34 protein-coding genes are annotated in these 43661 nt (G+C 44.5%); 29 read left to right on the forward strand and 5 right to left on the reverse strand.

Translation table 11 applies throughout. The features are described from left to right. From ABUA34_RS04290 to ABUA34_RS04370, 17 genes are all read left to right on the forward strand, one after another. Positions 1–1291, forward strand: a 1291-nt coding sequence (locus ABUA34_RS04290; RefSeq protein ID WP_349822890.1) for an AAA family ATPase, incomplete at its 5' end; no start/stop codon positions are given. Continuing rightward, the gene (locus ABUA34_RS04295) at positions 1275–2042 is read left to right on the forward strand and encodes a hypothetical protein (protein WP_015534038.1); all 768 of its coding nucleotides are present in this window, start codon (positions 1275–1277) and stop codon (positions 2040–2042) included. The genes ABUA34_RS04290 and ABUA34_RS04295, both read left to right, overlap by 17 nt. Before the next feature lie 39 nt (positions 2043–2081). Next, positions 2082–2216, forward strand: coding sequence for a hypothetical protein (locus tag ABUA34_RS04300; RefSeq protein ID WP_015534037.1), 135 nt, complete (start codon positions 2082–2084; stop codon positions 2214–2216). 94 nt (positions 2217–2310) lie between these two features. Continuing rightward, complete coding sequence (gene trkA / locus ABUA34_RS04305; RefSeq protein WP_055147099.1) at positions 2311–3714, forward strand: Trk system potassium transporter TrkA; 1404 nt, start codon at positions 2311–2313, stop codon at positions 3712–3714. Between the two features lie 23 nt (positions 3715–3737). Then, the gene (locus ABUA34_RS04310; RefSeq protein WP_349822891.1) at positions 3738–5237 is read left to right on the forward strand and encodes a TrkH family potassium uptake protein; all 1500 of its coding nucleotides are present in this window, start codon (positions 3738–3740) and stop codon (positions 5235–5237) included. Between the two features lie 256 nt (positions 5238–5493). Then, positions 5494–6204 (forward strand): response regulator transcription factor, encoded by a 711-nt coding sequence (locus tag ABUA34_RS04315; protein WP_015534035.1) that lies wholly within the window; start codon positions 5494–5496, stop codon positions 6202–6204. Position 6205: 1 nt separating this feature from the next. After that, positions 6206–7741 carry a HAMP domain-containing sensor histidine kinase gene (locus tag ABUA34_RS04320; protein WP_022216934.1) on the forward strand — a complete coding sequence of 512 codons (1536 nt, stop codon included), beginning with the start codon at positions 6206–6208 and terminating at the stop codon, positions 7739–7741. 106 nt (positions 7742–7847) lie between these two features. Continuing rightward, the gene (locus ABUA34_RS04325) at positions 7848–8837 is read left to right on the forward strand and encodes a 2-hydroxyacid dehydrogenase (RefSeq protein WP_015534033.1); all 990 of its coding nucleotides are present in this window, start codon (positions 7848–7850) and stop codon (positions 8835–8837) included. 17 nt (positions 8838–8854) lie between these two features. After that, positions 8855–9679 (forward strand): tetratricopeptide repeat protein, encoded by an 825-nt coding sequence (locus ABUA34_RS04330; protein WP_238050776.1) that lies wholly within the window; start codon positions 8855–8857, stop codon positions 9677–9679. Positions 9680–9753: 74 nt separating this feature from the next. After that, positions 9754–10713, forward strand: a complete 960-nt coding sequence (locus ABUA34_RS04335) for an AAA family ATPase (protein ID WP_015534031.1) — start codon at positions 9754–9756, stop codon at positions 10711–10713. Positions 10714–10749: 36 nt separating this feature from the next. Continuing rightward, positions 10750–11841: a DUF58 domain-containing protein gene (locus ABUA34_RS04340; RefSeq protein WP_015534030.1), complete on the forward strand. Its 1092-nt coding sequence runs from the start codon at positions 10750–10752 to the stop codon at positions 11839–11841. A 39-nt stretch (positions 11842–11880) separates the two neighbouring features. Further along, positions 11881–14013 carry a transglutaminase-like domain-containing protein gene (locus ABUA34_RS04345; protein WP_055147105.1) on the forward strand — a complete coding sequence of 711 codons (2133 nt, stop codon included), beginning with the start codon at positions 11881–11883 and terminating at the stop codon, positions 14011–14013. A 32-nt stretch (positions 14014–14045) separates the two neighbouring features. After that, positions 14046–14753: an AzlC family ABC transporter permease gene (locus ABUA34_RS04350; protein WP_055147108.1), complete on the forward strand. Its 708-nt coding sequence runs from the start codon at positions 14046–14048 to the stop codon at positions 14751–14753. Beyond that, complete coding sequence (locus ABUA34_RS04355) at positions 14753–15061, forward strand: AzlD domain-containing protein (RefSeq protein ID WP_055147111.1); 309 nt, start codon at positions 14753–14755, stop codon at positions 15059–15061. The genes ABUA34_RS04350 and ABUA34_RS04355 overlap by 1 nt, the downstream gene beginning before the upstream one ends. A gap of 90 nt (positions 15062–15151) precedes the next feature. Next, complete coding sequence (locus ABUA34_RS04360; protein WP_055147114.1) at positions 15152–16171, forward strand: S66 family peptidase; 1020 nt, start codon at positions 15152–15154, stop codon at positions 16169–16171. A gap of 494 nt (positions 16172–16665) precedes the next feature. Continuing rightward, positions 16666–18429, forward strand: a complete 1764-nt coding sequence (gene thrS, locus ABUA34_RS04365; RefSeq protein ID WP_055147116.1) for a threonine--tRNA ligase — start codon at positions 16666–16668, stop codon at positions 18427–18429. Between the two features lie 69 nt (positions 18430–18498). Next, positions 18499–18675 (forward strand): hypothetical protein, encoded by a 177-nt coding sequence (locus ABUA34_RS04370; RefSeq protein ID WP_349822892.1) that lies wholly within the window; start codon positions 18499–18501, stop codon positions 18673–18675. A gap of 91 nt (positions 18676–18766) precedes the next feature. On the opposite strand, the gene ABUA34_RS04375 is transcribed toward ABUA34_RS04370, so the two are convergent. Continuing rightward, positions 18767–19201 carry an RrF2 family transcriptional regulator gene (locus tag ABUA34_RS04375; RefSeq protein WP_119202793.1) on the reverse strand — a complete coding sequence of 145 codons (435 nt, stop codon included), beginning with the start codon at positions 19199–19201 and terminating at the stop codon, positions 18767–18769. Positions 19202–19705: 504 nt separating this feature from the next. On the opposite strand from ABUA34_RS04375, the gene ABUA34_RS04380 reads away from it, so the two are divergent. The 8 genes from ABUA34_RS04380 to ABUA34_RS04415 all read left to right on the forward strand — a co-directional run bounded on the left by ABUA34_RS04380 (position 19706) and on the right by ABUA34_RS04415 (position 32171). Next, positions 19706–21016 carry an O-acetylhomoserine aminocarboxypropyltransferase/cysteine synthase family protein gene (locus ABUA34_RS04380; protein WP_022058096.1) on the forward strand — a complete coding sequence of 437 codons (1311 nt, stop codon included), beginning with the start codon at positions 19706–19708 and terminating at the stop codon, positions 21014–21016. A 234-nt stretch (positions 21017–21250) separates the two neighbouring features. Next, positions 21251–22180, forward strand: coding sequence for a cysteine synthase A (gene cysK / locus ABUA34_RS04385; protein ID WP_004851367.1), 930 nt, complete (start codon positions 21251–21253; stop codon positions 22178–22180). A 223-nt stretch (positions 22181–22403) separates the two neighbouring features. Beyond that, complete coding sequence (locus ABUA34_RS04390) at positions 22404–23450, forward strand: Fic family protein (RefSeq protein ID WP_349822893.1); 1047 nt, start codon at positions 22404–22406, stop codon at positions 23448–23450. A 149-nt stretch (positions 23451–23599) separates the two neighbouring features. Further along, entirely contained in the window at positions 23600–24667 is a 1068-nt protein-coding gene (locus ABUA34_RS04395; RefSeq protein ID WP_349822894.1) for a lysylphosphatidylglycerol synthase transmembrane domain-containing protein, read from the forward strand. Positions 24668–24768: 101 nt separating this feature from the next. After that, positions 24769–27462, forward strand: coding sequence for an NYN domain-containing protein (locus ABUA34_RS04400; protein ID WP_349822895.1), 2694 nt, complete (start codon positions 24769–24771; stop codon positions 27460–27462). Between the two features lie 33 nt (positions 27463–27495). Next, entirely contained in the window at positions 27496–28983 is a 1488-nt protein-coding gene (gene glpK / locus ABUA34_RS04405; RefSeq protein WP_349822896.1) for a glycerol kinase GlpK, read from the forward strand. Between the two features lie 13 nt (positions 28984–28996). Further along, positions 28997–31540 carry a type I restriction-modification system subunit M gene (locus ABUA34_RS04410; protein ID WP_349822897.1) on the forward strand — a complete coding sequence of 848 codons (2544 nt, stop codon included), beginning with the start codon at positions 28997–28999 and terminating at the stop codon, positions 31538–31540. 1 nt (position 31541) lies between these two features. Continuing rightward, positions 31542–32171, forward strand: coding sequence for a restriction endonuclease subunit S (locus ABUA34_RS04415; RefSeq protein WP_349822898.1), 630 nt, complete (start codon positions 31542–31544; stop codon positions 32169–32171). A gap of 102 nt (positions 32172–32273) precedes the next feature. Here ABUA34_RS04415 and ABUA34_RS04420 read toward each other — a convergent pair whose 3' ends face one another. The 3 genes from ABUA34_RS04420 to ABUA34_RS04430 form a co-directional block, all read right to left on the reverse strand. Beyond that, positions 32274–33509 carry a restriction endonuclease subunit S gene (locus tag ABUA34_RS04420; RefSeq protein ID WP_349822903.1) on the reverse strand — a complete coding sequence of 412 codons (1236 nt, stop codon included), beginning with the start codon at positions 33507–33509 and terminating at the stop codon, positions 32274–32276. Positions 33510–33580: 71 nt separating this feature from the next. Further along, positions 33581–34465 carry a nucleotidyl transferase AbiEii/AbiGii toxin family protein gene (locus ABUA34_RS04425; protein WP_349822899.1) on the reverse strand — a complete coding sequence of 295 codons (885 nt, stop codon included), beginning with the start codon at positions 34463–34465 and terminating at the stop codon, positions 33581–33583. Continuing rightward, positions 34462–35040, reverse strand: a complete 579-nt coding sequence (locus ABUA34_RS04430; RefSeq protein WP_238050795.1) for a type IV toxin-antitoxin system AbiEi family antitoxin domain-containing protein — start codon at positions 35038–35040, stop codon at positions 34462–34464. The genes ABUA34_RS04425 and ABUA34_RS04430 overlap by 4 nt, the downstream gene beginning before the upstream one ends. A gap of 428 nt (positions 35041–35468) precedes the next feature. On the opposite strand from ABUA34_RS04430, the gene ABUA34_RS04435 reads away from it, so the two are divergent. Then, positions 35469–38609, forward strand: a complete 3141-nt coding sequence (locus ABUA34_RS04435; RefSeq protein WP_349822900.1) for a type I restriction endonuclease subunit R — start codon at positions 35469–35471, stop codon at positions 38607–38609. A gap of 27 nt (positions 38610–38636) precedes the next feature. Here ABUA34_RS04435 and ABUA34_RS04440 read toward each other — a convergent pair whose 3' ends face one another. Beyond that, entirely contained in the window at positions 38637–39563 is a 927-nt protein-coding gene (locus ABUA34_RS04440; protein ID WP_349822901.1) for a site-specific integrase, read from the reverse strand. Positions 39564–39748: 185 nt separating this feature from the next. Here ABUA34_RS04440 and ABUA34_RS04445 point away from each other — a divergent pair, with 185 nt between their 5' ends. The 3 genes from ABUA34_RS04445 (at position 39749) to ABUA34_RS04455 (ending at position 43584) form a co-directional block, all read left to right on the forward strand. Beyond that, positions 39749–40714 (forward strand): ROK family protein, encoded by a 966-nt coding sequence (locus ABUA34_RS04445; protein ID WP_055273877.1) that lies wholly within the window; start codon positions 39749–39751, stop codon positions 40712–40714. A 99-nt stretch (positions 40715–40813) separates the two neighbouring features. After that, entirely contained in the window at positions 40814–42232 is a 1419-nt protein-coding gene (locus tag ABUA34_RS04450) for a glycoside hydrolase family 1 protein (protein ID WP_349822902.1), read from the forward strand. A gap of 377 nt (positions 42233–42609) precedes the next feature. Further along, complete coding sequence (locus ABUA34_RS04455; protein WP_015534020.1) at positions 42610–43584, forward strand: aldolase catalytic domain-containing protein; 975 nt, start codon at positions 42610–42612, stop codon at positions 43582–43584. The last annotated feature ends 77 nt before the right edge of the window (positions 43585–43661 follow it).

A 43661-nucleotide genomic window follows, 5' to 3' on the forward strand; every position in this document is an offset into this window, starting at 1 on the left:
ACTGAAGCTTCTGATGATTGGAGCTGAGGTTCCGGCGGTGTATGCAGAATGTGTGGCAAAGGGTCAGGAGATGGCCAGACTGGAGTTTACATTTGACCTTCAGTACGAGGACGGACGCATCCGAAAGGTTGTGTACGAATTCCTCATGTCCGCCGTGGAGAATGAGACAAATAACGGATTCAGACAGTACGGAGGAGAGGATCAGAACAGTGGCCAGCCGAGCTACAGAGTCCGCATATCGGGTGAGAAACTGAGTATGTCAGGTGATTTTGAGGGCAGGAAGATGATACTTCAGCCTGTGATTGACACATGCACTGACGACATGCCGTTCGGGCCTGTATCGAAGCAGAAATATTTCATAACAAATGGCAGAAAGTTCGTGGATGAGCTGAATGTGGTGAGAAGACTGGCGCAGGAAAAGTCGGCGTCGTTTATCTTCTCGCTCGGAACTGCAAAGGTGTGCGATGAGTGCGGGTTATACTCTGAGTTTTATCAGGTTATACTGGAGCTGGCGTACTACAGTCAGCTCTATCTTCATGTGGTAGACACGAAATCAACAGGATATATAAGACTCAACTACGGACTTCCGCTATACACACAGAGTGGTAAATTCCTTCTGAAGACGGATGTGCCGAACATCATGCCGGAGATAGTCTTCAGCGAGATAAAGAGCCAGTTTGAGAATATAAACATAGTCCTCAGCCAGATAGTTCCGGGACTTAATGTTGATCTTCACGAGCTGTCGCCTGCCCTCATGAAGGATGGCAGTATGGGACATGTGGTGGAGATAGTGTCCAGCAGAAATGAGACGGACATGAGTGTGTTCCACAATCAGGAGACTGCGCCTGACGGAAGAGTGCACATGCCATTCAGGTACGAGTCCGACGGTATCCGCAAGATCGTGTCGGTGCTCAGTCTGATAATAGATGCGTACAATGAGCAGTCGTGCACGATAGCCATAGACGAGCTGGATGCCGGTGTGTTTGAGTATCTTCTGGGAGAGGTGCTGCAGACGTTCCAGGAGTCTGGCAAGGGGCAGTTTATATTTACATCGCATAATCTCAGACCGTTGGAGGTCATAAGCAAGGATTATATATATTTCACCACGACAAATCCGAGAAATAGGTATATCCGTATGAAGGGAATCGGAAGCAGCAACAATCTCAGAAATACTTATTTCAGGGAGATCGTGGTTGGAGAACAGGACGAGGAGCTGTATAGGAATACGAAGAGGTTCAAGATTGTATCGGCATTCAGAAAGGCAGGTATGGATCATGGGGAAACGACCTAAGAAGAAGATCTTCCTGTTCCTTGTCGAGGGAGTGTCGGACCGGAATGCTCTTGAGGTGCCATTTGGACAGCTTCTTGAGGATATAGATCCTGATATTGTTCTGGAATTTGCCATGCTCATGCAGGATGACGGAAGCTTTGGCGGTGATATAACCTCAAAGAATGGCATACATCCTGACAACATAGAGCGGTTTATAGATGAGATAATGGTCAGTCCTCTGCTAAAGAGGACGGGCCTGTATCCGAAGGACATTGTGGAGATAATTCATTTTGTGGATATGGATGGGGCGTACATAGATGACAATCTGGTCGTGACTGATGGGGGAAATGAAGACAAGCCGGTATACTACCCGGATATCATTGTGACGGCAAATCCGGATCACGTGAAGGAGCGCAATCTCTGCAAGAGTGCGAATCTGGATGTGCTCACTTCGCTGTCATCAATAAAGATAGGAAGTAAAAAGATAAAATACTCCGTATACTATTTTTCGAGCAACCTGGATCATTTCCTGTATCGGGATGCAAATTCAGATGAGCACGGCAAGGTGCGGAGGGCGGCGGAGTTCTCGATGAAGCATGAGACGTCGGGATCGCTGGAGCGTTTTTTTGAGGAGAATGAGACTGTGACTACAGATATGACTTATGGGGAGTCATGGGATTTCATAAAGAGTGGGGAAAATTCTTTGAAGAGGCACACAAATGTGAATCTGCTCATAAAGAGGCTTAAGGCTATTGCGGAAAATCACATATAAAATAAACTCATAACAATAAAACAGGAGACAGAAAAGGCTATGAAGAAGAACAAAGAAGATGACGGAATCTACAGAAAACCCACCAAAGGTTTCAGCAAGAGAACAAATATGATAGTCGGCATAGCATTTGTCATATTTGTGCTGGTGTGTTGCATAATAAGACTGTTCGTGTAAGGTTTCAGTAAAGAAAAGTGGCAGGTGTTGATTTTTATATTTAGCATGCTATACTTGGCTTAGTTAACTGAAGGTAATCAAGGAGGATAAATCCGTGTTTGGTAGCAGATCAAGCAAGAAGACGGGATTGAAGATCATAATAGTGGGCTGTGGAAAGGTTGGCGTGGCCATACTCAAGCAGCTTGCAAATGAGGGACATGATATAACTATCATAGACAAGGATCCCCAGAAGGTCGCAACATACGCAAATCAGTATGATGTTATGGGAATAGTTGGAAACGGAGCAAATCACAGCGTGCAGCTTGAGGCGGGAATACAGAACGCAGATTTGATAGCTGCAGTCACGTCGTCGGATGAGCTCAACATCCTGTGTTGTACCATAGCCAAGCAGGTCGGAGACTGCGCGACCATAGCGAGACTCAGAGACCCGGATTACAGCAAGGAGGCAAGCTATCTCAGGGAGAAGCTTGGACTTACCATGATCATAAACCCTGAGCTTGAGACTGCAATCGAGGTGTCGAGGGTACTGTATCTGCCAACGGCTCTTGAGATAAATTCATTTGCACACGGACAGGCGGAGATGACCAGGATAAAGATCCCGGAGAAGAACGTGCTGGACAACAAGAGCATAGCTGATCTCGGTAAGGATCTTGCAAATAAACAGAAGCCGATAAATATACTTATAGCGGCAGTTGAGAGAGCCGGGGAGTTCTATATCCCTTCCGGTGATTTTGTCCTCAAGGCCGGTGACATCATGTCATGTGTGGGAACACGGCCTATGTCCAGAAAATTCATGGAGCACATAGGCTTCAAGACTGCGAGAGTCAAAAACACCATGATAATCGGTGGAGGAAATGTCGCATATTATTTGGCTGGACAGCTCGTGAACATGGGAATATCCGTCAAGATCATAGAGGAGAACAAGAAGCGCTGTGAGGAGCTTTCAGTCCTTCTGCCGAGGGCGATAATCATAAATGGTGATGGAACGGATCAGGAGACTTTGAACGAGGAGGGCCTTGCGGAGACTGAATCATTTGTGTCCCTGACAGGAATCGACGAGGAGAATATACTTTTGACTCTCCACGCCCGCAAACATTCAAATGCCAAGACGATAACCAAGATAAACAGGAGCAATTTCAGAGAGGTCATAAACAGCCTCGATCTGGGAAGTGTTGTATATCCATGCAGTATAACTGCGGAGTCCATAGTCGCATATGTCCGTGCGAAGAAGAATTCCAACAGTAACAGCATAGAGACACTCTACCACATGTTTGACTCAAGAGCTGAGGCGATAGAGTTCCGTGTGGATGAGAAGTCGGAGGTGACGGATATACCGCTGAAGGATCTCAATCTCAAGAAGAACCTCCTCATAGCATTTATAAATCGAAACGGTTCGATCCTGCTTCCAACAGGTCAGGATTCTATACAGGTTGGAGATACGGCCATGATAGTCACCACTGAGACAGGATTTACGGATATAAGAGATATACTTGCTTAAGGCAGTTTGATTAGGAGAAGATTATGAATAATTCCATGATAGTATTTATACTTGGCCAGATCATAAGACTTGAGGGTCTGCTCATGATCATTCCATGCCTGACATCTCTCATATATCAGGAACATGAAATATTTGCGTTCCTTATAGTCATAATATCATGTCTTGTGATAGGAACGCTTATGACACTTAGAAAACCGGCAAATCAGACCATATATCTCAAAGAGGGATGTGTAGCCACGGCATTCAGTTGGATACTGCTCAGTATATTTGGCTGCATGCCATTTGTCATTTCAGGGGAGATCCCTTCATTCACAAATGCACTGTTTGAGACCATATCGGGATTCACCACAACGGGAGCCAGCATACTGAGCGATGTGGAGAGTATGTCACATGGCATGATGCTGTGGAGATGCTTTACCCACTGGATAGGCGGTATGGGAGTTCTGGTGTTCCTGCTTGCCATCATTCCGATGAACAGTGCGTCCGGTTCAAATATGAACCTGATGAAGGCGGAGAGCCCGGGGCCATCCGTTGGAAAGCTTGTTCCAAGACTCAAGCACACTGCCAGGATATTGTATGTTATCTACTTCGGAATGACGGTTCTGGAGGTCGTTTTCCTTATGTTTGGACATATGTCATTGTTCGATGCTCTGTGTACGGCATTTGGAACAGCCGGAACAGGCGGTTTTGGAATAAAGAACGACAGCTTTGGAAGCTTCTCACCATATATACAGTGGGTTGTAACAGTGTTCATGATATTGTTTGGTGTGAATTTCAACTTTTATTATTTTGTGCTGTTCAGGAACATCCGAAAGGCACTTTCCATGGAGGAGGTCAGGACATATTTCCTCATCATCCTGACATCGGTGGCGATACTGTTTGTAAGTCTGATGAACACCATGTCAAATATGTGGGATGCCCTGCGACATGCGGCCTTCCAGGTGGCATCGATCATCACCACGACGGGTTACGCATCGGCGGATTTTGACCAGTGGTCACAGACCTGTAAGACGGTGCTGGTCATCCTGATGTTTGTCGGAGCTTGTGCGGGAAGCACCGGTGGCGGTATGAAGGTGTCGAGACTCGTGATAATGTTCAAGACCGTTGTCAAGGAGCTGAGTTCGTATTTCCATCCGAAGAATATCAAGAAGATAAACATGGATGGCAAACCGGTGGAGCACGAGGTAGTCAGGGCGGTAAATGTATACTTCATCACGCTGATGGGAATATTTACCCTGTCTGTATTTCTTGTGTCCCTTGAGGGCAGGGATCTGGTGACCAACTTCACTGCGGTGGCATCGTGTCTCAACAATATAGGACCGGGTCTTTCCGAGGTAGGACCTACCAGAAACTTTGGCGGGCTGACGGGATTTACCAAGTATGTTCTGATGTTTGACATGCTTGCGGGACGACTGGAGCTCTTCCCATTGCTGCTCATATTCAATCCTGGCGTGTACAGGGACATGATCATGGGGGCATGGAGAGGCATAAAGCGAAGAAGACAGGAGAGAAGAGCGAACTGATAAATGTTATCATTACAAATGGCGGGCAGGTTATTGACATATGTTGGCAATTTGGATATACTCAGAAACAGTTAGACACACCTAACTATAGCTCTTCCAATCATTTTATAAAGAAAAGGCGGGGACTTCTCACATAGTGAGGGTTCCCGTTTTTTTTATGACTTAAATTTCCTTACAAAGAAGTTTAGAATGGAATAAAGATATGAGTATTTGTTATAATGTACATACATTTGGTGTGGATAAGGAGTAATGCGATATGGAGAACGAAAAAGAATCTGTAAAAGTACTTATAGTGGACGACGAGCAGGACATCAGAACGTTGCTCAATATATATCTCAAGAGACTTGGATACGATGTTGTGGAGGCTGCCGATGGAGTTGAGGCTGTCGAGACCGTGCGTGCGGACAAGGACATCGATCTCATAGTTATGGACATAATGATGCCAAAGCTTTCAGGTACTGAGGCATGCCAGCAGATCAGAGAGTTTTCATCTATCCCAGTCCTCTTCTTGACGGCGAAGACGAAGGAGCCGGATCAGAACGAGGCATACGATGTGGGTGGCGATGATTTCCTGGCAAAGCCATTCACCCAGAGCGAGTTTAACCGCAAGGTGAATGCTCTTATCAGAAGATACAAGGTGTACCGCGGAAAATCAGAGACCGATCCAAAGAATATCTCAGTCGGCAATATAAATATTGACTCATTTAAGAGGATTGTGATCAAGAACGGTGAGGTCATCAAGCTCACCGACAAGGAGTATGCACTTCTGTTCTTCCTGGTGGAGCACAGAGGAAAGCCATGGTCACTCGAGGCACTCTACGAGAATATATGGCAGGAGAAGTATCTTCCTTCATCTTCCAATACGGTCATGGTACACATACTCAGACTCAGACAGAAGATAGAGGACAACTCAGCGCAGCCTGAGATCATTAGGACCATATATGGAAAGGGATATCAGGTAGACTGATATGAAGATGCCATTTAAGCGGACACTCAGGGTAAAGCTGTTTGTGATCATACTGCTTGGGCTAATATTGTCCATATCGGCTTTTTTTGCAGGAACATTTGCACTGAACAGCTACATGAAAAATGTATACATGAGTGACACGAATACACAGAAGAGATCCGCCAGACAGATCCAGAGCTTTGCTTCATATGTGACCAGCCATTCCATAAAGGCTACGGATACGCAGGCACTCAGGGCATGGCAGGAGCAGCACGACAATGTGTACATACTGATTTATAACAACAATGATATAGTATTCGACTCTGACTGGATGATAGAGAAGAAGGGCGCATACAAATATGTCATAACGAATTCGGAGACTGGTGAGATAATCATTCTGTTACAGGACAACTATGGAAATATCAGAAAGATCAAGAGGAAGGCATCCTCGAGCAGCGAATCCCAGAAGAAATCCGATGCGGTGACCGCGGATGAGGGAGCTTACTACGGCAATTCCAGCATGCTGCGAGGAGACCTCAATGAATTTGACTACGATTTCTATCCTGTGCTATTCAAGGATGGAGTGTTTGATGTCTGCATAGTTGACTATTCGGATGATACGATCAAGGATGTCGGAGAGATAGCGATATTTGTCATATGCTGTATCCTGTTCATCGGTGTGATAATAGTCTATTTCGGAAGAGAGATAGGCAGAATGAGACGCCTCACAAATGAGGTCATGGATATCAAGGATGTGGATATCAATGGGCCGATAACAATACACGGTCAGGATGAGATCTGTATGCTGGCGGAGAATGTAGACACCATGAGGCAGACCATTATTGAGCAGCTCAGCAGGGAGCGTGAGGCATGGCAGGCGAACAGTGATCTGGTCACAGCCATGGCCCATGATATAAGAACTCCGCTCACAGTCATGGCGGGATATCTGGAGCTCATGCAGAACAAGGAGTATTCATCCCAGGAGGAGCTTGACGAATACATAAGGATAAGTGCTGAGAAGGCGGAGCAGCTCAGGACGATGTCGGACAAGATGTTCAGATACTTCTATGTATATTCAAAGGGCGGTGATGATCTCAACATGGAGATGTTCCCGGCGGGGCCGTTCCTTGACCAGATGCTTGGAGAGTATGTTGTGCTCCTGGGCGAGAATGGATATCAGTTCGACATTGATATCTCGGACAAGGAAGCCGAAATTTACGTTGATCTTCAGGGTATGAAGAGGATAACCGACAATGTATTTACCAACATCAGAAAGTATTCGGACAAATCAAAAAGCATAGATATAAGGGTATATATAGATCGGAGAAAGGTAAGAATTTATTTCAGAAATTATATAAATCCGGAAAGCAGCAAGGCTGAGAGCACACATATAGGTACTTTGACATGTCAGAAGATGGCGGAGGAGATGAATGGATCATTTACGACCTGCAGAAAGGGCAAGGTGTATGAGGCGACACTCATACTGCCTAACATGTTGGATAACGATGACTCACATGTTCCGACTCAGGGACTTACAGCTATACTGTCACGCAAATAATAAACGGAGATCCTCTGTACACAGTTCAGAGAATCTCCGTTTTTGTACATAGAAAAAAGCAATGCTACACATTATACCGATAGAGGAAAAAACAGGAGGAACAGATATGAATATATTATTTTATGATACAAAGCGTTATGACATGGAGTCGTTCGATGCGATAAAAGATCAGTACGACAAGCTGACCATAGATTATGTGGACACAGATCTGTCGGTGAAGACCGCAAGACTTGCAAAGGGGTATGACGCCATATGTGCATTTGTCAGCTCGGATGTGAGTGCACCCGTTGTGAATGCGCTGAGTGATGCGGGCGTGAAGCTTATACTGATGAGATGCGCGGGCTTCAACAACGTGGATATGGATGCGGCAAAAAAATGCGGTATAACTGTGATGAGGGTTCCGGGCTATTCGCCTGAGGCTGTGGCGGAGCATGCGATGGCACTTGCCATGGCGGTGAACAGGAGACTGCACAAGAGCTATATAAAGGTGAGGGAGAACAACTTCAGTCTGGTCGGACTTACAGGCATGAACTTCTACGGCAAGACAGCCGGTATTGTCGGAACCGGTAAGATCGGGGCTGCCATGGCGAGGATATGTCATGGATTTGGAATGGATGTGATCGCCTACGATATGTATAAGAATCCGGACCTTGATTTTGTCAGATATGTGGAGCTCCCTGAGCTCCTGGCGGGATCTGATCTTATATCGCTTCACTGTCCGCTGACCGACGAGACCTACCATATGATAAATGAAGAGACCATTGGCATGATGAAGGATCACGTGATCCTGGTGAATACCTCCAGAGGTGCACTCATCAAGACCGACGATCTCATAGCTGGGATCAGAAGCAGAAAATTCTTCGGAATCGGGCTGGATGTATACGAGGAGGAGACTCCAAATGTATTTGAGAACAGGGAGGATGACATACTGGAGTCCTCGATCACTGCGAGACTGTTGTCATTTCCAAATGTGATAGTGACGTCTCATCAGGGATTCCTTACAGAGGAGGCACTGGAGGCGATAAGCAGGACCACTCTGGACAATGCCATGGATTTCCTTAATGGGTCTGTAAATGAATCGAATATTGTGTTATGATGTGATGACAGGATATTGTGAGAGAAATTGAGGTTGACTATATGAATATAAATGAGGTTTTTAGCGGGCTTGATAAGCTGTTCGCAGAGAACAGACTGCCGGAGGTGGAGAGATACCTTACCCAGGCACTCAGCGATGCTGAATATGAAAAGGATACTGATTCCATGCTTGCGATATACAATGAGCTTATCGGTTTTCACCGCACCACGGGAGAACACGACAAGGCACTGTATTTTTGCAGGCAGGTCATGAGGCTCGCTCATAAGATGGGGATTGAAGATACAGTTCCATATGGAACCGCTCTCATGAATATTGCAAATGAGAACAGGGCTGCAGGTAACCTGTTGGAAGCCCTGTCCTATTGCAGGAAGGTGTATGACATATATTCGGAGCAGCTCGGTCCATATGATATATTGCTGGCGGGTTATTATAACAACGTGGCGCTCATTTATCAGGAGCTTGGCGATTACGACAAGGCTGTTGATGCACTGGAGCACGCGCTCAGCATCATAGAAAGACATGAGAATGCTGGTACGGAGATTGTTGCCACATATGCCAATCTCGGCGAGAGCCTTCTCAGGGCAGGTCGGCTCAAGGAAGCTCAGGACAAGCTGACGGAGGCGGTGCGCAGATATCAGCTCAAGGGTGTCAGAGGATATCACTACAGTGCTGCGCTGTCTGCTGTTGCAGAGGTGTGGTACAGACAGGAGGACTACCAGCAGGCACTCAAATTTTATCAGCTTGCGGCAGAAGAACTCTACAGTGTCTATGGGGACAATGATACATACAGAGTTATAATGAATAATATAGAGACGGTAAAGGCGAAGCTTCAGCAGCAATGATAACAGGGAGGAAGTGGAAGAGCTTCCTCCCTGTTGCGTATGTAGACAGATAATCTGAAGGATGGGAGAACGAGATGAATTATAATGACAAGGTAATGGACGTTATAGATGAGGTGAAGAAGGTCGTCATAGGCAAGGACGTGTGTATTGCCAAGATAATGGCGGCGATAATCGCAGGCGGTAACATTCTCATGGACGATGTACCGGGAGTCGGCAAGACGACGATGGCTCTTGCGTTTGCAAATGCAATGGGGCTCCAGAACAAGAGAGTCCAGTTTACACCGGATGTCCTTCCGGGAGATATAACGGGATTTACGATGTACGATAAGGCGACAAATCAGTTTGTGTACAGACCGGGTGCTGTTATGTGCAATCTGTTCCTCGCAGATGAGATAAACAGAACATCTCCAAAGACACAGTCGGCACTTCTCGAGGTTATGGAGGAGGGACATGTGACTGTGGATGGAGTGACATATCAGGTTCCGGATCCATTTATAGTAATTGCCACGGAGAACCCTATCGGCAGTGCCGGAACACAGCTTCTTCCTGATTCCCAGCTCGACAGATTTATGGTGTGCCTTAAGCTGGGATATCCATCCATAGAGAGCGAGCTGGATATAGTTAAGGGAAGAACCTCCGCTGATGGCTTTCAGGATGTACAGCCTGTAATAGGTGCGTCTGAGCTGCGGCTTATCAGGGAGGAAGTAAAGCATGTCAAGGTCAGCGATGACGTGTATTCTTATATAGGCCAGCTTGTTGTTGGAACCAGAGAGAATCCAAGCCTTGAGCTAGGAGTGAGTCCAAGAGGAACGATAGCCCTCACCAAGATGGCGAAGAGCTGGGCATATATAAGCGGGAGAGATTTTGTCATACCTGAGGATGTGCAGATGGTGTGGACGGACGTCATAAGACACAGGATAGTCTTAAGTGCCAAGGCAAGGGTGAACCACATAACACAGGAGGCTGTGCTCAAGGACATAATGGAGAGGGTGTACAAACCGTCGGTTAGACGAAGAAGTTCGGCGAAAAAGTAGCATGAGATTTGGAAGCGTGTAGTGGTAGGATGTCGTATGAGACGAGGAATATTGTATATTGTCCTGATAGGGGCATGTGTATATATAGGAATAATCAATAAAGAAAAATCATACTTTTTCGCAGCGGTGATCATGACTGCTGTCATGCTGAGTCTTATAGCCGGGCTGATCGTGCGATACATAAGAACCAGTGTTAAGATGCAGATGAATATACCTGTGGTTGAGAAGAACAGTACATTTTGTCCGGAACTTGCGGTATCTGCCACCGGTGGTCAGGTACCCCATGTGGCAGCGGTGTTCAGTGTTCTTGCTCCGGGTATGAAGAAAAAGAAGAAGAGTACATTTGAACAGATAGATGACAGGTATGGAAAGTGCGTGGGAAAGATGAAGCTGGATGTCAGCGGAAGATACGAGATAAAGGCATCGGGCGTCAGGATATATGATGCTTTCCATATTTTCTCGATCAGGAAAAAGGTTGGTGGAACGGCGTACATTTACGTATTGCCTCAGTGCTATCTCGTTCCGGTGGAGGTCACGAAGAACACAAGAGATTTTGTGACGGACAGTGATGTATATTATTCGGATGTGAGAAGCGATGACTCGACCGAGGTGTATCAGGTGAGAGAGTACAGACCTGGAGACAGGATGACCCGTATCCACTGGAAGTTGTCGGCCAGACAGGATGAGATAATGGTCAGGGATACATCAAAGGCATTGTCGTGTCCGGTCATCATCTGTATGGATCTCGATGGAAGAAACTGCCGTCACTATGGACAGGCAATGTCTGTTGCGCTGGAATCCATGGTATCGGTGAGCTTTTCACTGATAGATGTTAAAGTCCCTCACTTTATAGCGTGGTATGATCCGGAGGAGATGTCCATAACGAGATACCGCATAGTCCGTGAGGAGGATGTGTACGATGCCGCTGCAAGGTTGTCGTATGTGGATGCCAGGACAAATGACAGCTACGATGTGATAGGAATGTACAGAGAGAGATACAGAGGGGAGGATTTCACAAGCTTCATCGACATAGACATGAATGGCAATATAGAGTGTGGAGATGAAAGTTTTCAGGTGGGATTTGAAACCATAAAGGAGGATCTTGCAAAATCCTATATCACGGTGTAGATTCTCCAGGCATCATCATAGAATTACAGAGGTGTGGAATTGAGAGTTGTTTTGGGACTGGCTGTATGGGCGTTGTCGCTTGGTATGACATACCTTGTGGGCGATATCGCATACAGCTCGGATATAAATAAATATATGGACTCCACCAATCTTGTGGGTGCGTATATCATAGGAAGTCTGGTGATAGCACTGGTTTATTCTCTGTGGTACATTTTGAGAAAAGAACAGAGGATACTGGATATTGTGGTTCCGGTTACTGTGTTGCTGGGATGGGGGCTTGCCAGAAGAAAGCTGCTCTATGCCGGAGGAAAGGGCATGGTATACAGCATAGCATATGATCTGAAAAAGGTTTATGGGATAAAGACAGGACTCATAGATCTTGACTATGTCAGCGTGAGTGCTGTGACGGAATTTGTGCTTTTTATAGTGGCGGTGTCAATGTTCTTTGCCACTTATATGATATACAGGTGTAACAGTCTGATGATAGCTATCGGACTTGCATTTTTGTTTATGCTTGCTGGCGCAACACTCAGTGTACCTGTGAGTGCACCCGGAGTAGTGCTTACTGTATTGTCACTTATCGTGGCGAGATATGTTCTCATGAGAATGGGACAGCCGCTGTCGGTGGTGTGGAACATTGCAGTTCCTGTGACGGTATTTGCCGCGTGCCTTGTTGTCACCCTTCTTGTATATGACAGCGTATACGACAGAGGTGTGAAGGAACAAGGGAAACTGCTCGACATGGTGGACAACATGGAATATTTTCTGTCGGGGGAAAGTAACAAAGGATATTCAGGTTACTATAAGGTGGATGATTCTGAGGTCAATCCCGGTGATGAAGTTGTGGATGAGATAATCAGGGAGGATAAGCCTCAGGGAAATCTCTACGTCAAGTCGAGAAGCTATGTTACATATGAGAATGGGTCATGGCACGGAAGGGCAGATGGACACAGCCCTGATGATGAGGTCATGGTGTATTATGATAAGGACACATTTGCAAGATACGAATCAGAGATACAGGGATATGCGCCAGATAAGAAGTTTTCCAATGAGGTCATGGACAAACTGGTGACATATATAAGACAGCATATGTCATATACCACAGCACCAAAGAAATTTACCGAGGGTGAGGATCCGGTCAACAGTGCGATGTATGACGTTCATGAGGGATATTGTGTTCACTTTGCTTCTGCGGCGGCGGTGGGCTTCAGGATACTGGGAATCTCCACCGTGTATAATACAGGTTATGTGGTGCCGTCGTCTGCGTGGATAAAGCAGTCGGATGGAACATACCGTGCGGTGGTTCTGGATAAATACAGTCATGCGTGGATTGAAGCGTACAGTGAGGATGCCGGTGACTGGGTGATCGTGGATGCCACACCGCTTGGAGACAGGGCAGATACTTTGGGGATACCGAAGGAACCGGATTACAGCGGTGATAATACTGCGGACAATTCATCGGATGATACAGAGGAGCCGGAGACTTCTGAGGAGACTTCAAGTCCGGATGTAACAACGGATGTAACAACGGAGGCGACAACTGATTCGACAACCCAGATGTCAGAGAATACAGAAGTCACTACGGAGACGGATGGTGATTCTTCAAATGGCACAGGAGAAAATGGCAATCAGGTCGATGTCCCGAATGATGGCAGTGGAGATGCGCAGTCGGGATCACCAGGGGATGCCGGGGATGGTCTGTCGGAGCTTGTACAGAACAGAGTGTTCAGAACAGTTGTTGTTGTGCTTGCCGTGATACTGATATTGTGGGGCGCAGTCATCTTCAGAAGAAGGACGATAGTTGCGCGCAGGAGACGCAGGCTTGTGGGAAGAAACAGGATATCAGCTATATACGAGATGTCCACGGCGATGTATGATATGATGGTGTTTTCTGGTGCCATAGAGAATGTCAGTGAGAACGACACGGAGTATGCCGACACTGTCACGGAGTCGTGCAGCTTTATAAAGGGCGATGAGTTCACAGAGTTTATAAAATGGGTTCAGGCTGCTGTATACGGACGCGTTGAGCCGGATGACAGGCAGATCGCGGCTGCCAGAAAGCTGTATACAAAGGTAAGGGCATACACATATCTTGGCCTTGGGTTCAAGGACAGGTTTGTGTGGAAGTATGTAAAGTGTTACGACTGCGGAGGACGCAGAAGGAAGAGATAACATAATTTGTCACGAAAGAAGTAGTATTTAAGATGGAATTTAGAAAAGGGTTAAAGGATGGAATACCGATAGCACTGGGGTATTTCGCAGTAAGTTTTAGTTTTGGTCTGCTGGCGGTAAAGGGCGGACTCACAAGTTTTCAGGCGGTCATCATAAGCCTGACAAATGTAACCAGTGCGGGACAGTTTGCAGGACTCAAGATTATCCTTGCAGGGGGAACGCTGGTTGAGATGATACTCACCCAGTTCATAATCAATCTGAGATATTCTCTCATGAGCCTGTCACTTTCACAGAAGCTTGGGGAGGCAGTTGGAATCAAGGAGAGACTCGTAATAGCATTTGCAAATACTGACGAGATATTTGCGGTGGCGATGGGCCATGTGAAGGAATTGACATTTGGGTATATGATAGGACTTCAGCTCCTTCCGATAGTCGGCTGGACGGGCGGAACGCTGTTCGGTGCGGTGGCATCCGGGATCCTTCCGAAGTCCATCAGCAGCGCATTAAGCTTGGCACTCTACGGAATGTTCGTCGCCATAGTCATGCCGGTTGCCAGGAAGTCCAGACCGGTTGCCATAGTGGCACTTGTGGCTGCTGCCATATCATGCGTGTTGTATTACGTTCCGATATTCAAGTTTATATCGACTGGAATTGCCATAATCATAAGCACGGTGGCAGCCTCTGTGATAGGGGCTATATTCTTCCCAGTGGGAACTGCTGAGAAAAAGGAGGTGCAGTGATGAATATATACATATATATAATAACCATGGCGGTTGTCACTTACCTCATAAGAATGGTGCCGCTGGTGGCGTTCCGCAAGAAGATAGAGAACAGATTTGTCAATTCATTTCTATATTATGTGCCGTATTCATGTCTCACGGCGTTGACACTTCCGTCAATTTTATACAGTACGGAGAGTATCATAAGCGCTGTATGTGGATTTGTGGTAGCACTCATACTTGGAATCAAGCAGAAGGGGCTTATAGTTGTGGCTGCTGCGGCGTGTGTGACGGTGTTCGTGGTTGAGTGGATATTAAAACTGATGTAGAAATCTATGATGTCTGGGGATTTGGACCGGATGGCTGAATATGATAAAACGATAAGAAGGAGGTAAGCAGGAAATACCTGTGTATGATATATGAGATTTCCGAAATTTATAAAAAAGGGCGATGCGATAGGTTTCGTTGCGCCATCATTTGGCTGTGATACAGAGCCGTATAAGACTGCATTTGGCAGAGCGCAGGAGAACTTCAGGAATATGGGTTTTGGTATACAGATCGGACCAAATTGTTATACCGGTGAGGGCATAGGAATCAGCAACAAGCCGGAGCTGTGCGGTCAGGAGATAAATGACTATTACACATCGGAGAAGAACGATGCACTCATATCCTGCGGCGGCGGAGAGCTCATGTGCGAGATACTTAACTATGTTGATTTTGACAGACTGAGGGCAGCAGATCCGAAGTGGTTTATGGGATATTCGGACAACACAAATCTCACATTCCTGCTCACGACATTGTGCGATACGGCGTCCATATATGGTCCGTGTGCGGCGGCATTTGGACAAGAGCCGTGGCACCGATCAGTTGCGGATGCTATGGCGGTCCTTCAGGGACAGAAACTGTCATTTGCCGGATATGACGGATGGGAGAAGGAATCCCTCAGGGATGAGGAACATCCATTCTTGCCATACAACATCACAGAGCCAAGAGTGATAAAGGGCTATCCTGAGAAGTTCCAGGTGAGCGGGCGAATGATAGGCGGCTGCATGGACTGTCTGGTGAACCTTATAGGAACAAAGTTTGACCATGTTGGCGAATTCCTTGAGAGATATAAGGATGATGGATTTATCTGGTTCCTCGAGTCCTGTGATCTGAACGTCATGTCCATAAGACGAGCCATGTGGCAGATGGACAACGGCGGATGGTTCAGATACTGTAAGGGCTTTATGATCGGCAGACCGCTGCAGTTCGGACAGGAGATGATGGGCCTTGACCAGTATCAGGCTGTGCTGGGGATCATAGGAAAATACAATGTGCCTGTCGTGATGGATGTGGATCTCGGACATCTGTCACCGATGATGCCTGTGGTATGCGGCAGCATGGGAACTCTTGTGGTGGACGGCCAGGATATGAGTCTTTCCATGGAGATGAGGTAGAGAGAAGTCTGTTGGCTGTTTGATTGGCTGAAAAAGGCTGAAATGGTTGAAAAAAATAAAGACAAAAAAATAAAAAATACTATTGTGAAAAAAAATATATCGTGCTACACTAGGTGGCAGATAAGACAAAGGCATAGACGGAAAGAGTAGTGTGGTGGATGCATCCAGAGAGAGCTGCATATGTGAATCGGACTCAGATATGAATCAGACGTGAGCCAGAACATATGGTGGGAGCAGCTTATGATATATCACATGAAGACCACTCCCGAGCCGTGCGCGATATAAGCGTCACCGAGTAGCTGCGTTAAAGGCATAATTGAGTTAAAAGTTAAGGTGGAAACGTGCATACGCACCCTTAGATAGATTATATCTAAGGGTGCTTTTTTAGTTGTTACAGAAAGCTCATGTATAACCAGACGCCGGGCAGAATATATTGATGTCTGCTGCGTCTGCAACGTATTTTCACTTTATAAGAAGTAAGAAGGAGAACTGACATGGTTAATTTCAAAGAAGACGAACAGCTTAAGACACTGAATCATTCCTGTGCACATCTTATGGCACAGGCTATCAAGCATTTGTACCCACAGGCAAAGTTCTGGGTAGGACCGGTAGTTGCAGAAGGATTCTACTATGATGTAGATCTCGGCGATGACGTTATCAGAGGCGAGGAAGATCTCGCAGCCATCGAGAAAGAGATGAAGAAGATTGCCAAGAGCGGCAAGAAGATCATCCGCAAGGAGATATCCAAGGAAGAAGCTCTTGAGATGTTCAAGGATGACGAGTACAAGCTCGATCTTATAAATGGACTTGAGGATGGAACGATCACATGCTATGAGCAGGGTGATTTCACAGACCTCTGCCGTGGACCTCACGTAGACAATGTAAAGCTTTGCCGTAACTTCAAGCTCATCAGACATTCAGGAGCTTACTGGAAGGGCGACAGCAAGAACAAGGTTCTCCAGAGAATATACGGTGTGTGCTTCCCTACAAAGGAGGAGCTTGAGGAGCATCTTCAGTTACTTGAAGAGGCTAAGGAGAGAGACCACAGAAAGATCGGCAAGGACATGCAGCTCTTCATGGTTGATGACCTCGTAGGACGTGGACTTCCAATGTTCCTTCCAAAGGGATATACAGTATGGCAGGAGCTTGAGAACTACATCAAGCGCAAGGAGAGAAAGCTTGGCTATCTCCACGTTATGACACCTTGTGTAGGTACAGTAAACCTCTACAAGACATCAGGTCACTGGGATCACTACAAGGACAACATGTTCCCGGCAATGGAGATGGAGGGAGAGTCATTTGTACTTCGTCCAATGAACTGCCCGCACCACATGATGATATATGCAAACAAGATGCACTCATATAAGGATCTTCCTATCAGGATCGCTGAGATCGCACACGATTTCAGATTTGAGGCAAGTGGTACACTCAAGGGTATTGAGAGAGGAAGACACTTCTGTCAGAACGATTCACATATATTTGTGACACCAGACCAGATCGAGGAAGAGTTTGCAGGAGTTGTTAAGCTCATATTTGACACATACAAGGATTTCGGAATCACAGATTACAGATGCGTACTGTCACTCCGTGACCCAGAGGACAAGGTAAAGTATCACGATGACGATGAGATGTGGAACAAAGCAGAGAATGCACTTAGAAAAGTTCTTGATGATATAGGAATCGATTACACAGAGGAGATCGGTGAGGCTGCATTCTACGGACCAAAGCTTGATGTAAATGTTAAGCCGGCCGTAGGAAATGAGTATACACTCTCGACATGTCAGCTCGACTTCTGTCTGCCAGCTAAGTTCGATCTGAAGTATATCGACAAGGACGGCGAGAAGAAGACACCTGTAGTTCTCCACAGAGCTATCCTTGGATCTCTCGACAGATTCATGGCTTACATCCTTGAGGAGACAAAGGGCAATCTTCCAACATGGCTTGCACCTGTACAGGTAAGAGTTATGCCTGTCAAGACAGACAACGAGGATCTCATGGCTTATGCTCATAAGGTTGTTGATGCCCTTGATGCCATCGACGTTCGTGTAGAGCTCGACGACAGAGCAGAGAAGCTTGGTTATCGTATGCGTGAGGGTCAGGTTCAGAAGGTTCCATACCTTCTCGTAATCGGATTCAATGAGGCTGAGAACGGAACAGTATCATACAGACTTCACGGTGAGGCTGACACAACAGTTCTTCCACTTGACGAGTTCGTACAGAAGATCGACACAGAGATCAAGACAATGGCTCACAAGTAAGAGTGAAAATTTTACATCACAGGTTCACTTACCCTGTCCGCAAGGACAGGGTATTATTTTTGTAAATAAATGCATAATTTGAGGGAGGTATATGATCTCTGTGAAAAATATGGTGAATACATAGATAACAGGTATTATATGTACCGTGAGGAACACGGATTTGAGATGCCGGAAGATGTGTTCCCTGGGGATGGTGTAAGGCTGTATGTTGAGAAAGTTGTACGGATTTTGAAGTCAAAAATATAAAAATATAACAAAAGCATGTATATATGAATCCCAGCTGCCCTGCTGGAAATCATATATACATGCTTTTATGTTTTGATAGGGCAAATATGATTTAAATGCAATAGTTATCTGCCGCCTCAGGTCTTTCTGCCACAAGGTCAGCGATGGTGGTGGTGTCTACCACGTCCCGGATCGCTTTGTCCAGTCTGCGCCAGAGACCTATGGTGGAGCATCTTGCCTCGCGGTCGCACTGGAATTCATCTGCATCAAGGCACGCAACAGGAGATATGCCGCCCTCAGTGAGCCTTAAAACCATTCCAACTGTTATGTCCTCCGGTGCTTTCCTTAGAAGATAGCCTCCCTGCGGTCCTCTGGTGCTCTTCACCAGCCCGCCGGAGTTTAGCACAGAAGTGATCTGCTCAAGGTATTTCTCGGATATTTCCTCCTGTGCGGCAACATCCTTGATGCTCACTGGCTTGCCGTCTGTCCTCGATGCTATATTTATAAGAAAACGCAGAGCGTAACGCCCTTTTGTGGATACCTTCATAATATAAACCTCCCAAATGCCTGTATTTACTGATGATTTCACATCATTTACATGTCTATTATAACATCTGAAAAAAAACAATCAAGATAATTCATAAAAAACCTATTGACAAAGTGGGAATTAGGCTGTAATATACAGCTATGCTTAATTCATAGTTTCCGAGTAGGAATTATGTGAAAAGTAAAAATAATCACAGAAATGATACGATCAAGTCAAAGTTCAAAGACGAAAATCGAGAAAGAGGTGTTGATATGCTGGGAAGGACATTTAAACCACAGTACCTTAATGAAGACAGACGAATGTGTTGCATAGAAGTCATGTGTTGCTGCTGTTAAATCAAACACAGAACAAATAATCATGACACAGATATAAATAACAGATCATACATAATAGACAGAGAATAATAAAGAAGAGTATAATGCCACATGAGCTCATATACATGACAAGATGAATGGGCAGGTGCGCATGACAGATAATATATTTGAATTTAAGGAGAATAAGATCATGGCAAAGAAGACAAGAGCAGAGAGAAATTTAAAGTTTGAGACATTACAGTTACACGTAGGACAGGAGACAGCAGACCCGGTTACAGATGCAAGAGCGGTACCAATCTACCAGACATCATCATTCGTATTCCACAACTCACAGCATGCAGCTGACAGATTTGCACTCAAGGATGCCGGCAACATCTACGGAAGACTTACAAATCCAACAGAGGATGTATTTGAGAGAAGAATCGCAGCCCTCGAGGGTGGCGTTGCAGCACTGGCAGTTGGTTCAGGTGCAGCGGCAGTTACATATACAATTCAGAACCTTGCACTTGCAGGAGACCACATTGTAGCAGCAAAGAATATCTACGGCGGAACATACAATCTCCTTGCACATACACTCAAGGATTACAATGTAGATACAACATTCGTTGATCCACTTGATCCACAGGCATTTGAGGATGCTATCCAGGAGAACACAAAGGCCCTCTACATCGAGGTTCTTGGAAATCCTAACTCAGAGGTTTCAGATATCGAGACAATTGCAAAAATCGCTCACGCACACAAGATTCCGCTAGTGATCGACAGCACATTTGCAACACCATACCTTGTAAGACCTATCGAGTACGGCGCTGACATCGTAGTTCACTCAGCAACAAAGTTCATCGGTGGACACGGAACAACTATCGGTGGCGTTATCATCGACAGCGGTAACTTCGACTGGAAGGCATCAGGCAAGTTCCCACAGCTCACTGAGCCAAATGAGAGTTACCACGGCGTGAGCTTTGTAGACGCAGCAGGTCCTGCAGCATTTGTCACAAGAATCAGAGCTATCCTTCTCCGTGACACAGGTGCTACGATCTCACCAATACACTCATGGATATTCCTTCAGGGACTTGAGACACTGTCACTCCGTGTTGAGAGACATGTATCAAATGCACTCAAGGTAGTTGAGTACCTGAACAACCATCCACTTGTTGAGAAGGTAAATCACCCTTCAGTATCCACAGATCCTGAGCAGCAGAGACTGTACAAGAAGTACTTCCCTAACGGCGGTGGTTCGATCTTCACATTTGAGATCAAGGGTGACGCAGAGACAGCCAAGAAGTTCATTGACAATCTGGAGATATTCTCACTTCTTGCAAATGTCGCTGATGTTAAGTCACTGGCTATCCACCCGGCATCAACAACTCACTCAGAGCTGAATGAGGCTGAGCTTATCGATCAGGGAATCAAGCAGAACACGATCAGACTTTCAATCGGTACTGAGAACATAGACGATATCATCGAGGATCTTGACGAGGCATTCAAGGCAATCCAGGAGTAATATATTTGCGGTGCGGCTTGTGAATGTCGCAGCAGATAGACAATACCACGTTGCAGGAACGTTTCCACTCGTTTCGGCCTACAGCGGTACTAGCACTCACTTCGTATCGCTGAGTACCGGTGGCCTCAAATGTCCTGCAAGTGGTATTGGTTACTGCTTGCGACAGATATACTTGGTTTTCGCACCGCAAATCATATATTAAAATTTTGCAGTTAGAAAGAGAGGTTTTATACAATGAGTAATATATATAAGAGCGCAGCAGAGCTTATAGGTAAGACTCCACTTCTGGAGCTTTCAAACATAGAGAAGAAGAATGATCTCAAGGCAAATATCCTTGCGAAGTTGGAGTACTTTAACCCAGCAGGAAGTGTAAAGGACAGGATCGCATTCCAGATGATCGAGGATGCTGAGAAGGATGGAACACTCAAGCCGGGTGCAACTATCATCGAGCCTACATCAGGTAACACAGGTATCGGTCTTGCATCCATAGCAACAGCCAAGGGTTACAAGGCGATCATCGTTATGCCTGAGACCATGAGCGTTGAGAGACGTAACATCATCAAGGCATACGGTGCTGAGATAGTTCTCACAGACGGAACAAAGGGAATGAAGGGAGCCATCGCAAAGGCTGATGAGCTTTCAAAGGAGATCCCTGGCAGCTTTGTAGCTGGACAGTTCGTAAATCCATCCAATCCAAAGGCACACAGACTCACAACTGGTCCTGAAATCTGGGAGGATACAGACGGCAAGGTAGATGTATTTGTAGCCGGTATCGGAACAGGTGGAACTATCACAGGCGTTGGCGAGTATCTGAAGGAGAAGAATCCAGATGTAAAGGTCATCGCAGTTGAGCCTGCCACATCACCAGTTCTCTCAAAGGGTGTTTCTGGAGCACACAAGATACAGGGAATCGGTGCAGGATTTGTTCCTGACACTTTGAATACAAAGGTATACGACGAGATCATCGCTGTTGAGAATGATGATGCATTTGCAGCAGCAAAGGAGATCGCATCAGCAGAGGGAATCCTCGTAGGAATCTCATCAGGTGCAGCTTACTTTGCAGCAAAGCAGATCGCAGAGCGCCCTGAGTATGCAGGCAAGAATATCGTAGTACTTCTTCCAGACAGTGGAGACAGATATTACTCAACTCCGTTATTCGGCTAAATGGATATATAGTAATTGCTGTGATATAGAATTTATATGAAAAAGCCACCACATCGTGTTTTGATGTGGTGGCTTTTTTGAAAGTACCCTTAATTAGCTGCATAAATAGTATACAATTGGATAACCTTAAAACTGATAGAACATTGAGGGGAAATGCCCTTAATTGGGTTGACTTTCCCTTAAAATGTGCTAGTATTTAAGGGAAAAGGAGTAGATTAAGGGAATGAGAACTTTTAATTACAGTAAAATAAAAGAAGAAAAATGGGATTCTGAAGTGCTTGGACTCATAGCTGCAATATATAGATATGCAGGTAAACAGGAACTGTATTTAAGACAGCGTCCAGATGAACTGGATAAGCTTGTGGAGATAGCAAAGATCCAGAGCACGGAGGCGTCCAATGCCATAGAGGGTATAGTCACAACAAATACAAGAATAAAGCAGTTGGTTGAGGAGAAGACCACACCGAAGAACAGAGCCGAGGAAGAGATAGCAGGTTACAGGGATGTGCTGGGGGTTATACATGAAAGCTTTGATGCAATACCTATAACTCAGAATTATATACTTCAGCTGCATAAGATGTTGTACAGTCATATGAATAACCCATTTGCAGGAAGGACAAAGACGGTGCAGAATTATATCAGCGCAACTTATCCTGATGGGCAAACGGAAGTCCTGTTCACGCCGATGGCTCCATTTGAGACACCGGAAGCGCTGGACAGGATATGTGGGGAATACAACAGGGTGATCGGTAATTTCGAGGTGGAGCCGCTGATCGTCATTCCTGTTTTCATACATGATTTTCTGTGCATACACCCGTTTAATGATGGCAATGGCAGAATGAGCAGACTGCTCACAACGCTTCTGCTATATAGAAGCGGATTCTATGTTGGAAAGTATATTTCTCTTGAGGCAAAGATAGCGGGGAATAAGGAGTTATATTATGAGTCGCTTGGGAAAGCCCAGGCAAGCTGGCACGAGGGCACAGAGGACGTGATCCCGTTTATAAAATATCTCCTTGGGACAATACTGGCTGCTTATAAGGATTTTGAGGAGCGCTTTGAAATCGTAGAGGAAAAGTTGCCGGCGATTGAGATGGTGCGAAAAGCAATACTGCTGAAAATAGGAAAGTTTACAAAGCAGGATATAATGGAACTTTGTCCGTCTCTCAGCATCAGTTCGGTAGAGGGAGCACTCAGAAAACTCGTAAAAGAGGGCGATATAGGCAGAGGCGGTACAGGCAAGTCTACCTATTATGTCAGAATGAAATAACAAATGCTTGTTTTTTTCACTTTAGCTTGTTAATCTATTGTACGAAACATGAGATCAGCAGCTAATTGCCGGTGCATTTGAGATGGTGGGCAGATTGGGATAAGACTGATCTGAATGAATTGATATTAGGGGAAAAGGGATATAAGACTATGAAAAAACTATCAGATAGACAGAAAACACTTATAAAATGGTTGTGTGTGCTGGTGCTGGTCGGACTTATCATATATGTGTTCCGTGACATGGCAGGCCCTATAATGTCGCAGCTTGTAAAGACAAGTCCTGTGGTCGTGGCAGCTATTCTCGGAGCGACGCTTTTATACGGAGTGATAGAGAGTTGCATAACGTTTATCCTCATGCGACAGGTGGAGAACAATATGACATTTTTCGATGCAAATATTATGACGTATTTTGTGTCATTTTACAGGGTGTCAACGCTTGGAAGCGGTACCATAGTGGCATCCACATTGTTCATGAAACACTGCGGAATACAGCCGTCGAAAGCGCTTGGTCTGTACTCTATTGATTATGCGATACACAAGATGACCATATGTGTTATGGCGGTGGCATTGTTTCTTGCGAACAGAGAATATATGCTTGGAGTATTTGGCAAATACAGTTCATATGTTGTCCTCGGCGTTATAGCGACCATACTCATAACGATGGCGATAGTGCTCTTTGCGTGCTGGCCGCCGTTTCACAGATTCCTCAGATGGCTTCTTGAAAAAGCTGATGCTTTGTTTAAAGGACGATTTGCAAAGCAGATTGACAGTTTAAGTGAGCAGACAGCTATGATGGAGGATGCCACCAGGGTTGTGCTTAAGAAACCGTGGCTTATAGTGGTAGTCATGCTGCTTGATATATGCAAGTTCGCGTGCTGGTTTGCCATACCTTATATAGTGTGTCACAACTTGTGTGATATGAATATTGTCACGTCAATAGGTATAACAGCCATGAGTGTCATGCTGGCGGCAGTCATTCCTATGCCGGGAGGAATCGGATCAAGTGAGCTTGTTATGACAGCGATCTATTCGGGACTTGTTGGTTCTGCTGCAGCCGGAGCCATGGCACTTCTCTATAGATTTGCCACATTCATGTTCCCTTTTATCATAGGTGCATTTACAGCCATATTCTTCAAGAGGTTCAAGAGATATAAGGCGGCGCAGAATGAAAAACAGGGAATCCCGGATGGCGATAGCATGGCGGATACAGACTCATAGCTGAACCGATAAATGAGTTTATAAAGAACCGATATATATCAATGGTCAGCAAGATGCGTGGCAGGTGATATATATCGGCTGGTGAAGGGAAAAAGATACATATGAAGAACATAGTCGCGGGCATACTGGCCCACGTTGATTCAGGCAAGACCACACTCTCCGAGGCGATGCTCTACCAGACTGGACGTATCAGAAAGCTTGGACGTGTGGATCATCAGGATACATACCTTGATACAGACAGTCAGGAAAAGGACAGGGGAATTACGATATTTTCCAAGCAGGCGGAGCTTAACTTTGGTGATATGCATATAGCACTGCTTGACACTCCAGGACATGTGGATTTCGGAACGGAGATGGAGAGGACTCTTCAGGTCCTCGATTATGCAGTTTTGGTAATCAATGGCATGGACGGTGTTCAGAGCCACACGGAGACACTGTGGAAACTGCTTGAGAGATATGAGATTCCTGTATTTATATTTGTAAATAAGATGGACATGACGGGGTATGACAGGGAGTATCTCATGGACAATATCAGACACAGACTGAGTGATGGCTGTGTCGATTTTTTATGTGAAGATGCTGGTGAACACATAGCTATGTGCGATGAGAACATGTTAGAGAGATTCCTTGAGACCGGGGAAAACCGGGAAGATGACATAGCTAAGGCTGTGGCAGACAGAAAGCTGTTTCCTTGTTATTTTGGTTCAGCACTTAAAAATGATGGCGTGGCTGAGCTGCTGGATGGAATGAACAGATATGTGACTGAGCCTCAGAGAATGAATGAATTTGGCGCGAGGGTATTTAAGATCGGCCGTGATGACAAAGGAGAGAGGCTGACTTATATGAAGATCACAGGGGGAACCTTGAGACTAAAGGATGTACTCACGCTTACAGGCAGACAGGGCGAGGAAACACTTGAAAAGGTAAACCAGATAAGGGTGTACTCCGGTGCAAAGTACGACATGGTAACCCAGGTTCCCGCCGGATGTGTCTGTGCTGTTCCGGGACTTGTGAATACCTACGGCAGACAGGGAATCGGTGCCTGCCCGGATGGAGAGCTCCCAAGTCTGGAGCCGGTTCTCAGCTATAAGGTCATGTACCCGACTGATGTGGATGCGGTCACGATGGTGTCAAAGCTCAGACTGCTTGAGGAAGAGGATCCCCAGCTCCAGGTGCAGTGGAATGAGACTGCAGGAGAGATATACATCAAGGTCATGGGGCAGGTACAGCTTGAGGTAGTGGCTCAGATGGTAAGAGACAGGTTTGGAATTGCCATCACATACGGACAGGGCAGGATATCATACAAGGAGACGATCGCGGCTCCAGTCATGGGTGTAGGACATTTTGAACCGCTCAGGCACTACGCAGAGGTACATTTGTTGCTTGAACCTATGGAAAATGGCAGTGGAATGTGCTTTGACAGCATTTGCAGCGAGGATGTACTGGATAAGAACTGGCAGAGACTGATACTCACCCATCTTCAGGAGCGTGAGTTCAGGGGAGTGCTTACGGGATCACCAATCACGGATATGAAGATAAGCATCACTGCGGGGCGCGCACATCAGAAGCACACTGAGGGTGGAGATTTCAGACAGGCGACATACAGGGCGGTGAGACAGGGCCTTATGATGGCGGAAAGTGTCTTGCTGGAACCTGTGTATGCATTTAAAATAGAGGTACCACAGGAATATGCCGGAAGGGTTCTTGCAGACATAGTGAAGATGAGCGGAACTATGGACGGTCAGGAGATATCCGGTGAGACGACAGTCATCACGGGACATGCCCCGGTATATACCATGAGAGAGTATTACAGTGAACTCACAGCATTTTCCAGAGGTACAGGCAGGCTTCAGGTGGATATAGACGGCTATCAGCCATGCCACAACACCGAAGAGGTTCTGGCTGAGAGACATTATGATCCTGAGCTTGACAGATTTAATCCATCATCATCGGTATTCTGCGCCCATGGTGCAGGTTATCTGGTGGACTGGTATGATGTGTATGAGAACATGCATGTGAAGGAGGATCCGGGATTTGAGATCTCGGGCCAGCTTGGCTACACGGAAGATGGCTATGCTATGGATATTCCGGTGAACAGGCCGGGAAAGAGTGTATCGGAGATGTCCATAACAGATGAGGAGCTCAGCGAGATATTTGCAAGGACATTTGGCGGAGATTACAAGGACAAGGATGTGGCACTGAACGGAAGATTCAGGAGAACTACATCTGAGTATAAAGTAAATGGACAGTATAATAAGAGTCAGTCCAGAGACAGACAGCCTGGGAATGGGCCTCTTGTGGGCAGCAGGCCAGCCGATAGAGGGATAGCAACACCTGGAGCATTCAAGCGCAGAAAGAGTGGCGAGGACTATGTCATAGTGGATGGCTACAACGTCATATTTGCGTGGGATACACTTCGGGAACTGTCGGAGCACAACATAGACTCCGCGAGAGGAAAACTCATGGATATCCTGTCGAACTATCAGGGATATATGAACTGTCATCTGATAGTGGTATTTGACGGCTACAAGGTGAAGGACAACAAGGGGGAGAGATTTCCTTATGACGATATAGAGGTTGTGTACACCAAGGAGGGTGAGACCGCGGATGCGCATATAGAAAAGCTCACACATGAGATTGCGAGAAAGCACAAGGTCACTGTGGTCACATCAGACGGACTGGAGCAGATAGTCACCATGGGACAGGGCGCGATCCGCATGTCCTCACGGGACTTCAAGGCAGAGGTTGAGAGGGTGAACGAACACCTGAGGGAAAATTATTTGAAAAATGACTAGGGCCGAGCGTCCGTAAATCAGAAGGAGGGCAATTTGGCAGATTATATAATGGCGCTGGATCAGGGAACGACCAGCTCAAGGGCGATAATATTTGATAAGGAAGGCAGGATATGCTCAGTGAAACAGAAGGAGTTCACCCAGCATTTCCCGAATAACGGCTGGGTGGAGCATGACCCTATGGAGATATGGGCAACCCAGATGTCGGTGATGATGGAGGCGAGGGAGACCATGGGAATCCGCACCGAGGACATAGCCGCAATAGGAATCACCAATCAGAGAGAGACAACCATAGTGTGGGATCGAAAGACCGGCAATCCGGTGTATCATGCCATTGTGTGGCAGTGTAGGAGAACTGCGGACAGGATAGAGCAGCTTAAGGCTGAAGGATATGACAAGGTGATAAGAGAGAAAACGGGACTGATAGTTGATCCATATTTCTCTGCAACGAAGATAGAGTGGATACTTGACAATGTGCCTGGAGCCAGGGAACGCGCAGAGGCAGGGGAGCTGATGTTCGGAACTGTTGACACATGGCTTATATACAAGCTCACAGGCGGAAGAGTCCATGCAACGGACTACACGAACGCATCGCGTACCATGCTATTCAACATTCATACACTGAAGTGGGACAGGGAATTGCTTGCAAAGTTCAACATCCCGGAGAGCATGCTTCCGGCAGTGAGAAATTCCAGTGAGATATACGGATACACGGACAGAGAGATATTTGGCGGTGAGGTGCCTATAGCGGGAGTTGCCGGAGATCAGCAGGCTGCGCTGTTCGGACAGTGCTGCTTTGAGGCAGGAGATGTGAAGAACACCTACGGAACAGGTTGTTTCCTCCTCATGAACACGGGGGATAAGGCAGTTGACTCGCAGCAGGGACTTCTCACCACCATAGCCATAGGACTTGACGGAAAAGTCAGCTATGCGCTTGAGGGAAGTGTGTTTGTGGCTGGAGCAGCCATCAAGTGGCTCAGAGATGAGATGAAGCTCATAGACAATGCTGCGGATACTGAGCGCATTGCTCTGTCTGTGCCGGACAGTAATGGTGTATATGTGGTACCTGCATTTACGGGACTTGGCGCTCCTTACTGGGATGCGTACGCCAGAGGGGCAGTGTTCGGCCTTACAAGGGGAACAAATAAGGCGCACTTTGTCAGGGCGACAGTCGAATCGCTGGCATATGAGACATCGGATGTTCTTGCGGCTATGGAGATGGATGCAGGACTTTCTATCACAAGCCTGCGAGTGGACGGTGGTGCAAGTGCCAACAACTTCCTGATGCAGTTCCAGGCAGATATAGAGAATGCCGAGATTGTGCGGCCTGTGATCACGGAGACAACAGCTCTGGGCGCTGCATATCTGGCTGGACTTGCGGTTGGCTACTATGACAGTCTGGATGAGATCAAGGGTTACTGGAAGGCCGACAGAAGATTTGAGCCGGGGATAACCGAGGATAAGAGGGAGACGCTCCTTGCAGGCTGGAAGGATGCTGTGGAGAGAACAAGAGTGACAAGGTGATAGGAGGAGAGAGATGAACAAACAGCAGCTTGCCTCAAGAATATGGGAATCTGCGAACAAGATGCGTTCAAAGATAGAGGCAAATGAGTACAAGGATTATATTTTAGGATTTATATTTTACAAGTTTTTGTCTGACAGAGAGGTTGAATATCTGAAAAAGAATGATTGGGAGGATGGTGATCTTCCGGAGCTTGTAGAAGAAGACAAAGAGGTTGTGGAACAGTGCCGTCATAATCTGGGCTATTTTATAGAATACAGAAACCTGTTTTCAACATGGATCAGTATGGGGCGCGATTTTGATGCATCCAATGTAACAGATGCTTTGTCGGCATTTGAGCGTCTTATAAATGATTCGCATAAGAAAGTGTTTTCAGGAGTATTTGAGACACTTCAGACCGGCCTGTCAAAGCTTGGAGAGACTAGCAATGCCAGAACAAAGGCTATCAGCGATCTGCTTCAGCTCATCAAGGATATACCGATGGACGAGAAACAGGGATACGATGTGCTGGGATTCATATATGAATATTTGATATCGAATTTTGCGGCAAATGCCGGAAAAAAGGCCGGGGAATTCTATACCCCACACGAAGTGTCTCTTCTCATGTCGGAGATTGTTGCATATCATCTGAAGGATAAAGAGCATATCGCAATATATGATCCAACTTCAGGCTCAGGCTCACTGCTTATTAATATAGGACATAGTGCGTCAAAGTATATGAGCCGTGACAGTATAAGATATTATGCACAGGAGCTTAAGGAGAATACATACAATCTGACTAGAATGAACCTGGTAATGCGGGGGATAAATCCGTCAAATATATTTACGAGAAATGCGGACACGCTGGAGGATGACTGGCCTATAGATCTCGAAAGCTATCCACCTGTTCTGCGAGTGGATGCAGTAGTCTCTAATCCGCCATATTCGCAGCAGTGGTCTCCTGAAGGCAAGGAGCTGGATCCGAGATATAGTGAATATGGACTTGCACCAAAAAGCAAAGCGGACTATGCCTTTCTTCTGCATGACCTGTATCATATTAAGCCGGATGGCATTATGACTATAGTACTTCCTCATGGAGTGTTGTTCCGATGTGGCGAGGAGGAGCGCATAAGGACAAACCTTATAGAGAAAAATAATATCGATGCGATAATTGGTCTTCCTGCAAACATATTTTTTGGAACTGGCATACCAACGATTATCATGGTCTTAAAGCAGCAGAGAGATAACAATGATGTTCTCATAATTGATGCCTCAAAGGGGTATGTCAAAGAGGGCAAAAATAATAAGCTTCAAGCATCGGATATAAAGCGTATTGTTGACACATATATATCCAGAAAAAATATAGATAAGTATTCAAAGGTTGTAAGCAGATCAGAAATACGTGCAAATGAATACAATCTGAACATCCCAAGGTATGTGGACTCTTCGGAAAATGCAGAATCATGGGATATATATGCAAGCATGATGGGAGGAATCCCGAATGCGGAGATAGATGAGCTGTCCATGTATTGGGATGCGTTCCCGGAACTTAGAGATCTGTTATTTGCTGGTGATGGTACGCCTTATTCCAGTGTGAAGGTGGAGAATGTTAAGAAAGAGATAGAGAACAGTGCTGATATAGAGCGGTTCAGAAAGAAGTTTACGGATTCGTTTGCAGATTTTGATGATGTACTTCGAAATAAGCTGATCACCGGCATGGAAACTGTACAGGTTTCAAAGGAAGAGGCGGTGATAGGAGATGATATATTTGCAAGATTGGCGGACGTACCGCTTGTAGACAAATACGCTGCGTATCAGATACTTGATGACAATTGGAATACAATTGCCATGGATTTTGATGTGATCCTGACAGAGGGCAAGGATGCGGTCAGAGGTGTTGATCCAAACATGGTTGTCAAGAAAGATAAGGAAGTTCAGGACGGCTGGAAGGGTAGAATACTGCCATTTGATCTTGTACAGAAGGAATTGCTCCGGGATGAATTGGCACAGATCACAGAAAAAGAGCGTCGTATCAATGATATATCATCAGAGTATGAGGAGTTAATCGACAATCTTACTGAGGACGACAAGCAGAGTGATATATTAAATGATACCCAGGATGCTTTCAATGCAAAGGGTGTTGCCGTTAGGCTTAAAGAGCTTAGAAATGCAGATACCGAGGAAGAGAAGGCATTGAAGGTTACACTAGAGAGATATACTGCGCTGTCTAAAGAGGAGAAGGATCTGAAAAAGGCAGTGAAGGACATGAATGTTGAACTTCACATGAAGACCAAGACTGTTATTGAGAATCTGACAGATGCAGAGGTTGATGAGATGTTATACAGAAAGTGGATATTCCCAATATCCGCTGGCATGAAGACCATACCGGAGAGCATTGTGGGTGATCTTGAGAAGAAGGTTCAGGCTCTCAGCAGCAAGTATGCAAATACCCTGACTGACATAGAGAATGAAATTCACAGTGCTGAGGCAGAATTGTGCAAAATGCTCGATGACCTGGTTGGAAATGAGTTCGATATGGCAGGACTTGCATGCCTGAAAAAGCTTCTCGGAGGTGAATAGTATGGGTGATAATTCAAAAAAGCCGGGAATTAGATTCAAAGGATTTACTGATGATTGGGAACAGCGTAAGTTTGCGGATTATTATAAAATGAGTTCTGGCTATGCATTTAAAATGACTGATTATTGTGATGATGGAGCTGGATTAATAAATGGTGAGTCTATTCAACATGGAATAATAAACGATGATAATTTAAACCATTTACCAGAATCATTTATTGAACAATATCCGGAATTTGTTTTAAAAGAAGGAGACATTGTTGTTGGATTAAATCGACCAATCACAAATGGAAATCTTAAAATTGCACGAATACCAAGCAAATACAATAATTTTATGCTATATCAAAGAGCCGGGAAAATAGTATATAAAGCGGGGTGTGATAAAGATTTTAGTTATATTCTTCTATCTCAGGAAATATTAAAGCATACATTGGTAGAGGCAGTTGGGTCCGACCAACCATTTATTAGTACCTCAAAATTAGATAAATGGAAAATAATGATGCCTATGAATATTGAAGAGCAAGAAAAGATTGGTGTTTATTTCTCCAACCTCGACCACATCATCACTCTTCATCAGCGTAAGGTATCTTCACGGCTATTTCTGAACAAATCTACTATTTTTCGTGAAAATTGAGCTTAAAACCGTAAGTTAAGCAAATTTTTACAAACAAAATGATAATGCCAACCAGTAAAATTTTTAATCGCGTGATCATTCTGGCTGGCATTATAATTTTTGCTATACAAACATCTTTTCGAGCATCGATAATTTTATTTTTTTCAATTTTTCCAACTCACGCTGATGAAGGGTGATGAGATGATCTAGTGATTGAAAATACTTACCAATTTTAGACTGTTCTTCCTTTGCTTTAGGATAAATAATATCCGTATCATGCACGGCGGATTTTGAAATTGATGTAACTTTAATTCCCTGCATCAAAGGTATCAACTGACTATGATAAGCACTAGAATTTAAATAATATCCCAAATATCCAGAGGCAAATTGTTCCACCGGTCTGTATGGAATAGTGTGCAATCCAGACACTACAATCTCACCATTCAATCCCGCTATTTCACTACATTTTCCAACGGTTGAGTCTTCTGACGTATCTGCAACAATCACATCTCCATTCTGTAAATATGAAGATTTATATTTAGTCAATACTCCCTCATCAGAAATCATAGGAAGCGACTCTTTGCTTACATCCAATACCTCTCCAAACTTGATAAGGATATCACCATAATGAACATTTTTTGCAACACCATCTTTGTTCGATAGATCAGCTCTTGAAAGTGTATTATTCTGTAAACTAACCAATATATCCCCCAACTTACGCTGTTCCCAATCGTCAGTAAATCCCGAAAATCTGATTTCCGGTTTAGTCTGTCCATCTTTCGGAAACATTTTTTCAAGCATGGATTTTTTGATCACTACCAACTTGTCATACTTACGCTGATGAAGGGTGATGAGGTGGTCGAGCTGTTTGAAATAGTCACTTATTTTTTGTTGTTCCTGTATTGATGGAAGGGTCAACGTTGCTCCAAAATAGCCATCTGTTGTCATTCCTGTTAAAGCGGTTTGGGTTGACACACTAACAAGATATTTTCTGATGTCATGGAGGTAATTTAACTCCAATGTTGCTACATGAGAATTAACAACGTTTTTATCTAATTTGACCCTTCTTGTATGCCACGCAAATGCACTACCTGCGCCGTTTTTACCTATACAAACTGTTCTTGCGATTCCCTCTGGCACAATTGAAGATTCACCGTAAATGATATCATTCTCTTCCAATATAAACTTGTCATCATTGACTGGTCCCAATCGATAGATTTCCCCATCGAAAATATCACTGTCATATATATTTCCAACCCCGATTACATTAGTGCCTTTTCCATAATCTTCTTTGCTAATATAGATTCCTGCATTATGATCAATAACTACATCCCCCAACTTACGCTGTTCCCAAGCAATAGCTCATTCAAATCACAGTAATAAATCACAAAAATATATACTTAAAAACGCATTTTCAGTTTCGACCACTACTATTCCCATTTACCCTGTTCAGGATTCCATCTTGTTTTCTCCGTTCCTTCAAACAACGGACGCACAAAAGCTTTTATCCAATCCATAGCATCTGACATAGATACCTGAATAAGTGCTTTCTTCTTCTTTAAGAATGATTTCCATCTTGTCTGATGCACTGGATCATTTAGAAATTCATCGCTAAAAGCAGCGGAGTCCATTGTCATTGGTGTTTTTCTATTCTCAAATGTCTGTATAACAGCATTCCGAAGCTCTGCATAAGAAAACACATATTTTTTAGAAAGAACATAGATATCATAAAAATCCTTATATCTGCTATTAAGATATCCATTATGAATAATAGCTTCCATTTTCTCTGCAATCGATGTTTCCAATGAGTAAGCATTCACTCTTGGTGATTCCATATCAAGTATTACAGGAAAGTCCATCTTGACAGTCTCCGGATAGATTACATCTCCAAAACCTATATCGATGCTAATTGGTATTTTCGTTCGGTCGAGATACCCTACAAATGATACATGCAAGCCATGATATTCCTTAAACTCTGTAATGTCCTCAACTGTAATAGAATCCACATCAAACACAAGCGCATCATCAACATCCCGAGAAAAAATTTTTTGAAACACACTTTTCATTTCTTCACTGCCGTTTGATATCCTTTGCGCAAGCAAATCCACATCCGTTGTTGCTCTTTCATAATTGCGCCCGAATAATGCATAAAGGAATATGCCGCCCTTCAAAACGAAATTATCTGCATATTCTGATATCGAAATTCTGTAGATTGTTCTTTCCAGACCATAGTAAGTAAGAGCTTCCTGAAAAGTACAACCACTTTTTATTGCGAAGTTTTTAAGTCTCGCCTTTACTGAATCAACATTCATCATATAAGCACCTCCAGATATGTTCTTACCACTTTCTCGCAACGCAGCCGTTTTGCGTAGGCGTAAATCCTGTCTATTTGTCTGTCCCTGCGTTTTAGGTAATTTTTAAACACCTCGGATGTTTCTTCAATTCCGATCTTGTTCCTGTAGTAAATAATATCTACCACTGTTTTCTCAATATCGAAAATATGAAAACAATTTTTACCCTCATAGATTTTCTTTACACCGATATCCATTCGAGATTGGGAAAAATAAAAAATCCTTATCTCCGGCCATTCCGGCAGTGTATTTACTTTCTTTTTGCGCTCTATCGCAACATCTACAGCATCTGGAAGAAAATTTGTAAGTCCGTAATACCGAGCGGCACTCATCAGACAGATTACTCCGTTCGGCACATAAGCCTCGGCACTAAAAAAATCGTTTTCATCGCCTTTGTACTCAAGATTTTCATAGGTGCTACGGTTTATCCTCGACAGTATTCCAACCTTTTCAAGCTTGTCGATTTTGTAATAGGTATACCCCATATTTTTTAGTTCTGTGGTTGTGATAAACTTTTTATCTTCAGCGATTTTACTCATATAAATCACCTCCAACTAAACTATATAGCAATCACATTAAAAATTCAACTAATTTCGGCAGTTAAAAATAATAGCCGATTTTAATTAAGTTTTGTCAAATCCTAGTGCATAACATTTTTTCCATCCGTATATTCATTGCTTTGCATTTCAATATACTTATCATTGACTTTACCAATTGTCATCAGATACACCTCGCTGATATGTACTCCAGGCTACATTGTTCTCAACAGAAGAACACCTAGTCTAACGTAGCTTTTATGAAAACAACTACAATTTTCGTGGATAATTTTATCACAAAGCTTTCTGACATTGTAAGCAAAAATCCCTCGAAATCTTACTAGAAAAAATACTTTTTCCTCAAACAAAATATTGCAAAAAACTAAATCTGTGTCACAATAAAAAATATATAAAACATGGGGAGGACACACATGGGCTACAACAGTGAAAAGCAATTTGAAGATGATCTTGTGAAGATGCTGTCTGAGCAGAAGGGGTGGAAGGACGGCATATTAAATTATAAAACAGAGAAGGAACTTATCAGAAACTGGGCGGATATACTGTATGAGAACAATCGGAGTATAGACAGGCTTGGGGACTATCCTCTTACTGATGGTGAGATGGAGCAGATTCTTGAACAGATAAGGGCTCTCAAGACACCGCTCAGACTCAATGGTTTTATAAATGGCGGAACGGTACAGATTACCAGGGACAACGAGGCTGACGAGCATAATTTTGGCAAATTGGTGTCGCTTAAGATATTTGACAGGAATGAGATTGCGGCGGGCAAAACCAGATATCAGATTGCCAGGCAACCGAAATTCAGTGCCAAGAACGATATTTATCCAGATAGAAGAGGTGATTTCTGTCTGCTTATAAATGGTATGCCGGTTATACACGTGGAGCTTAAGAAAAGCATGGTTCCGATTTCGGAGGCTCAGTATCAGATATGTAAGTATCTTCATGAAGGCGTTTTTACAGGATTATTCTCATTGGTTCAGATATTTGTGGCGATGAATCCGGAGGAGTGTGTATATTTTGCCAATCCGGGAAGCTATGAATCATATAACGAGAAATTCTGCTTCCACTGGGCTGACAGCTATAATAATCCGATAAACAGATGGGACAAAATAGCTGAATTGCTGCTTTCGATACCGATGGCGCATGAGCTTATTGGATTCTATAGTGTTGCAGATCAGTCTGACAATGTACTTAAGGTTATGCGAAGTTACCAGTATTATGCAGCGAGCAAGATTTCCAAGCGCGTGAGCGAGATGAAGTGGAATGATCAGAGTATATATGGCGGTTATGTATGGCACACAACCGGATCGGGAAAGACTATGACAAGTTTCAAATCCGCACAGCTGATTGCCAATTCCAAGGATGCGGACAAGGTAGTATTTTTGATGGACAGGATCGAACTCGGTACACAGTCGCTCAGGGAATACAGAGGTTTTTCTGATGCTACTGATGATGTACAGGATACAGAGAATACCGAGGTATTACTGACAAAACTCAAGAGTGATTCTGTCAGGGATACACTTATAGTAACGTCTATACAGAAGATGAGCAGGATCAAGGATGAAGATGGCCTCAATGCCGCAGATATTGAGAAGATCAACAGGAAAAGAATCGTATTTATAGTAGATGAGTGTCACAGAAGTGTATTTGGCGATATGCTCTCTACGATAAAGTTTACGTTCCCAAGAGCTATATTCATCGGATTTTCAGGAACACCCATTCTGGAAATAAACAAGAAAAAGGATACTACCACAGCAGATGTGTTTGGAGATGAGCTTGAGGGTACCAGATATACAGTTGCAGATGGCATGAGGGATGGAAATGTCCTTGGATTCGATACGATACCACAGCCTACATATAAGGACAGGGATCTCCGGGAGGTGGTTGCTCTGGAGAAAGCAAAGGCCAAAAGTATCCAGGATGTAAAGGGCAATCCTGAAAAAGAACGCATATATATGCACTGGATGCAGGATGTTCCTATGGGGGCAGCTCTCGATGATAACGGCCGTGAGACGGAAAGCATAGAGGGGTGTATAAAGGACGTTCAGTACAACAGAGCTGAGCACAGGAAGGCTGTTGTAGACGACATACTTGTGAATTGGGATGTGCAGAGCCATTTTGGAAAGTTCCATGCCATGCTGGCAACAAGTAGTATTCCGGAGGCTATGGCATATTACAAGGAATTGAAGTCCAGAAATACCAACCTGAAATTCACAGCAGTTTTTGATCCTCATGATGACAACAGAGAGGGCAGCATTGAGAAGATAGACGGAATAAATGATGTCCTTAAAGATTATTATGATACGTTTGGAGTGAGATTTACTATACCGACATATGCATCGTTTAAGAGAGATGTATGTGCAAGGCTGGCTCACAAATCGCCATATGTGGCAATTCACAATGACAGTTCCAAGTGTCTTGACATCATTATAGTTGTAGATCAGATGCTCACAGGATATGATTCGAAGTGGCTCAACACTCTGTACATGGACAAATTTTACAAATGGACAAATATTGAGATGATCATACAGGCATTTTCAAGGACAAACAGGGTGTTTACGAAGGATAAGTCACATGGAATTATAAGATATTACAGAAGACCTTATACTATGAAAAATATTATAGAATATGCATTTGAGCAGTATTCAGGTAATAAAGCATATGGTGTGTTTGTGATGAAGCTTCCGGAGAATATACAGAGAATGAACATGTGCTTTAAGGAGATAAAGGATCTGTTTGCGTCTGCAGGAATAGATGATTTTTCCAGACTGCCATCAGATCCCACTGAGAGACAAAAATTTTCAAAGCTTTTCAGGGAGCTGAATAAGTACCTTGAACCGGCGAAGGTTCAGGGCTTTGTATGGGATAAGCTTACATATGAGGTTGAAGACTCAGATGGAGTAAGTGGTGTATATACAGTGGATTTTGACAAGGGAATCTATGATGCATTGCTTATGCGTTACAAGGAGCTGAGCCGTGGCGGAGATGGCGGCGGCGAAGACGCAGCTTATGACATAGACCCATATCTTATGTCACTTTCAACTGAGAAGATAGATGCCGATTACATGGACAGCAGATTTAAGAAGTATATAAAGACCCTTGATGAACATGCAGATGAGGCGACAGTGGATGCTGCGCTGAATGAACTCCACAGATCATTTGCCAGTCTGTCCCAGGATGAACAGAAGTTTGCGAATATAGTCCTGAAGGACATTCAAAATGGTGATCTGATTGTTCATGATGACAGAAGTGTGAGGGATTATATCGTTGAATATCAGGCAAGGGCAAAGAATGATCAGATACACAGAATGGCAGAAATACTGGGACTGCATGAGCAGAAATTAAGAGATATCATGGATAAGCATGTGACGGAGAATGATATTGATGCATTTGGACAGTATAATGATCTGGTACAGAGCGTCGACATAGATACTGCAAAGGCTTATTTTGATAAAAAAGAGGGTGAAGATATTCCTAAGAGAAAGGTCAGATCGAAACTTGATTCCCTTCTTAGAAAGTACATTTTGTCGGGAGGATTTGATATCGAATAAAGGGACTGACAGGCACATACGATAGTTTTAGTTCAGTCCTGACAGAAAACGCATGATCACATCGACATCCTTATTTTCAAGCTCCTGTATGATATGAATGTAGGTTTTCTGCGTTGTCGTCATACTGGAGTGACCAAGTCTCCTTGCTACGCTGGCTATGGATACTCCGGCAAATAATAACAGAGACGCATGGGTATGTCTGAGCCCGTGTATAGTAATGACAGGTGCATCAATTTCACGGCAGTGTCTGGCGAGAACATCGTTGACTGTGGAATTGTACACCTGTTTTTTTATGAATATAGGTTCGTCCTCCGGCATATTTTTCAGCAATCCGGCGAATTGTATGACGGTCTGCCAGTCCAGCTGTATTTTGCGTATGGACGATCTGTTTTTGGTAGGTAGAAATCCTCCATCTCCTTTGTAGTTCCATGTTTTGGATACGGAAACCAGCTGGCGTGAGAAATCAAAATCCTTTGGAGTCAGAGCCAGGGCCTCGGAGAAACGCATACCGGTTTTTGCCACCAGCAATATAAACCAGTCCCAGCTGACGTTGGTTCCCAGGTCCAGATTGGCGAGAAGCTTCTGGAGTTCAAACTGATTGAGATATTTCTGCTTTTTATCCTTTGGCGGCCGTCCCTTTATTATTGCTTTTCTGGTTGGATCTCTTTCTATCAGACCCTCATCGACGGCGTCAAGAATAGCGCATTTTATATGATGGTGAAAATCCATCGTTGTCTGGCGCTCGTGTTCGGCGGCATAGTTGTTAAGCAGCTGTTGATAGGTAATCCGGGTTATGTCGCCGATTTTGAGATCTGGGATAAGCCTGACAAGCCATTGATGAGCCATCTTATATTTGCTCATGGTGACTGGGCGTATTGCGCCTTGTTTGTATGTGGTTATCCACTGCTCATAGAAATCAGTAAACAACATGTCTGAATTTGTTCGTTGAATCATATATAAGTCCTCCTTATGAAAAAATAGTGCTGTCAGTCCTGTGTTTACTATACATGTTTGTAAATTTTTCTATAAAAAAAATATGAAAAACAATTGGCTAAATATCGGATAGATGGGATAATACATTAAGAATAATGTTACGTGTTCTGTCATCTGTCAGAGGACGTGTTATAGAGGAGGGACTTATGTATTTAGTATTTGATGTAGGGGCAACATTTATAAAGTATGCGTTAATGGACGATGAGGGCAATATATCGGGAAAGGGTAAGACTCCAACCGACAGATATGCCGAGGCTGGAACTCCGGCATTTGTGGCGCAGATCAAGAAGGTGTATGACGAGAAGGTACTGGACTGTGACATAACAGGAATTGCCATGGGGCTTCCTGGACAGATAGATGTCGAGCGCGGCATAGTGTACGGCGGTGGCGGGATCAAGTATCTTGATGGTGCACATCTTGGTGATCTCATATCAGAGGCATGCGGCGGTGTGTCTGTAGCCCTTGAGAACGATGGCAAATGTGCGGCTCTCGCAGAGTTGTGGCTGGGCAATGCCAGTACGGCTACAAATGCAGTAGTCGTTGTCGTGGGTACAGGAATCGGCGGTGGAATAATCATTGACAGAAAGATCCACAGAGGCAAGAGACTTCTGGCAGGTGAATTGTCATATGCCCTCATGAACATGACAAGGGAAGAAGCTGATAATGTCAGATGCTGTGAAGAGCTGACTGTTGAGGAGACATTTGAATATAACCCGTTCATGGTAACCTCAACATGTACTGCAAGCTCCATTACATACAAGGCATCCAAGATAATGCATATGAAGCCAGAAGAGGTGACCGGTGAGATGGTATATCAATGGATAGATGAGGGCAATCAGGAGATCATAGATATGGTTGAGGACTCATACTTCTCCATAGCAAAGCTCTGCTGTAACCTGTACATGACGATAGATCCGGATGTCATACTTATCGGAGGTGGAATGAGTGCCAATCCGAACTTTGTTCCGGGGGTTAAGAAGTATGTGGACAAGATAAGAAAGATTACAAAGACCTACGATGGCATGGTTATCGACACATGCAAGTTCCGCAATGATTCGAATCTTCTTGGCGCGTTGTACAACTATAAGCAGAAGTATGAGGGCGTGAAATAAAATCGCAATAAAACAAACGTAAGATGGAGATGAACTGGAACAGATGGTTCATCTCTTTTATAAATACTATTGAAAATGTAAATCCATGGAGGGAAAATTATGATAATCACAAAGAAACATGGACTCCCGGAGAATTTTCTCTGGGGAGCATCGACAAGCGCATATCAGGTTGAGGGTGCCAATCTGTCACACGGCAAGGGTCCAAGTGTGCAGGATATCAAGACAGTTCCAGTGGGAACAAGTGAGCTGGATGTGTGTGCTGATTTTTACCACAGATATGCAGAGGACATAGCCCTCATGGCTGAGATGGGATTCAAGACATTCAGATTCTCCATCGCGTGGAGCAGGGTCCTCCCAGAGGGAACCGGCAGAGTCAACCAGGAGGGAATTGACTTCTACAACAATGTGATAAATGAGTGCCTCAAGTACGGAATCGAGCCGCTTGTCACAATGTTCCATTTTGATCTTCCTGCGGCTCTTGAGAAAAAAGGTGGCTGGTCGAGAAGAGAGAGTGTTGACGAGTTTGTTGAATTTGCAAAGCTTCTCTACACAAATTATGGCGACAGAGTAAAGTACTGGCTGACTATCAATGAGCAGAACATGCTCACACTTGTGGGTGACGTGATCGGAACCTGCAATATGGAGGGCGTGACAAATAAATACAAGAAGCTTTATCAGGAGAATCACCACATGCTCCTTGCTCAGGCAAAGGCCATGAAGCTTCTCCATGAGATGTGTCCTGGTGCAAAGATTGGTCCTGCACCAAATATTTCACTGGTATATCCTGCCACATGTAAGCCGAAGGATGTCCTGGCAGCACAGAACTTCAACGCGATAAGAAACTGGCTTTACCTTGATATGGCAGTGTATGGAAGATACAACGACCTGGTGTGGAAGTTCCTTGAAGAGCATGACGCTATCCCTGTTATTGAGGCTGGAGATATGGATATCATGGCGCAGGCAAAGCCTGATTTTATAGGTTTCAATTATTATAACACTGCAACGGTTGAGTGGGATGACAGCCCGGTTGCTGTGACGGACTCAGAAAAAAAGGATCAGCAATCAGCCGGTATTGAGCCGGGGGTATACAAGGCGTATCCAAATCCAAATCTTCTTCGCACAGAGTTTGGCTGGGAGATAGACCCTGACGGCTTCAGGGCAACTATAAGAGAGATGTACAGCAGATATCACCTTCCTATGATCGTGACAGAGAATGGTCTTGGCGCATATGACAAGCTCACAGAGGACGGCAAGGTACACGACGACTATCGTATAGAGTACTTAAGAAAGCATATAGAGCAGATCAAGCTGGCAGCAGACGAGGGCGCAGAGATGATGGGTTACTGTCCTTGGTCAGCAATTGATCTCGTGTCCACCCACGAGGGAATCACCAAGAGATACGGCTTTATATATGTCAACAGAGATGAGTTTGACATGAAGGATCTTGCGAGATACAGAAAGGATTCCTTCTACTGGTACAAGAAGGTCATCGAGACTAACGGCGAGGATCTGAGCTAAAAATTATCCAGAAATCAACAATTTAGGCCTAAAAGATACAAAGTTCCAGAAAGTTGTATCTTTTGGGCTATATTTCGCTTGTTTAGGATAAAATTATCCTAAGACTTTGCTTTCCCTGCGAAAAAGGATAAAAACAGAATCACCAAAGATTGCATTTTTGAATAAAGTCCTTGCATTAATTTATTTATGTGCTATACTAAATAAAGTCACTAACATACACCAACGCGTTAAAGTGACGTAAGTTTAAACTGAGAAAAATATCTAGAAGATACAAATTGGAAAACAGATTTGTAGAAAATAAACTCAGAAATATCAGAGAGAAAAACAAAAAGAGAAAATCAAAAAACAAAATAAAAAACAAGAAGGAGGACACTATTATGATAGGCGGAGATCTGATCACCTACAGACCTGACATTCAGGTACTTGACGCAACAATAAGAGATGGAGGACTTGTCAACGATTTCTATTTTACTGACGAGTTTATAAGAGCCCTCTATGAAGCGAACATCAAGGCGGGGGTTGATTATATGGAATTCGGCTATAAGGCCTCCAAGGAAATGTTTGATGTGAACAAATTCGGCAAATGGAAGTTCTGCAACGAGGAGGATATAAGAGCCATCGTTGGAGAGAACAATACAGATCTGAAAATTTCAGTTATGGCTGATGTCGGAAGATGCGACTACAAGAAGGATATCATCGACAGAGCCGACAGTGTTATCGATCTGGTGAGGGTGGCGACATACATCAACACCATGCCTGCAGCCATCGAGATGATTGAGGATGCACATGCAAAGGGATACGAGACCACATGTAATATCATGGCAGTTTCAAAGGACCAGGAGTCGGATATCGATCTTGCCCTTGAGCTGCTTGGTAAGAGCAATGTAGATGGAATATACATTGTTGACAGCTACGGCTCACTGTACCCTGAGCAGATCAAGAAACTCGCGGAGAAATATGTCGCAGTTGGAGAGAAGTATGGCAAGAAGATAGGAATACATGCACACGACAACTTAAAGCTTGCCTATGCCAATACTGTTGAGGCAATGAGGAGTGGTGCGAGCATGCTCGATGGAACTGTAAGCTGTATGGGCAGGGGCGCAGGAAATTGTGCGCTTGAGCTTCTTCTTGGATTCCTCAGAAATCCAAAGTACAACCTGTACCACATCTTGAAGTTCATAGAGCAGTACATGGTTCCGCTCAAGGCAAAGGGAGATGCAGTATGGGGCTATGATGTGCCATACATGCTGACCGGAATGCTGAATCAGCATCCAAGGGAAGCCATCGATTTCATCAAGAATGAGAGACATGATTATGCAGATATGTACAGCTACCTTATGTACAGAGAGTAACATGCGGATTGTGGAACAACATATTTTACACTGTAGAATATGTGTAGCCGATAGAGATGCATAGTACAACATATATA

The sequence above is a fragment of the Coprococcus sp. RTP21428st1_C9_RTP21428_210409 genome (assembly GCF_040227395.1).
Taxonomy (GTDB): domain Bacteria; phylum Bacillota; class Clostridia; order Lachnospirales; family Lachnospiraceae; genus Coprococcus; species Coprococcus aceti.

What these genes read in the sequence shown, in the direction of transcription:
- ABUA34_RS04450 (WP_349822902.1), top strand. Translation starts at nt 40,814, where the DNA reads ATGATAATCACAAAGAAACATGGACTCCCGGAGAATTTTCTCTGGGGA.
- ABUA34_RS04445 (WP_055273877.1), top strand. Translation starts at nt 39,749, where the DNA reads ATGTATTTAGTATTTGATGTAGGGGCAACATTTATAAAGTATGCGTTA.
- cysK (WP_004851367.1), top strand. Translation starts at nt 21,251, where the DNA reads ATGAGTAATATATATAAGAGCGCAGCAGAGCTTATAGGTAAGACTCCA.
- ABUA34_RS04335 (WP_015534031.1), top strand. Translation starts at nt 9,754, where the DNA reads ATGAATTATAATGACAAGGTAATGGACGTTATAGATGAGGTGAAGAAG.
- ABUA34_RS04370 (WP_349822892.1), top strand. Translation starts at nt 18,499, where the DNA reads ATGCATAATTTGAGGGAGGTATATGATCTCTGTGAAAAATATGGTGAA.
- ABUA34_RS04315 (WP_015534035.1), top strand. Translation starts at nt 5,494, where the DNA reads ATGGAGAACGAAAAAGAATCTGTAAAAGTACTTATAGTGGACGACGAG.
- ABUA34_RS04415 (WP_349822898.1), top strand. Translation starts at nt 31,542, where the DNA reads ATGGGTGATAATTCAAAAAAGCCGGGAATTAGATTCAAAGGATTTACT.
- ABUA34_RS04380 (WP_022058096.1), top strand. Translation starts at nt 19,706, where the DNA reads ATGGCAAAGAAGACAAGAGCAGAGAGAAATTTAAAGTTTGAGACATTA.
- ABUA34_RS04425 (WP_349822899.1), bottom strand. Translation starts at nt 34,465, where the DNA reads ATGATGAATGTTGATTCAGTAAAGGCGAGACTTAAAAACTTCGCAATA.
- ABUA34_RS04320 (WP_022216934.1), top strand. Translation starts at nt 6,206, where the DNA reads ATGAAGATGCCATTTAAGCGGACACTCAGGGTAAAGCTGTTTGTGATC.
- ABUA34_RS04410 (WP_349822897.1), top strand. Translation starts at nt 28,997, where the DNA reads ATGAACAAACAGCAGCTTGCCTCAAGAATATGGGAATCTGCGAACAAG.
- ABUA34_RS04295 (WP_015534038.1), top strand. Translation starts at nt 1,275, where the DNA reads ATGGGGAAACGACCTAAGAAGAAGATCTTCCTGTTCCTTGTCGAGGGA.
- ABUA34_RS04395 (WP_349822894.1), top strand. Translation starts at nt 23,600, where the DNA reads ATGAAAAAACTATCAGATAGACAGAAAACACTTATAAAATGGTTGTGT.
- ABUA34_RS04400 (WP_349822895.1), top strand. Translation starts at nt 24,769, where the DNA reads ATGAAGAACATAGTCGCGGGCATACTGGCCCACGTTGATTCAGGCAAG.
- ABUA34_RS04390 (WP_349822893.1), top strand. Translation starts at nt 22,404, where the DNA reads ATGAGAACTTTTAATTACAGTAAAATAAAAGAAGAAAAATGGGATTCT.
- ABUA34_RS04455 (WP_015534020.1), top strand. Translation starts at nt 42,610, where the DNA reads ATGATAGGCGGAGATCTGATCACCTACAGACCTGACATTCAGGTACTT.
- ABUA34_RS04430 (WP_238050795.1), bottom strand. Translation starts at nt 35,040, where the DNA reads ATGAGTAAAATCGCTGAAGATAAAAAGTTTATCACAACCACAGAACTA.
- ABUA34_RS04375 (WP_119202793.1), bottom strand. Translation starts at nt 19,201, where the DNA reads ATGAAGGTATCCACAAAAGGGCGTTACGCTCTGCGTTTTCTTATAAAT.
- ABUA34_RS04350 (WP_055147108.1), top strand. Translation starts at nt 14,046, where the DNA reads ATGGAATTTAGAAAAGGGTTAAAGGATGGAATACCGATAGCACTGGGG.
- ABUA34_RS04325 (WP_015534033.1), top strand. Translation starts at nt 7,848, where the DNA reads ATGAATATATTATTTTATGATACAAAGCGTTATGACATGGAGTCGTTC.
- ABUA34_RS04435 (WP_349822900.1), top strand. Translation starts at nt 35,469, where the DNA reads ATGGGCTACAACAGTGAAAAGCAATTTGAAGATGATCTTGTGAAGATG.
- ABUA34_RS04300 (WP_015534037.1), top strand. Translation starts at nt 2,082, where the DNA reads ATGAAGAAGAACAAAGAAGATGACGGAATCTACAGAAAACCCACCAAA.
- ABUA34_RS04360 (WP_055147114.1), top strand. Translation starts at nt 15,152, where the DNA reads ATGAGATTTCCGAAATTTATAAAAAAGGGCGATGCGATAGGTTTCGTT.
- ABUA34_RS04310 (WP_349822891.1), top strand. Translation starts at nt 3,738, where the DNA reads ATGAATAATTCCATGATAGTATTTATACTTGGCCAGATCATAAGACTT.
- ABUA34_RS04355 (WP_055147111.1), top strand. Translation starts at nt 14,753, where the DNA reads ATGAATATATACATATATATAATAACCATGGCGGTTGTCACTTACCTC.
- thrS (WP_055147116.1), top strand. Translation starts at nt 16,666, where the DNA reads ATGGTTAATTTCAAAGAAGACGAACAGCTTAAGACACTGAATCATTCC.
- ABUA34_RS04340 (WP_015534030.1), top strand. Translation starts at nt 10,750, where the DNA reads ATGAGACGAGGAATATTGTATATTGTCCTGATAGGGGCATGTGTATAT.
- ABUA34_RS04440 (WP_349822901.1), bottom strand. Translation starts at nt 39,563, where the DNA reads ATGATTCAACGAACAAATTCAGACATGTTGTTTACTGATTTCTATGAG.